This window comes from Ruegeria sp. BH6, from assembly GCF_056538105.1.
Genome location: NZ_JBQFSR010000006.1, coordinates 1 through 57,491 on the forward strand (window position 1 = coordinate 1; position 57,491 = coordinate 57,491).

The 57,491-nt window shown below is 54.3% G+C and carries 51 protein-coding genes, 1 tRNA gene and 1 pseudogene (1 of these 53 running past the window's edge); 33 read left to right on the forward strand and 20 right to left on the reverse strand.

Annotated elements, in window-relative coordinates; translation table 11 throughout:
• Nucleotides 1-2,013 (reverse strand): annotated as a pseudogene (locus tag ACR0B8_RS13360) (adhesin); the annotation flags it as partial.
• Nucleotides 2,014-2,169: 156 nt separating this feature from the next.
• Between ACR0B8_RS13360 and ACR0B8_RS13365 the strand changes: the two are divergent.
• A complete protein-coding gene (locus ACR0B8_RS13365; protein WP_480658771.1) occupies nt 2,170-4,209 on the forward strand; it encodes a hcalcium-binding protein in 2,040 nt (679 codons plus the stop codon).
• 12 nt (nt 4,210-4,221) lie between these two features.
• Here the strand turns inward: ACR0B8_RS13365 and ACR0B8_RS13370 are convergent, their stop codons facing one another.
• The 3 genes from ACR0B8_RS13370 to ACR0B8_RS13380 all read right to left on the reverse strand — a co-directional run bounded on the left by ACR0B8_RS13370 (nt 4,222) and on the right by ACR0B8_RS13380 (nt 8,500).
• A complete protein-coding gene (locus ACR0B8_RS13370; RefSeq protein ID WP_170394754.1) occupies nt 4,222-5,538 on the reverse strand; it encodes an HlyD family type I secretion periplasmic adaptor subunit in 1,317 nt (438 codons plus the stop codon).
• Nucleotides 5,528-7,258: a type I secretion system permease/ATPase gene (locus ACR0B8_RS13375; RefSeq protein WP_170350011.1), complete on the reverse strand. Its 1,731-nt coding sequence runs from the start codon at nt 7,256-7,258 to the stop codon at nt 5,528-5,530. The genes ACR0B8_RS13370 and ACR0B8_RS13375 overlap by 11 nt, the downstream gene beginning before the upstream one ends.
• Nucleotides 7,259-7,582: 324 nt before the next feature.
• The gene (locus tag ACR0B8_RS13380) at nt 7,583-8,500 is read right to left on the reverse strand and encodes a LysR family transcriptional regulator (RefSeq protein ID WP_170361824.1); all 918 of its coding nucleotides are present in this window, start codon (nt 8,498-8,500) and stop codon (nt 7,583-7,585) included.
• 103 nt (nt 8,501-8,603) lie between these two features.
• On the opposite strand from ACR0B8_RS13380, the gene ACR0B8_RS13385 reads away from it, so the two are divergent.
• From ACR0B8_RS13385 to ACR0B8_RS13400, 4 genes are all read left to right on the forward strand, one after another.
• Nucleotides 8,604-9,563 (forward strand): tripartite tricarboxylate transporter substrate binding protein, encoded by a 960-nt coding sequence (locus ACR0B8_RS13385; RefSeq protein WP_226689404.1) that lies wholly within the window; start codon nt 8,604-8,606, stop codon nt 9,561-9,563.
• Between the two features lie 65 nt (nt 9,564-9,628).
• Complete coding sequence (locus ACR0B8_RS13390; RefSeq protein WP_226689403.1) at nt 9,629-10,096, forward strand: tripartite tricarboxylate transporter TctB family protein; 468 nt, start codon at nt 9,629-9,631, stop codon at nt 10,094-10,096.
• A 6-nt stretch (nt 10,097-10,102) separates the two neighbouring features.
• The gene (locus ACR0B8_RS13395; protein WP_170361827.1) at nt 10,103-11,617 is read left to right on the forward strand and encodes a tripartite tricarboxylate transporter permease; all 1,515 of its coding nucleotides are present in this window, start codon (nt 10,103-10,105) and stop codon (nt 11,615-11,617) included.
• The gene (locus tag ACR0B8_RS13400; RefSeq protein WP_170361828.1) at nt 11,610-12,716 is read left to right on the forward strand and encodes a lyase family protein; all 1,107 of its coding nucleotides are present in this window, start codon (nt 11,610-11,612) and stop codon (nt 12,714-12,716) included. Before ACR0B8_RS13395 ends, ACR0B8_RS13400 begins: the two co-directional genes overlap by 8 nt.
• Nucleotides 12,717-12,903: 187 nt before the next feature.
• Here ACR0B8_RS13400 and ACR0B8_RS13405 read toward each other — a convergent pair whose 3' ends face one another.
• Both ACR0B8_RS13405 and ACR0B8_RS13410 read right to left on the reverse strand, forming a co-directional pair.
• A complete protein-coding gene (locus ACR0B8_RS13405) occupies nt 12,904-13,821 on the reverse strand; it encodes a site-specific integrase (RefSeq protein WP_480658768.1) in 918 nt (305 codons plus the stop codon).
• Between the two features lie 11 nt (nt 13,822-13,832).
• Nucleotides 13,833-14,174: a hypothetical protein gene (locus ACR0B8_RS13410; RefSeq protein WP_480658766.1), complete on the reverse strand. Its 342-nt coding sequence runs from the start codon at nt 14,172-14,174 to the stop codon at nt 13,833-13,835.
• A gap of 192 nt (nt 14,175-14,366) precedes the next feature.
• On the opposite strand from ACR0B8_RS13410, the gene ACR0B8_RS13415 reads away from it, so the two are divergent.
• The 6 genes from ACR0B8_RS13415 to ACR0B8_RS13440 all read left to right on the forward strand — a co-directional run bounded on the left by ACR0B8_RS13415 (nt 14,367) and on the right by ACR0B8_RS13440 (nt 19,300).
• Nucleotides 14,367-14,816 (forward strand): hypothetical protein, encoded by a 450-nt coding sequence (locus ACR0B8_RS13415; RefSeq protein ID WP_480658765.1) that lies wholly within the window; start codon nt 14,367-14,369, stop codon nt 14,814-14,816.
• 378 nt (nt 14,817-15,194) lie between these two features.
• Nucleotides 15,195-15,617 carry a hypothetical protein gene (locus ACR0B8_RS13420; protein ID WP_480658763.1) on the forward strand — a complete coding sequence of 141 codons (423 nt, stop codon included), beginning with the start codon at nt 15,195-15,197 and terminating at the stop codon, nt 15,615-15,617.
• A gap of 121 nt (nt 15,618-15,738) precedes the next feature.
• On the forward strand, nt 15,739-16,503 hold the full coding sequence (locus ACR0B8_RS13425) for a zinc metalloprotease (RefSeq protein ID WP_480658761.1): 765 nt from the start codon (nt 15,739-15,741) through the stop codon (nt 16,501-16,503).
• Nucleotides 16,504-16,577: 74 nt separating this feature from the next.
• On the forward strand, nt 16,578-18,416 hold the full coding sequence (locus tag ACR0B8_RS13430) for a trypsin-like serine peptidase (protein ID WP_480658759.1): 1,839 nt from the start codon (nt 16,578-16,580) through the stop codon (nt 18,414-18,416).
• Nucleotides 18,413-18,979, forward strand: coding sequence for a hypothetical protein (locus ACR0B8_RS13435; RefSeq protein ID WP_480658758.1), 567 nt, complete (start codon nt 18,413-18,415; stop codon nt 18,977-18,979). Before ACR0B8_RS13430 ends, ACR0B8_RS13435 begins: the two co-directional genes overlap by 4 nt.
• A gap of 21 nt (nt 18,980-19,000) precedes the next feature.
• Complete coding sequence (locus ACR0B8_RS13440) at nt 19,001-19,300, forward strand: hypothetical protein (protein ID WP_480658756.1); 300 nt, start codon at nt 19,001-19,003, stop codon at nt 19,298-19,300.
• Between the two features lie 44 nt (nt 19,301-19,344).
• Here the strand turns inward: ACR0B8_RS13440 and ACR0B8_RS13445 are convergent, their stop codons facing one another.
• Nucleotides 19,345-19,923 carry a recombinase family protein gene (locus ACR0B8_RS13445; RefSeq protein WP_480658754.1) on the reverse strand — a complete coding sequence of 193 codons (579 nt, stop codon included), beginning with the start codon at nt 19,921-19,923 and terminating at the stop codon, nt 19,345-19,347.
• 374 nt (nt 19,924-20,297) lie between these two features.
• Between ACR0B8_RS13445 and ACR0B8_RS13450 the strand changes: the two genes are divergently transcribed.
• The 5 genes from ACR0B8_RS13450 to ACR0B8_RS13470 all read left to right on the forward strand — a co-directional run bounded on the left by ACR0B8_RS13450 (nt 20,298) and on the right by ACR0B8_RS13470 (nt 29,860).
• A complete protein-coding gene (locus ACR0B8_RS13450; RefSeq protein ID WP_480658752.1) occupies nt 20,298-20,717 on the forward strand; it encodes a helix-turn-helix domain-containing protein in 420 nt (139 codons plus the stop codon).
• 94 nt (nt 20,718-20,811) lie between these two features.
• Nucleotides 20,812-24,090 (forward strand): helicase-related protein, encoded by a 3,279-nt coding sequence (locus ACR0B8_RS13455; RefSeq protein WP_480658750.1) that lies wholly within the window; start codon nt 20,812-20,814, stop codon nt 24,088-24,090.
• Entirely contained in the window at nt 24,091-24,765 is a 675-nt protein-coding gene (locus ACR0B8_RS13460; protein ID WP_480658749.1) for a DUF4391 domain-containing protein, read from the forward strand. It abuts the gene before it with no gap.
• Between the two features lie 9 nt (nt 24,766-24,774).
• Nucleotides 24,775-26,811 carry a site-specific DNA-methyltransferase gene (locus tag ACR0B8_RS13465; protein WP_480658747.1) on the forward strand — a complete coding sequence of 679 codons (2,037 nt, stop codon included), beginning with the start codon at nt 24,775-24,777 and terminating at the stop codon, nt 26,809-26,811.
• A 10-nt stretch (nt 26,812-26,821) separates the two neighbouring features.
• Nucleotides 26,822-29,860, forward strand: coding sequence for a type III restriction-modification system endonuclease (locus tag ACR0B8_RS13470; protein WP_480658745.1), 3,039 nt, complete (start codon nt 26,822-26,824; stop codon nt 29,858-29,860).
• A gap of 124 nt (nt 29,861-29,984) precedes the next feature.
• On the opposite strand, the gene ACR0B8_RS13475 is transcribed toward ACR0B8_RS13470, so the two are convergent.
• Together ACR0B8_RS13475 and ACR0B8_RS13480 are read right to left on the reverse strand one after the other, a co-directional pair.
• Nucleotides 29,985-31,238, reverse strand: coding sequence for a hypothetical protein (locus ACR0B8_RS13475; protein WP_480658743.1), 1,254 nt, complete (start codon nt 31,236-31,238; stop codon nt 29,985-29,987).
• Nucleotides 31,235-31,690: a plasmid mobilization protein gene (locus ACR0B8_RS13480; RefSeq protein ID WP_480686152.1), complete on the reverse strand. Its 456-nt coding sequence runs from the start codon at nt 31,688-31,690 to the stop codon at nt 31,235-31,237. Before ACR0B8_RS13480 ends, ACR0B8_RS13475 begins: the two co-directional genes overlap by 4 nt.
• A 399-nt stretch (nt 31,691-32,089) precedes the next feature.
• On the opposite strand from ACR0B8_RS13480, the gene ACR0B8_RS13485 reads away from it, so the two are divergent.
• Nucleotides 32,090-32,251, forward strand: coding sequence for a hypothetical protein (locus ACR0B8_RS13485; RefSeq protein WP_480658740.1), 162 nt, complete (start codon nt 32,090-32,092; stop codon nt 32,249-32,251).
• Nucleotides 32,248-32,448 (forward strand): hypothetical protein, encoded by a 201-nt coding sequence (locus tag ACR0B8_RS13490; protein WP_480658738.1) that lies wholly within the window; start codon nt 32,248-32,250, stop codon nt 32,446-32,448. Before ACR0B8_RS13485 ends, ACR0B8_RS13490 begins: the two co-directional genes overlap by 4 nt.
• 1 nt (nt 32,449) lies before the next feature.
• On the opposite strand, the gene ACR0B8_RS13495 is transcribed toward ACR0B8_RS13490, so the two are convergent.
• The 7 genes from ACR0B8_RS13495 to ACR0B8_RS13525 form a co-directional block, all read right to left on the reverse strand.
• On the reverse strand, nt 32,450-32,779 hold the full coding sequence (locus ACR0B8_RS13495) for a hypothetical protein (protein WP_480658736.1): 330 nt from the start codon (nt 32,777-32,779) through the stop codon (nt 32,450-32,452).
• Nucleotides 32,780-33,162: 383 nt separating this feature from the next.
• Nucleotides 33,163-33,384 (reverse strand): hypothetical protein, encoded by a 222-nt coding sequence (locus tag ACR0B8_RS13500; protein ID WP_480658734.1) that lies wholly within the window; start codon nt 33,382-33,384, stop codon nt 33,163-33,165.
• 25 nt (nt 33,385-33,409) lie between these two features.
• Entirely contained in the window at nt 33,410-33,697 is a 288-nt protein-coding gene (locus tag ACR0B8_RS13505) for a hypothetical protein (RefSeq protein WP_480658732.1), read from the reverse strand.
• 19 nt (nt 33,698-33,716) lie between these two features.
• Nucleotides 33,717-33,944 (reverse strand): hypothetical protein, encoded by a 228-nt coding sequence (locus ACR0B8_RS13510; protein ID WP_480658730.1) that lies wholly within the window; start codon nt 33,942-33,944, stop codon nt 33,717-33,719.
• A gap of 64 nt (nt 33,945-34,008) precedes the next feature.
• Complete coding sequence (locus ACR0B8_RS13515; protein WP_480658728.1) at nt 34,009-34,752, reverse strand: hypothetical protein; 744 nt, start codon at nt 34,750-34,752, stop codon at nt 34,009-34,011.
• A gap of 268 nt (nt 34,753-35,020) precedes the next feature.
• A tRNA-Pro gene (locus ACR0B8_RS13520) sits at nt 35,021-35,097 on the reverse strand.
• Nucleotides 35,098-35,211: 114 nt separating this feature from the next.
• Nucleotides 35,212-36,327 carry a THUMP domain-containing class I SAM-dependent RNA methyltransferase gene (locus tag ACR0B8_RS13525; RefSeq protein ID WP_226689494.1) on the reverse strand — a complete coding sequence of 372 codons (1,116 nt, stop codon included), beginning with the start codon at nt 36,325-36,327 and terminating at the stop codon, nt 35,212-35,214.
• A 288-nt stretch (nt 36,328-36,615) separates the two neighbouring features.
• Here ACR0B8_RS13525 and ACR0B8_RS13530 point away from each other — a divergent pair, with 288 nt between their 5' ends.
• From ACR0B8_RS13530 to nqrF, 6 genes are read left to right on the forward strand one after another with little or no spacing between them, the layout of a single operon-like run.
• Nucleotides 36,616-37,959 carry a Na(+)-translocating NADH-quinone reductase subunit A gene (locus ACR0B8_RS13530; protein ID WP_226689493.1) on the forward strand — a complete coding sequence of 448 codons (1,344 nt, stop codon included), beginning with the start codon at nt 36,616-36,618 and terminating at the stop codon, nt 37,957-37,959.
• 5 nt (nt 37,960-37,964) lie between these two features.
• Nucleotides 37,965-39,173, forward strand: a complete 1,209-nt coding sequence (locus ACR0B8_RS13535) for an NADH:ubiquinone reductase (Na(+)-transporting) subunit B (protein WP_170361636.1) — start codon at nt 37,965-37,967, stop codon at nt 39,171-39,173.
• Complete coding sequence (locus ACR0B8_RS13540; RefSeq protein WP_226689492.1) at nt 39,166-39,993, forward strand: Na(+)-translocating NADH-quinone reductase subunit C; 828 nt, start codon at nt 39,166-39,168, stop codon at nt 39,991-39,993. The genes ACR0B8_RS13535 and ACR0B8_RS13540 overlap by 8 nt, the downstream gene beginning before the upstream one ends.
• Entirely contained in the window at nt 39,993-40,646 is a 654-nt protein-coding gene (locus tag ACR0B8_RS13545; protein WP_170350028.1) for an NADH:ubiquinone reductase (Na(+)-transporting) subunit D, read from the forward strand. Before ACR0B8_RS13540 ends, ACR0B8_RS13545 begins: the two co-directional genes overlap by 1 nt.
• Complete coding sequence (gene nqrE / locus ACR0B8_RS13550; RefSeq protein WP_170350029.1) at nt 40,646-41,254, forward strand: NADH:ubiquinone reductase (Na(+)-transporting) subunit E; 609 nt, start codon at nt 40,646-40,648, stop codon at nt 41,252-41,254. Before ACR0B8_RS13545 ends, nqrE begins: the two co-directional genes overlap by 1 nt.
• Before the next feature lie 10 nt (nt 41,255-41,264).
• Complete coding sequence (gene nqrF, locus ACR0B8_RS13555) at nt 41,265-42,488, forward strand: NADH:ubiquinone reductase (Na(+)-transporting) subunit F (RefSeq protein WP_480658726.1); 1,224 nt, start codon at nt 41,265-41,267, stop codon at nt 42,486-42,488.
• Between the two features lie 73 nt (nt 42,489-42,561).
• Here nqrF and ACR0B8_RS13560 read toward each other — a convergent pair whose 3' ends face one another.
• Entirely contained in the window at nt 42,562-43,086 is a 525-nt protein-coding gene (locus ACR0B8_RS13560) for a CBS domain-containing protein (RefSeq protein WP_170350031.1), read from the reverse strand.
• A gap of 125 nt (nt 43,087-43,211) precedes the next feature.
• On the opposite strand from ACR0B8_RS13560, the gene ACR0B8_RS13565 reads away from it, so the two are divergent.
• The 7 genes from ACR0B8_RS13565 (at nt 43,212) to ACR0B8_RS13595 (ending at nt 50,580) form a co-directional block, all read left to right on the forward strand.
• Nucleotides 43,212-43,397 (forward strand): hypothetical protein, encoded by a 186-nt coding sequence (locus tag ACR0B8_RS13565; protein ID WP_480658724.1) that lies wholly within the window; start codon nt 43,212-43,214, stop codon nt 43,395-43,397.
• 66 nt (nt 43,398-43,463) lie between these two features.
• Nucleotides 43,464-44,489, forward strand: a complete 1,026-nt coding sequence (locus ACR0B8_RS13570) for an FAD:protein FMN transferase (RefSeq protein ID WP_170361642.1) — start codon at nt 43,464-43,466, stop codon at nt 44,487-44,489.
• A gap of 15 nt (nt 44,490-44,504) precedes the next feature.
• A complete protein-coding gene (gene nqrM / locus ACR0B8_RS13575; protein WP_170350034.1) occupies nt 44,505-44,747 on the forward strand; it encodes a (Na+)-NQR maturation NqrM in 243 nt (80 codons plus the stop codon).
• 64 nt (nt 44,748-44,811) lie between these two features.
• Nucleotides 44,812-46,500 carry a sulfatase-like hydrolase/transferase gene (locus tag ACR0B8_RS13580; protein ID WP_170394671.1) on the forward strand — a complete coding sequence of 563 codons (1,689 nt, stop codon included), beginning with the start codon at nt 44,812-44,814 and terminating at the stop codon, nt 46,498-46,500.
• Between the two features lie 88 nt (nt 46,501-46,588).
• Nucleotides 46,589-48,106 (forward strand): 2,3-bisphosphoglycerate-independent phosphoglycerate mutase, encoded by a 1,518-nt coding sequence (gene gpmI, locus ACR0B8_RS13585; protein WP_226689490.1) that lies wholly within the window; start codon nt 46,589-46,591, stop codon nt 48,104-48,106.
• On the forward strand, nt 48,103-49,233 hold the full coding sequence (locus tag ACR0B8_RS13590) for a murein hydrolase activator EnvC family protein (protein ID WP_170412093.1): 1,131 nt from the start codon (nt 48,103-48,105) through the stop codon (nt 49,231-49,233). The genes gpmI and ACR0B8_RS13590 overlap by 4 nt, the downstream gene beginning before the upstream one ends.
• 6 nt (nt 49,234-49,239) lie before the next feature.
• Nucleotides 49,240-50,580 carry a S41 family peptidase gene (locus tag ACR0B8_RS13595; protein ID WP_170350038.1) on the forward strand — a complete coding sequence of 447 codons (1,341 nt, stop codon included), beginning with the start codon at nt 49,240-49,242 and terminating at the stop codon, nt 50,578-50,580.
• Nucleotides 50,581-50,623: 43 nt separating this feature from the next.
• On the opposite strand, the gene ACR0B8_RS13600 is transcribed toward ACR0B8_RS13595, so the two are convergent.
• The 3 genes from ACR0B8_RS13600 to ACR0B8_RS13610 all read right to left on the reverse strand — a co-directional run bounded on the left by ACR0B8_RS13600 (nt 50,624) and on the right by ACR0B8_RS13610 (nt 53,356).
• On the reverse strand, nt 50,624-52,150 hold the full coding sequence (locus ACR0B8_RS13600) for an MFS transporter (protein ID WP_226689489.1): 1,527 nt from the start codon (nt 52,148-52,150) through the stop codon (nt 50,624-50,626).
• A 79-nt stretch (nt 52,151-52,229) separates the two neighbouring features.
• Entirely contained in the window at nt 52,230-52,583 is a 354-nt protein-coding gene (locus ACR0B8_RS13605; protein ID WP_226689488.1) for a hypothetical protein, read from the reverse strand.
• 11 nt (nt 52,584-52,594) lie between these two features.
• Entirely contained in the window at nt 52,595-53,356 is a 762-nt protein-coding gene (locus ACR0B8_RS13610; RefSeq protein ID WP_170361652.1) for a DUF6478 family protein, read from the reverse strand.
• 241 nt (nt 53,357-53,597) lie between these two features.
• On the opposite strand from ACR0B8_RS13610, the gene ACR0B8_RS13615 reads away from it, so the two are divergent.
• Both ACR0B8_RS13615 and ACR0B8_RS13620 read left to right on the forward strand, forming a co-directional pair.
• Nucleotides 53,598-56,705, forward strand: a complete 3,108-nt coding sequence (locus ACR0B8_RS13615; RefSeq protein ID WP_480658720.1) for an ABC transporter transmembrane domain-containing protein — start codon at nt 53,598-53,600, stop codon at nt 56,703-56,705.
• On the forward strand, nt 56,698-57,491 hold the 5' portion of the coding sequence (locus tag ACR0B8_RS13620) for a CPBP family intramembrane glutamic endopeptidase (protein WP_170394654.1). 97 nt of this gene lie beyond the right edge of the window; only the first 794 of its 891 coding nucleotides appear in the window; it begins with the start codon at nt 56,698-56,700; the stop codon falls past the right edge of the window. Before ACR0B8_RS13615 ends, ACR0B8_RS13620 begins: the two co-directional genes overlap by 8 nt.

Below are 57,491 nucleotides of genomic sequence, written 5' to 3' on the forward strand. Positions count from 1 at the left end.
GGAGACGTCTGCCGTGACCGGAATGGTGACACCGTCAGACAAGGCGGCAAGATCCGCCGCAGGAACAGTGACAGACCATGCGCCACCCGAGGCCGCCCCGGTATAGGTTTGACCGTTCATCGAAACCGTCACGAGTTGCCCATCTTCGGCCGTGGTCGAACCGGTGATGGTCAAGTCTGTTCCCTGCTCGGTTGCGTTCAGAACAGCGCCATCCGAAAAACTGTCAATGGACAGGGTCGGGGCGGTTGCATCTTTGGCAAGAGGTACACTGGCTTGAGGTGCTGCCAGCCCATCGGTATCGGAAACGTCAGCAGTCACCGCAAAGCTTCCTCCGTCAGCCAGGGCTGCCAGGTCAGCGGCCGGAACTGTCACGCTCCAACTCCCGCCTGAGACCGTGTCTGTATAGGTTTGGCCGTTCAAGGTAACGGTGACCTGCTGGCCGTCTTCAACATTGGCCGTCGATCCCGATATTGTCAGATCGGACCCAACCTCCACCGCGTTGAGAACCCCGCCAACGGATAGCGGAGAAACGGAGATAGACGGGCCCGCCAAATCAACAGGAACAGAAGCCGAAGCCGGGACCGAAATGTTGCCGGCGCCATCGCTGACCGTGACATTGACGGTTGCCGGAACACCCGTCGATAGCCCGGTCAGATCGGCGCTTGGGACTGTTACGCTCCATGCGCCACCCGTGGCCGTGGTTGAATATGTTTGACCGTCAAATGTGACGGAAACCGTCTGACCGTCGACGGCTGTGGTTGACCCTGTCAGGGTCAGGTCGGCGCTGACATCGATCAATTCGATAGACCCGCCGGCAACAGGGTCCAGAGTAATCGTCGGAGCGGTAAAGTCTGTATCAAAGCTGGCATCGGCTTGTGTTGCCGAGTTGCCTGCCTGATCGTTGACATCTGCGGTGACCGCAATCGTGGCACCGTCCGGCAGGGTCGACAGATTGGCGGCAGGGACCGATACGCTCCATTGTCCGCCAGCAACAGTACCGGTGAAGGGTTGTCCGTTGATCGTAACGACTACGGTTTGCCCGTCCTGGGCGTTCGTTGTCCCGACTACGTTGAGATCGGTGGTCTGTTCCGAGGCATTCATCACCGCCCCGTCCGAAAACCCAGTAATGGTCAGGGTCGGTGGGATGGTATCCACGGCAAATGTCACTGTTTCTGCTGACAATTCCGCGCCCTCGGCGTCGAAATTGCGGACCGTTACGGTTTGCACGCCCTGTGGCAAGGTTGCGGCCTCGGCAGGAGTCAGCGAAAGGCTCCAGCTTCCGTCATCTTCGGGGGTTACGGTTTTGGTGAGCGATCCGATTGTCACTTCGACAGTTTCAGTACCCTCTGGTGCAGTCAGTCCAGTGCGTGCCGTGCTTAGCATATCGCCCTGCGAACCTGCCAAGTTGAGAACCGGATAGCTGGGTGTCGGTGCAGGCGCTGGTGCGGGTGACGGCGCGGTATCGTCGTCTCCGCCACCGCCGCCACCCCCGGCAGCCGCTGCAGCACCCGCCAAACCAAGACCACCCAGCGCTGCGGTTGCGCCGCTAAGACCTCCTGCCGCTGCGGCGCCTCCGGCCTCTGCCAGGCTGAACTGGGCAATTTCGGACACGGCGTCTTCGGCGATCATGATTGCACCACTATCCAGCACCTGTACGTTTTCGGCGGCGACAACCATCTTGCGACCATCGGCCAATTTCAAAAGAACGTCGCCATTGTCCAACAGCTTGACGGATCTTACGCCAGGAATCGTTTCCGCGAATTGGAACGCATAAAGCTCTTCGATTGTGGCCTGCGCCAGGGCGGGCAGCGCGAGGATCGTTGACCCGAGCCCGCCAACAATGCCACGTCCGGCCCAACGGCGCATCTTGCCGTCAATCCACTGGCGGATGTGTCGCTTGCGTTCGGTTTCAGGCTGAGCATCGGCCGGGTTGATCTTGGATTCAGGTTCTTTGGTCATCTTGCCCTCACATGTGGTTTCCGCATCCGCTCGAAGGATCCAGGTTTTGTTCATCTGTCTTTCTCTTCGGTGACTCATGCGGTCGGACCAGAAAAAATTGAGTTAAACTGAAGCCGAACTCCTCGTTTTCTCCACATTCCAGCTTTGGTTTCGGACTGGGCATCGGATCATCCTGTAATCGGTGCCAGTTGTGGCGTGGGGTGATTGGATATGATGCTTCAGTTCGAAGGAGTGGTTGCAACGGGGAGCGCAGCGCTCGATTCAGGTATCGGCCATACGGCTTTAAAAACGCTTAATGACGTCACGTATCTATACAGCGTGACCGGTCCGGGCGGCGGTATCGCGGTTTGGAAGCTGGTCGAAGGTGCGCTGCCGCAATTGCAAGACACTGAATACTTCAGTGGAACGATCACGTTTCAGGTTGGCGATATCGGTATGCCTGTAACGCTGGCCGGAGACGATCAGCTTGTTCTGGATGTACGTACGGCGACTGGATTGATCGGGTATGACCTGAATCCAGATGGAACCGTAGGCCCGCTTCAGGAAACGGGGACACTGACCGGCGGCGGAGATATCTCGGCCCTAGTGCAGTTCGGCGATATCCTGACCATCGCGCACGAATCTACAGGGCAGATTGCAACCTATACCGTGAACGGGGACGGCACATTGAGCCTGTCGGCGTCGATCGCGGGGCAGGCAGATTCGATGCAAGTTCTGCAAGCCGGGGCGGATCATTTCGTGATTGCAGCCGACGCGACCACCGGCACGATCAGCACCTACAATGTCGATCAAAACACCGGTGCGCTGACAGTGGTCGACAACAGCGACGCGCTAGCGACTTTAGGGATTGCTTCACCGACTGCGGTCGAAGTGGTGCAAGCCTATGGCCAATCCTGGGTCGTTGTGGCGGGGGCAGGCAGCAACTCGCTGAGCGTTATGGAGTTAGCGGGTGACGGGCGATTGATCCCCACGGATCATGTTTTGGATTCCTTGCATACACGGTTCGAAACGGTTCAGGATTTAGCCGTGATCGAGTCTGACGGGCATGTGTTTGTTGTTGCTGGTGGCGGCGATGATGGCGTTTCCCTTTTCACGCTGACACCAGGCGGGCAATTGGTGCATCAGGACAGCTTTGCCGACACTATTCATAGCGGGTTGCAGAATGTCGAAACATTGAGTGTTGCCCATGTCGGGGACGAGCTTCAGATTCTTGTCGGCGCGCAACAGGATGAAGGCTTGACGCAACTCAGCGTTTCGATTGCGGATTTGGGCATCGTGCGCGATGGCTTTGGTACGGTGACGGGAACTGCGCAGAATGACATGCTCAGCGGCAGTATCCTCGAAACAACCCTGATGGGTGGCGCAGGTGACGACATTCTGAACGCAGGCATCGGCGCAACAACCATGCATGGGGGTGCCGGCGCGGATATCTTTGTTATGCAATACGGCAGTGACCCCACAACAATTAACGGTTTTCAGGCCGGAACCGACCGGTTGGATTTATTCGACTATCCGCTGCTACGCACGCCGGGGCAACTGATGTTCATAGCCACGGAGCAGGGGGCGCAGATCAAATTTCTCGATGAGGTCATCGTGATCAACTCTTCAACCGGAGGGCCCCTGACCAGCGCTGAAGTGTTTGGCGCGGGCTTTGGCGGGCCGGATCATATCCCTGTCGATTTTGGCGATTTTGGTGGGTTAGAACCTGGCAGCTCGGATGGGGTGCAGGGCACTGTGACTGTCGCCTCCGAAGCCGCGAATCCTGGCCTGTCGGACGCTGAGATTCGATTTACACCGGATGGCGGCGGAACCATCAGCGTCAGGGCGGATGACGAGGGGCGGTTCGATCTGGGTTTGCCGTCAGGCACATTCGAGGGGGAGTTGGAAATCATCAAAACCTATTCAACGGCCAGCTATGAGATCACGGCGCTGGATGCGTTGCAGGTCTTGCGCATGTCGGTCGGATTGGACCCGACCTGGGGTCCGGCCACGCCCGAGAACCTGATTGCGGCCGATATTACACGGGACGGAATGGTCAATGCGTTAGATGCGCTGGCTATTTTGCAAATTGCCGTAGGTCTGCCCACCGCGCATGAAGCGGAATGGGTTTTTCTTGATGATGACACAGACCTGTCCGGGATTACCGAGAACAATGTCAGTTATGAAACCGGTGTCGATGTCACTGTGGTCGACAATGTGATTAGCACCGATATGACTTCGATCCTTCTGGGCAACCTCGAACCGGTCTGAAACCGCAGCCCATTATTCACGGAAAGCCCGGTTGAAATAGTCGGCCATGGGTTTGACCATATAGGACAAAGGGGTTCTTTCGTCGGTCTTGATCATGGTTTCCACCGGCATGCCCGGTAACAGGGCTTGCCCATTCAACCGCTCGATCTGATTGTCTTCGGGGGCGACCTCGGCGCGGTAGAAGGTCTGACCAGTTACGTCATCAGTGAATGTATCCGCCGAGACGGTGACTACCCGCCCGTCAATCTCAGGCGTCTCTCGTTGATTGAAAGCCGTGAACCGTAACGCCACTGGTTGCCCAATATGCAATTGATCTACGTGGATCGCATCAACGCGCGCTGCCACCAGCAACGGCGTGTCTTGGGGTACAATATACATCATAGGCTCGGCTGGTTGAATCACCGATTGCAGGGCGAAAACCTGACTGCCATAGACCGTACCTGCAACGGGTGCGCGAATGTCCAATCTCGACAGCCGTTCTTCCAGAGAGAGACGTCGCTCAGCCAACTCAGCGATCTGCGTCTGAACGTCCCGCAGTTCGGTAATAGCCTCTTCCCGCCGCGTGGCCGTCAATTCGACAATCTCAATCTCGGTTGCTGAAATCTGACCTTTCAGGCGAGCCACGGCAGCTTCGAGCCTACCAATCTCACCCGTCAGGCTGGCCTCTTCCCGCTGCAAGGCGGACACGCGGCTGGCCTGAGTCAAACCGCGTTGTAACAGGTCTTGTTGGTCCTTCAGCTCGTTTTGAATCAGTTCCACCTGGCGACGCAAGGACACTAGCTGTGCCTCGGTTCCTTCGATTTCACTGTCGATCTGAACCCGCTGTTTGCCCAATTGTTGGGTCTGTTGGTCCAGTGTTTCCAGACGGGCCTCGAACAATCGTTGCTGACCGGCAATCAGTTCAGCGTCGATATCATCCTGCTTTTGAATCTCTTCAAGCAGAGCTGCCAAGGCTGGGGCATCGCCACCGTCGCGTTCGGCCACCAATCGGGCTCTACGTGCCAACAACTCAAACAGCTGAGATTCGACGATCGTTTTCTCCGAAGATAAAAACGTATCGTCCAAACGGACCAGCATGTCTCCGTTGGCGACTTCGTCACCGTCGCGCACGAAAATCTCGCCCACAACGCCACCATCAGGATGTTCCACTACCTGTCGGCTACTTTGAACCTCGATTGTTCCTTGCGATATGATCGCCCCGGCCAGTCGGGTCTGCACGGACCAGATGCCAAGCCCGCCAACCAAAATCAGCAAAGCCACAAAACCGACCAAGGCTGGTATCGTGATGTGCCACACCGGGCGCGTGTCTTTACCCGTCTTATCCTGCATCTTTTTTCACCTGACTGAGGCCGCGTTTGATGGCGCCAGCGTTTTGTACCATTGCACCCAGCACCTCATCCCGAGTGCCGGATTTCACAACTTGCCCGTTTTCGACAACGGCCAGATCGTCACATTCCGAAATTGCCTGAGGGCGGTGGGTCATGATGATGGTTGATTTTCCGGCCTCTTTCAGACCTCGAACAGCGGCGTTCAGCGCCTCGGTCCCATCGGCATCCAGGGCCGAGTTCGGCTCATCCAGAATCAACAGAACCGGGTTGCCGTAAAGGGCGCGGGCCAGTGCGATACGTTGCTTTTGCCCGCCCGACAATTGGCTGTCATTGCCTTCCAGAAATGTGTCATATCCTTTGCTCAATGACAGGATCAGATCATGCGCGTTGGCCATTTTTGCTGCGGCTACAACCGCGTCAGGGTCGGGATTTTCCGACATGCGGGCAATGTTTTCAGCCACGGATCCGTTGAACAGAGTAACTTCCTGCGGCAGGTAACCAATATGCTGGCCCAGATCGTCGGGATCATATTGATCCAGTGTTGCACCACCCAACCGTATTTCCCCGGCGGCAGGTTGCCACAGGCCCAACAGGGCTTTGGCCAGCGTCGACTTTCCCGAGCCGCTTTTACCGATGACGCCAAGCGCTTTACCTGGTTCTAGCCGCAAAGCGACATTGCGCAGCGTCGGCTTGTCCGCACCCGGAGGAATGACAGTTAGGCTTTTTGCGGTCAGCCGCGCCTCGGGTACAGGCAGTTTGGTGCGAGGTTTTTCAGGTGGGGTCGCATCCAAAAACCGGTTAAGCGAACTCCAGGCCGTGCGGGCCCGTTCAACCATACCCCATTGGCCAACCGCCTGCTCAACGGGTGCCAGCGCCCGCCCCAACAAGATAGAGCCGGCAATCATCGCCCCTGGCGTCAGTTCGTTGCGCAGCACCAGCCAAGCGCCAAGCGCCAGCATGGCTGATTGCAAAAACAACCGCAGTGATTTGGTCAGCGAGGTAAAGCTGCCTGTCCAGTCACTGGCGGCAATGGTCTGACGCAGGGCGTTGGTGCGCTGCCGCTGCCAGCGTTGGGTTATGTCCTCTTGCATGCCTTGCGATCGCACCACTTCGGCCGCTTGTCTTGCGTGTTCGGAAAACGCGTTGGCCTGGGCCGACGCCCTTTGTGCCGAAGCCACCTTGCTGTGGGTTAGCCACTGGTTCAACAAGGCGATCAGGATAAGCAAACTCCCGCCCGCCACGGCCAACCAGCCTAGCAACGGGTGAAACAAGAAGATTGCTGCCAGAAATACTGGTGTCCACGGAATATCCATCACCGCCAAAAGAACGGGCGAGGCACACAGGTTCTGAATCGACTCAAGATCGCGTAATGCCGTGGCCGGAGCGGATCGTGCTTGTGGAAAAAGTGATCGGCGCAGGGTGGCGTCGAACACACGTTCATCCAGTTCAGACTGGAACCGGGCACCGAATCTGGCCACGATTCTGCCGCGGGCAAAATCCAGCATCGCCATAAGGCCATAAAGAAGAGCTACCAGCAAAAACAGGGCTGTCAGCGTCTCCACTGCGCGCGAGCCCAGGACCCGATCGTAAACCTGCAGCATGAACAAAGGCCCGGTCAGCATCAGAAGGTTAACGAAGATGCTGAACAGAAACGCCAGGGCCAGGAAGGTAATGCCCCGATTGCGCACATTTCGCAACTCATGGCGAGGCGGCAGTGTCATGCGGTTTTCAATATTCACGTACAGGGCCTTTAGTAACTGATTCTCTGCCGGACCAGAGTGGTGGCGATGGGCCGCATCTTAAACTATGGCACAACGGAGAAAATGCGAGAATTGGTGGATCGGCGAAAAGCTACTTGCAGTCAAGGCAAAGGACCGCTGGTGGGCGCGCATACGCTCATGCCGATACCATACTGGGTTCAGTTGCCGCGCCGCTAAAGGACCGAGCTACTGGAGACCCCGCGGCAATCGGACCGTCAAGATACCGCCGCGCATTTCGCATATCGGACGACCCTTTGTCGCCAATGTCCGGTTCCTGAGGTTGCTCTAATTGGTGGGTTCAAGCGTCTCACTCTGCTGTGCCAATTCGTTGACGACGTCGAACAAGGCCTTTTCGAACAGCGGCAGAGTTTTAGACCCTGATTCGGAAACCGGGTAGAGCAGCCCAAAGGTCATCCACCGCTCTGGGGCCACGGGAACAAGCGTAAGGTTTGCGGACGCGACCTGAGCGGCCACCAATTCATCCGCGATTGTGACACCCGCGCCCTCTGCCACCAGCGCGCAAGCCAGCTGCGAGGCGGCGACTTCGCAGGTTTGTCTGGGCGTCACACCGGCGGAACGAAAGAAGTCGTCCAGTTGATCCCGCAACAGCAGACCATGCATCAGACGTATAACGGGTTCCCCGGCAAGATCGTCCGCCGTCAAATTACTTCGGGATGAAAGCGGATGGCCTGCGGGCAAAACCGCCTGCGCTTTTACTCGGAAGAGGGGTTTGGAGACGATGCCGGGATGATCGACGGGCAACGCCCCAATTCCAATATCGTATTCCCGCCCGGCCAGCCATTTTCCCGCCTCGCGTCTTGCCCGGACATCCAGGTTTACATTGGTGCTGGGGTTCTCTTGCATGAACCGTGCCACCGCAGGCGCGGACAGGGATTGTGCAATTCGGGGCATCGTCACAATGCGGAGCGTTTCGGTGCGCCCCGCTTTGATCTCGGCTGCGATGCGCGGAACTTCGTCAAGATTGTCCAGAATCCTGCCGGCCTCTTTGTAAAAGGCCAACCCTTCCGGCGTCGGCGTCAGGTTGCGGCCACTGCGATCAAAAAGCGTCAATTTCAGCTCGGCCTCAAGCCCGGTGATCAAACGGCTGACAGCAGGTTGGCTGAGATGGAGGATCTCAGAGGCGGCGACAAGGGATCCTTCGGACAAAGTAGCGCGAAACGCGCGTAGGGCTTTGATATTCATCCTTCTACTCTTTCATGATTTGCAAGAGTAGATAACACCTTTGCATTTTTTACAATTGAAGAAATCGCGTAATTTGATCCCAAGTGAAATTGGGAGGTTACTCATGAAACGCAGAACTCTTCTTGGTGTTGCCATCGCGGCAGTTACCGTCACCGCCACAGCTACAGCAAGCTTTGCCGCGGATTGGCCGAAACGCCCGATCAACCTTGTTGTCCCCTACAAGGCGGGTGGCGGCACAGATGCTTATGCGCGCGCTATCTCGGCCGCTGCCGAAGGTATTCTGGACGTGCCTGTGGTAGTTGTGAATAAACCCGGTTCGGGTGGTTTGAACGGTGCCAATGCAGTCGTTGGCGCGCGTCCTGACGGGTACACTATGATGATGACGTCGGGGGGGTCGTTCCTGCTGTCGACCATGACCCGCGATACCGATATCGACGCATTGGAAAGCTTTGACTTCGTTGCACAGGTAGGCCAGTTGCAGACTTCGCTAATGGTTCCGGTCAACAGCCCCTTTCAATCCGTTCAGGACGTGATCGATGCCGCCAAGGCCAACCCCGGCCAATTGCGGTGGGCTCATTCGGGCCGCGGTGGTTTCCATCACGTTGGCGGCATGGGTTTTTTGGCCAATAACGGTATCGAAGCTCAGGATGTGCCGTTCAAAGGGGGCGGGCCGACCCGTGCCGCGCTGATCGGTGAACAGGCTGATTTCGGCTTCCTTGGAGTTCAGCAACTGGCAGGTTTTGAAGAACAATTGCGCGCGCTGGCGGTCAACAGTCAGGAGCGTGACGGCATTATGAATGAGGTGCCCGCTTTTGGGGAGCTGGGTATTCCATTTGCTGCAGTGTCCTCGCCAGTAATCGTGTTTGCTCCGAAAGGGACGCCTGCAGAGGTGGTCGCCGCGATGGAGGCCGCGCTCGAACAGATCGCTGCCAAGCCGGAATTCGCCGAACTTCTCGCATCACGCGGGACCGGCCCGGTCTATCAGAACGGTGCGGAGGCCAAGGTGGCGCTTTCGGCGATGAAAGAAGACGCCACCCCCTTGGTTGAAAGCCTGACCAACTAAAGCTCCTGGGGCCGGCGGATCATCCCCCGGCCCAATTCTAACGACGGAAAATAGAGAGGATCGTCATGCGTGCCTATGCAAAAGGTCTGGTGCTTGCCCTCATTTCGATTTTTGCCATCTGGGGCGCCTGGCAGGTGCCTGCGGCATCTCCAGGGGATACATGGGCCGGGATTGTGCCGTTCTCTGCCGCAGTTGCCCTGCTGTTTCTCTCGGGCCTTATGCTGGCGGGTGCAGCACGTCAGACGACGGGTGGAGCGAGCTACGCACAAGATAATGGCGCGGCCTTGCAGATCATTGGCCTGTTCATCATTGCTCTGATCTATCAACAATCCTTCCGCTGGTTCGGTTACTTACTGCCAACGGCCATTGTCGCACCACTTGTCCTCTACTTTTTCGGTGTGCGCAGCCGGATCGGGCTGGCCGTGTCTGTCATCCTTTGCCCGCTGATCTTCCATCTCATCTTTTTTGTCCTGCTCGGCGTCTACCCTCCCTATGGCGAGGTTTTCGATCTGCTGAGCTGGATTCAGGGGTAATTCACTATGGAAATCTTTCCCGCACTTCTTTCGGTTATCACAGACCCCACGCTGCTGTTTGCAATTGTCCTTGCTGCGGTTGTTGGCATGATCGTGGGTGCCACGCCCGGCCTCACGGCATCGGCTGCGATTGCCATGCTGTTGCCCATTACCTTTTACATGTCGCCGATTTTTGCACTCGCCTTTCTGTATGTGATCGGAAAATCCGGCCGCTATGGCGGGTCGATTGCGGCGATCCTGTTCAATACGCCCGGTACTGCGGCCAGCGCGGCGACCCAGATTGACGGCTATCCGCTGGCACGCGCCGGCAAGGCGGGCAAAGCGATGAAGGTGGCGACAATCTCATCGATCATCGGGGATTTGATGGGTGACATTCTTTTGGTCATTGGCGTCGGTTTCATTGCGGCCATTGCCCTGAAACTGGGTCCGCCGGAAACCTTCGCCATCTATTTTGCAGCCTTTGTGGTGATTGGATCGGTCATCGGAAACTCCATCGTCAAAGGTTTGGCGTCGGCGCTGATGGGCATCCTGATTGCAATGGTCGGACTGGATCCGATTTCAAGCGAAGAACGCTATACGTTCGGCTCATTCGAGCTGTCCAACGGCATCGGTCTTGTGCCGCTGATGATCGGGGTATTCGTTCTGGGTGAGGTCTTTGCACAGCTTGAAACCCGGCGCAAAGCCACGGGTGACACCAAAGAGAACGAAAGCACGGCGGACGGAAACACTCTGACATGGGAAGAGTACAAACCCTGCCTGCCGCACGCCTTCCGAGGCGGGTTCATCGGTGCGGGCATCGGTGTTCTGCCTGGGCTGGGTTCAGCCATTGCCGCGTTCATCTCATACGGTGAAGGCAAGCGCCGCGCCAATAACCCGGAAATGTGGGGCAAGGGCGCGCTGGAAGGCGTGGCCGCGCCCGAGGCCGCCAATAACGCGGTTTCCGGCCCATCAATGGCACCTCTGTTGACGCTTGGTATTCCGGGTTCAACCATCGGTGCAATCCTGCTGGGTGTTTTCCTGATCCACGGCATTCAGGTTGGCCCGACCCTGTTCCTTACGGATAAGGAACTGGTCTATAAACTGTTCGCCTGTGGAATGCTTGGCATTCTTGCCTACGGTCTGATCGGCTATTTCGGGGCTACGCAGGTTGCGCGGTTGATCCTGAAGATACCGACCAATGTTCTTTATCCGCTGATCTTTCTGACCTCGTTTGTGGCTGCCTATTCCGCACGTGGGTCGATGTTTGATGTGACCGTCATGACAGTTGCAGGTTTCGCCGGTTGGCTGATGCGCAAATTTGATTTCAATGTTGCCGCATTCGTCATCTCTTTTGTGTTGGCCAAAGGCGCGGAAGAAACCTTTCGCCAGTCGTTGCTGATGTCCGAAGGTGGGGCGTTGGTCTTTGTGGAGCGCCCCATCGCGCTTGCGTTCCTGCTGGTCGGGCTAGCGGCGATGGCATTCCGAATTCGCGGTATCGTCAAAGAGCGCCGGATCGCACAAGGAGGGCTTGGAGATGCTTGATTATGGTATCTACCGGGATTGTTTTTCCAGCGCCGACATGCGGTCCATCTGGTCGGAACATACAGTCATCTCGGCCTGGTTGCGCGTGGAGCAGGTGCTAGCCGAGCATCAGGCAATGGCCAACGTGATCCCAGCTGAGGCGGCGAAGGCAATAAATTCCCTGTCAATCTGCGATCTTAACAAGCCCGATCTGCAAGAGGAAATGATGTTTGTCGGTCGCCCGATTGTCGGATTGGTTAAACAGATGCGCACCCTCCTTCCGGAATACGCCGCCTATGTGCATTTCCGTGCTACCACACAGGACATTATGGATACTGCGATGGCTTTGCAGATGAAGCTGGGGCTAGAGTTTGTTCAAGACGCTCTGGATGGCGTTATCGCGGCCATTGATCATCATATTTCTTCTCATCCCGACACAATGATGATGGGTCGCACAAACGGGCAATTCGCAGTGCCGATTCAGCTGGCCACAAAGCTTTTGGTTTGGCGATCGGAACTTGAACGTCGTTCACAGGCGCTGAAAGATGCGTCAGGACGTGGGTTGAATGTCCAGATTGGTGGACCTGTTGGCGATTTGCGTGGCTATGAAAACGGGACCGGTCAGCGCATCAAAAATGGTATCGCCGCATCTCTTGGACTGAATGTGGTCGAGCCTCATTGGCAGAATGCGCGGGACGGGGTGGCTGACATCATCACTGCCCTAGGTGCGCTGTGCGGGACGCTTTGTAAAATTGCACATAACGTCAATCAGTTGTCATCGTCTGACATCGGAGAATTCCTTGAGGTTCAGGAACCTGGTCAAGGCGCGTCTTCCGCGATGGCCCACAAACGAAACCAACGTGCATCGGAATTCGGCGAAGCCGTAGCCCGCCTTGGGCGCCAACGCGCCGAGCAAATAGGCGAACTGACCCTGCATGAACACGAACGATCCGGTGGCGTTTGGATTGCTGAATGGGTGACGGTGCCCGAGACGTTTCTTCTGACCTCGGGCGCATTGCAGTGGTTGGAACGGATGTTGAAAAACTTGGTTTTTGATACGGACGCGATGAGCAGATCGCTCTCGGCCAAACTTACTGCCGAACAGCAAACGCATCATTAGTAGAGACGCGGTTGCATCGTTTAGATCTGTTAGTCTGTTAGGCGATATTGGTCGGAGTGAGAGGATTCGAACCTCCGACCCCTGCCTCCCGAAGACAGTTCAAACCGAAATTTTCCATCTTTGTTTTGGTTTTTTCCATGTTTTGTTCGCATCTCTAACGATCTCTTTTGATTGAAAGTGTGAGGTCTCACAGTTTCCGCCCTCCGGCTGAAGCTGCATTTGCGGCATCCACTTGGTAGTCAGGGTGGTGATGGGCGTAAACTCGAAGCATAGTCTGTGGGCTAACACCAAAGAATCCACTAAGTTCCCAGATGTCGGCTCGGCCGGTCCTCATTGCCCATGTGATTGCAGTATGACGTAAAGTGTGTGGAGTTACGCCGGTTCCTCCCAAGCCCGCTGCTTCAACGGCGGTTTTCCACGCGTTTTTCACAGATCCTGCACCATTGCCCTGATACTCTACAACCCAACGGCTGCCTGACGCCTCCCAGCGTTTTAGGTGTGCTAGCAGGCGTGTAGGAATAGGAACTGCCGGTCGCCGTTTCTTTGTTTCGGTTTCCAAGGTGCCGCGCCGATACATAATTTGGCCAGTTGTGTCGACCCAGCCGCCAGACGTGTTGGCCGCGAAGCGCATCCTAAGAACCGCAGTTTTTCGCGTGCCCGTGTACAGCGAGACTAGAATAAACCGCGCCAAGTGTTTGGTTCTTGGATTGCGCCTTGCTGCGCGCAGTAGTTTCGCTGCTTCATCTCGAGTCAACCAGAGATCATGCGGTTCTGGCTTCTGCGGGAGATAGACTTCAGGGGGATTAAGAAGACGTTTTTTTCTCTCACAGAAACTAAGTGCTGCGCTTAGGGTGCCTAGTTCTTTGCGAATTGTACCATCCGAACACTGCTCGAATTCAAGCGCTTCCTTTGTGACCGGGTCGCGTTTTACGACTTTGTACCGTTGGTCGCCGTATGCTTCGCACATTTCCTCAGTGATTGCCGACACGGGCAAAGCACCCCAATAGGGTAATAAAGCAGCGATTGCATACCCAATGCGAGCCGGATCTCTCACTTTTTTCGCTCGCTTTTCACCATAAAAGGCAAGCGCCTCTGCAATAGTCATTTCGTCTTCGCTTACGGGACCAGCTGGCCGGTTCTTTTCCGCGATGTATAGGGCGAGAGCGCTTTCAGCTTCTCTGCGGTCTCTTGTGCCCGTTGAACACTCCCCGCGTCCAGTGTCGCGGATTTGATAGATGCCCGTGTCTTTACGGCGGTAGAGACGGGGGCCTTTTGCGTGTTGCGGCATGCGTTGATGATCTCCTGTAGGTCGTTTGGATCGATTTTTCTGCGGTTTCCAAAAACAATGAGCAATCCGAGTTCATCAGCCACTCTTTGGACCACAGCTTTAGGTGCGCCGAGACGTTTGGCGGCGGCCGTGATTGTGATGGTTAGTTCGTCGTATTCAGAATTGGCCAAGGCAAAAACCTTCGTGTGTTCAGCATGACTGGAAGCCCGAAAGGACTATTTTGGCTGTTTCAAAATCGCCAAAATATCATGTAACCCACGAAGATATATAAATTATGGTTACGCATAGATGCTTTTTACAGCGAGGAATCATGTTGCGCAACAACTTTTTTATACGTACCCATAGAAGGACGGAGGTCAGCCATGTTATTCATGCTTTTGGGTTTTACAGTTTCGATATCTGAAGAGTTGCAAAGATTCTTAGAAGCGGGACAGCTGTCGTTCGATGAATTGGAAGTTCTCTTGCGCAGGTGCAGAGACGAACGACCAGATATGACTGTGGGAGCGCTACATACATTCATCCACATCGCTCGCGCGGCGAAGCCGGGCAAAGAGAATGCACCGACCATCGCGCAAATTGCGGATGATTTAGAGCTAAGCTATCCAACAGCTGCTAGGCACTGTGACATCCTTAGTTCGGGTGTCAGAGGGAAGTCGGGATTGAATTGGGTGCGGAAAGAACCGGTAACAGGGACCCGGCAAAAGAGACTTTACCTGACACAAATGGGTGTCCAAGTGCTGGAAGAAGTTGCTGGAACTAAAGGCTTTGAATTCTCCCAGAATAGCGCTATCGAGCATCAGCAAATGCCCTAAAACCATAGTGTTTCTCTTTCGAGGAATGTCGACGATGAACTGGTTTCCTAGAAGTCTTTTTGGGTCACAGGATTACCAGCCTTGACGGAATTTCTGCCGTGGGCCCGGGAGGCCAAGAACGACCAACCTCAGGCAGTTTTTGAAACGCTATTGATCAGGAGATTGGATATATCTTCGAATAGCAAGAAGTTGTGTCGAGGATTAGGACTGGCTCAAAAGTATCCGTTGAACTTGGTAGGACGAAACTTTTGTTCAAAACAAAACAGTTGACTCATTGTATGTCCTGAGCGCTATGATTGCTTAATCTGCACCAAGGTTTTTTTGGTCCTAGTTTTCTACGCCATATTCTTAATATATTGTTGAGAGGTTGGTCATTAAATGCGATTTTTTTCTACTGCTTTCAATTTCGTAGCTCTTGCGCTTTCGGCTGCGTGCACTTCGCCAATTATACCGCCTCCGCAACCCAAAGTCGAAACTTCTATCGTCACGAAGTCTGAAACTGAATGTGATTTGCTGGCTTTGGCTGCATCGATGTCATCCAAAAACAAAGGTGCTATTCTCAGCGGTTGCCCGGGAAAGTACCAAAAATACTCTGTAACTAAGGCGGAACAAAATCGCTTTGCTGAGACCGCTGCAAATACAAACATACCGAGTTCAGTTAGCGCTCAAGGGTTAGAGTATGAACGCCTATTTGTATACTTGATGCTGCGTGGTGTTTCTCCAAGCGTTGCCCTCGACCTCACAACAAGTCCAGCATTTGCAGAATTTGCAGCCGAAAGGCAAAGGACAGGATATGCATAACCTTCCAAATTGCTTACCAAATATTTCACGTAGGGAATTTCTAGTCGGAGTCTCTGGTCTATGTCTCTGCTCCACTATTCCAAGTCGAGTTCTTTCGCTAAACGACACTGAAGGAGCATATGTGTGTTCAACACATGTTCCACCTCTTGAAGGTGAACTGAATCTTCAAGCAAATGCAGGAGACGACGAAGAGATTGATCTTCTTCGCCAAGAAGATGAAGAACTGGATCTCAGTTTGCAAGGTGCAGCACGGAGTAAACTAAAGTGGAGAGTTGGGGATGGCCAACCCGCTCCTCAAGGTATAATTAGACTTGGGATCGGGTTTGTTGGCGCCCCGCCCGACGCGTGGAAAAATGAAGTCATTAAGCGCGCCAATAACTGGTTGCCGGCCGGTTCGAATATCGCCAAGAAGATCAAATTTGATTTTTCAGTTCCATTAAATAATTGCGATATAAGGGTAAGACAAACTGGAATAGACGGACTCGCTCCATCAAATCTTTCCAAACTCGGTCGTCTTGCTCGAAACAGTCGGTTATCCGATGGCAAATCCACGATGTACATTTACAATATAGATTCGGTTGAGCACGAATTTGGCCACGCTCTTTGTCTCACCCACGAGCATTTCAATAACCGTTTACCGGTTACGATAGATAAAGAGGCCGCGGTAAGCTACTACAAAAAATATCACGGATGGACGAGGCAACAGGTTTTGAACAACTTGTTTCAAACTGCCGAGCGTTGTGTAGGTGACCGCGGATGGAATGCCAAATCAGTCATGGGATATTACATTCCGAAAGAGATTACAGTTGAAAAAGTGGCAATTTACAAAAATGAAGGAATTAATCGAAGGGACAGAAATTGCTTGGATGCCGTGTACCGAGTCTAATACTATGCGCCACCCTAACCCTTGCCAGTGCTGTCTTTGGTCAGGAAACTAGCACAAACAAAGCGGCTGGCGTGGTGGCTATCCACGCAGGGATAGCACCTTATTCAGAGGGGTTTATAGGTAGTGGATTTTTGATTGGTGAAGGGTGGGTAGCGACTGCAAAGCATGTGGTCGATGCAATTGATGGCGACTTTTTTGTCACCATTGCCACTGTTGTTCCTACCTCCAACGAAATGCAGGTCACGACAAAGGTGCATTGCCCTGCGAAGGATGGTGATAATGATGTAGATATTTGTTTTTTTGAGTTGGACAGAAATGACGACTTGTTGCGGCGAGATTTTGCCAAACCATTTCAAGTGATCTGTCCGCCAGAGAGCCAAGAGATTCAAGGTGTCAATACACTAGGTTTTATTGGTGCCGCTAATGAGATACATGGGCCACTCTTTGGGAAAATCGTGAACCAAGAAGGAAGGGGGAAAATAGAAGGGGTTACCCACTACAATTTAATTCATACTGATGCTCCAACAAGTGATGGCATGAGCGGAGGTCCGGTCTATTTACCTGGTACTAGGCGCGTTATTGGCGTTCACTCTGCATTCGGCAGGAACAACCAGTTAGTTACTCCCTTTAGGAAACTTAAATTGCCATTTGAGGGCATACTTGGAGGAGTTCCACTTTGTGAGGGAAGCGTTGCCCCTGTGCAAAGCCTGAAAATTGAGGATTTCTGTTTGGATTTCCTAGCGGAAGCTGGCGTTGATTGCAGCATTGTCCCTAGCGAAAACACTGGAGTTACGGAATCTGATCTCACTTTGCTTGGTGATATTTGGATCGCACTTCAGGCTGAGCATGGCGCCGGAATATGTAGAGATGAACGAAGAGTCCTGCTATGTTTAGAGGTAATTGATACTGAGTTAATCGCCATGAAGGAAAATGGTTCTGGAGGGTCTCTACTGGACTTAACTGAGTTTATTCGCAGCCTGCGAGAGCTCGAGAGTGCATTTGAACTACTGAGAAGCTCCGGCTTTCGGGCTAAATCCTTGGATCAATTAGCAATTAATTACAGCCACCTAAAGTTTGATTCTATTGCTTTTAGTAGTTTCTTCGATAGCGACAACGCGCTGGAAACCTTTCTGCGTTCTGCCGGGCTTGACAACCTTCCGATTTCCTCCGCTTTCTTTAAATCATATCCACATTATCGTGATGGTCGTATTGCAGTGCATCAAGGGCGACTATCGGATGGGTTGGATGAATTTATTAAAGTCGATGATCCGCCCGAGTTTTTTCAGCTTTATCTTGATCCACTGATATTGAACTTAAGAATTCAAACAGGGCGGGTTGACGCACAAAAAGCAGAGGATGGCTTTTTAAAATACTCTTCTGAAGTAGGCGATTCAGATTTCTTTTCAGCCGCGCTGATTGGCAATACGGCGATATTCTTCTTGGAAAGGTTCTCCGGAAATGCGGATGAAGCGGCCGTATCCCTTGTAGTAAGGCGTGCAACTAGACTTTGGGAAATTGCTGGCAGGTCCCCCTCCAAAGACATATTGGGGGCTGATATTCAACTTGCGAGGTTTTTTCGTGCGTCTAAGAAAACTCATGAAGCGACAGAAATTTTTGAAGCCACCTTTGAAAAGGTTTTCAAAAGTGACGATAGCGTTAGGGATAATATTTTAGCAGCAGTAAGCGCACTACATTATATCGCGACGGACAATAAATACAGCACGTTTCGTTTTGATTCAGAGACTTACTTTGAAGATTTAAAAGTGACCTCAAGAGTGCGGCACAATTTTGCATGCGCACTTTGGAACCATCCAGACTTCGACGGTATTCCACCGGAGTTCAAAAGAGCGTTTAATGACGCTGTACGTGAAATACACGATGAGTTGAAGAACAAATTGGAGTGCAGACTATGAAATTAGCCTTTTTTTCAATAACTGTTTCGATTGTTGCAAGTACGAGTTGGGCAATTCATCCTGACTGCGTGTATGGTCCCCCGCCACTAATGGCCATTTCCGACAGTTTGGACACACAAGTTGATCGAGATTTCTTAACCGACTGTCTAACAAAGGCGGGGATGAGTGAGCAAAAGGGTGTGGTTGACGTAGTTGTTGGCGCACAACCAGTTGTAGACGGTTTGTTTAAGAAAGGGTCAATAGATGGAGTCGTAGTTGGCTATGACAGTGGCTCGAATAGCCTTGCGGTTGTTACCCAGCGAAAGTTCATTTCTGCTCATGACCAAGAGGTTCTTGAGCACATCAGGGCAGATGGGTTGTATGCTCAGGATCAGCGGGTGTCGGAACTCAGGCGAATTGAAGCAGGCTTGGAACCCCAGGTAGCAGGTAATTATGCCGTAAACCTCGATGGTAGCATTGAGAGCTTTGCGTTTGATTATCAGGATGAAAATTTCATTGGTGCTTTGGGAAAAAACCCCGAACTACCAGCGGTTTCTAGAATCCTAGCTGTTGACTGCAACTAATCTTCATTTGGAGTTTATGATATGAATGTTGTTCGAAACCTTGGGTTTATTGTTGTCCTTTCGGCCTGTCAGGTTGATCCGGGGACCGTTACAAGAGTTGCTTGTGGTTTTGCGGATGTACTTGTTCAAGAAACTGAATTGGGAAAAATTGCGACGGCCGTCGCCGGGGATGAATCTATAGGCCAAAAGGTCTGCGAGGCAGTAATAGGTGAGGTAGCTGACGGCGAAGCAACGCCTGTTGAATTTGAGCCAGGTAATCTAACTCTCAACCTGCCTGACGGGCAAACCGCAATCGTAGAGCTGGTTCCAGTAAACAACTAGCGCCTTAGAAATGTCAGTGAGCGGCTAAATGCTGCCAATCCAACTTAATCGCCTTTCTCTATATCAAGACGGAACTGAGCCTTGATGCGATAGACAGTTGAAAGATGTATGCCTGCAAGTTTCGCGACCTGCGCAGGCTTGAGGCCACTTTCTAACATTTGGCATATCTCCTTGCGGTTATCCGTTGGTGGTCGCCCACGGTAGCGTCCAGCCTTTTTGGCTTTCTCGATGCCTTCGCGCTGACGCTGCAAGATTAGTGCTCGTTCAAATTCTGATATCGCACCGAGAACTTGGAGCATTAAGCGCCCTGTGAAATCGGTGTCCGCACTGCTGAAGTTCAGGCCCTCTTTAATGAAGTGAATCGAGGCCCCACGGTTCGCAATCTCGTCAACAATGTCGGTGAGGTCCCGTAGTGATCTGGCTAATCGGTCGATTGACCAAACGAACACTTCGTCCCCGGCGCGTGTTCGTTTCAGCATTTCAGCAAGTTGTGGTCGGTCCATTCGACATTTGCCGCTGGATTTCTCTTCGTAGATGTCGTCTATGCTGATGTCTGACGGAAGTTCCTGTCGGTCAGTTCTCTGTTCTGCGGTTGATACTCTTCGGTATCCTAGTTTTGCCATTGGTCAGGTCGCTCCCTTTCGCGAATGAACTTTAGAGATAAACGCGAAAGGTTGTTCTCAGATTAATTTGAACCCAAATGCGAAAATCACACCTAGCTTTTCTTGGGGCCACGGCTTTCGCGGTTGGGCCTACTCAAATAGGAAGGCTATCCACGCCTGATCCGGTAGATCATGGCGGGATCAACTTTGATCCGCTGACCGAACTGCGGCCCAGAAATCTTGTTGGTGGTGAGGTAATCATCCGGCGTCACAATATGTATATGCATAATATGCATGTTTCGGAAGCACCCAAAGCAGTGCAATTAACTATTTCCCCTTCAATCTCATTGCATTTCGTGCATTTTTGACGAGGCGCGGATGTTCTGGGGGTTTTAGTGCTTCACGACGATCTCAAAAAAGCGAGGCTGGATGCGGGCCTGACAACGGCTCAGGCCGCTGAGAAGCTTGGTATCAACCAAAGCTCGTTGAGCCGCATAGAGACCGGGGACACTGCCGTATCCTCGCAGCGACTGATTGATTTGGCACGGCTTTATGGGGTGTCGCCATCCAAGCTTCTGGATGGCGCTGTTGTCAATGCACTTGCCGAGGAAGACCTGCACCGTCTGGGTCAGGTCATCACTTTCGTTGAAGATGTCCTTCAGGGCCAAGAAACCCGGCCATCACCAGAAACCATACGCGATACCATTCTGGCTATCTTTCGTCAGGAATCTGAGGCCGCATGGGAAACCGGAGCCGATTTCAATCCGGCACGATACCGCGACCTCATAAGTATTTTGACCAAGAGAGTTTCATGATGAACGAAAGTGTAGCGTTCGTCAGAACGCAGTTTTTAAAGATGATGACCCTTTGCCTAGTCAGCTCGCGGTGGAGTCTTGCTGGAGGTGACAAATGAAGATCATCGACAACTCCTCCACACTTTTGGGCGACGAGTTGCGTGGAAACTTGGGGCCTGGGTCTCGCCTGAAGATCGCGGCATCGTGCTTTTCCATTTATGCATTTGAAGCGCTGAAAGCCGAACTGTCGAAAGTTGAGGCTGTTCAATTCGTCTTTACCACTCCAACTTTTGTACCGAGTGAAGTGACGGACAAAATCCGTAAGGAACGCAGAGAGTTCTTCATTCCCAAAGAGGCCGGTGAAAACTCTGTCTACGGAACAGAATTTGAAATCCAGTTACGGAACAAACTCAATCAACGTGCAATCGCACGGGAATGCGCAGACTGGATAAGAAAAAAAGCAACTTTCAAGTCCAACACCACCAAGGCAGAAATGCAGCAATTCATTCATGCCGGAACGGATAACGCTGCAACTTCCTATATGCCGATTAGCGGCTTTACAGCACCTGACCTTGGATACCAGCAAGGCAACACTGTCTCGAACTTTGTCACAGAGTTCGATGAACCCGCCCACACGAACATGTACTTGCAATTGTTCAACGAGATTTGGAGCGACGCCGAAAAGGTTCGCGACGTCACGAGTTCGATCTGTGATTACATCGAGTCTGTCTATCAGGAAAACTCCCCCGAAAGAATTTACTTCCTGATGCTCTACAACATCTTCAGCGACTTTCTTGATGAAGTTGATGAGGACGTGCTTCCAAATGACTTAACTGGGTACAAGGATAGTCTGGTTTGGAACAAGCTGTTTAATTATCAGCGCGACGCCGCCACAGGCATCATTAACAAGTTGGAAACGCACAATGGGTGTATCCTGGCGGATAGCGTTGGCCTTGGAAAAACCTTTACCGCTCTGGCGGTGGTCAAATACTACGAACTTCGAAACAGAGCGGTCTTGGTTCTTTGTCCAAAGAAGCTTGCTGACAACTGGCGTAACTACAACACGAACCTTAAGACCAATCTCTTCGCCAAAGATCGTTTCAATTACGATGTGCTTTGCCACACTGACTTGTCGCGTACATCGGGCGAGAGTTTTGGAATTCCTCTCAATCGCGTTAACTGGGGCAACTACGATCTTGTTGTGATCGATGAGAGCCACAACTTCCGAAACAACGATGTCTACAAGGATCGCGAAACGCGATACCAGCGTTTGATGAGCATGGTTGTCAAAGACGGTGTGAAGACTAAGGTCCTCATGCTGTCGGCGACGCCTGTGAACAACCGGTTCACTGATCTTCGAAACCAATTGGCTCTCGCATACGAGGGGCAATCTGAAACTCTGAGCAAGAACCTAAAGACCAAGAACAGCGTTGAAGAAATCTTCAAGAGGGCACAACGTGCCTTCAACAATTGGGCTGACCTTCCGCCAGAAGATAGAACCGCTGCGTCTATCCTGAAGTCGCTGGATTTCGACTTCTTTGAGCTTTTGGATGCTGTCACAATCGCCCGCTCCCGCAAGCACATCACCACGTTCTATGACACCAAGGATATTGGTCAGTTCCCAACACGCCTGAAGCCGAAGTCCTTTCACTGTCCCATTACAGACCGTGACGATGTATTGGGCTTGAATGATATCTTCACGCAATTGTCGGTGCTCAAACTCGCTGTGTATGCCCCTATCAGCTACATCCTGCCAAGCCGAATGGCCAAGTATGAGGAAATGTACGACACAGCTGTGGAAGGCGGGCGTGGCAAACTTCGCCAACTTGATCGCGAACGCAGCCTTCAAGCTCTGATGACCACCAATCTGCTCAAGCGGCTAGAAAGTTCAGTTGAAGCATTCCGGCTGACCCTCAAAGCTCTGGCAGGCAACATCAGCAGAACACTGACAGCCATCGATGACTTTGAAGACATCGGTGGCGTTGGAGAACTCGCTGATCCAATGGTCGATGTTGAAGTCATTGATTCAGATGATGATGACCTGAACGGGTTTGATGAGTTTACCGTTGGCAAAAAGGTCAAAATCAGCCTAGGCGACATGGACCTTCCGTCATGGAAGCATGACCTCCAAGCTGACAAGTTTTTGATCGATGAACTAATAGCCTCCATGGAAAAGGTTACGCCGGAGGACGACACCAAACTCCAGCATCTCAAACAACTGATCGAAGAAAAACTCGACAACCCGCTTAATCCCGGCAACAAAAAGGTAATCGTCTTCACGGCTTTCGCAGATACTGCAAACTACCTGTTCAAGAACATCGCTCCAGCCGTATTGGAGGATCGAGGCTTGCACACGGGGCGGGTCACAGGATCAGACGGACCCAAAACAACTCTCGCCAAAAGTTACGATTTCCAATCCGTTCTGACGCTGTTCTCTCCGCGTTCAAAGGAAAAGTCACTCATCATGCCAGATGACCCGTCTGAGCTTGATGTGCTGATCGGGACGGATTGTATCTCTGAGGGTCAGAACCTTCAGGACTGTGATTTCCTCATCAACTACGACATCCACTGGAACCCTGTTCGGGTAATCCAGAGATTTGGCCGTATCGACCGAATTGGTTCGCCGAACTCCCAAATCCAACTTGTGAACTACTGGCCGGATATTTCTCTGGATCAGTACATCAATCTGAAGGAACGGGTTGAGAACCGGATGATCATCACGGACATCACAGCGACCGGCGATGACAACGTTCTTACTGCCAAAAGCACGGACATCGCCTACCGCAAAGACCAACTCAAGCGACTACAGGATGAAGTTATTGAGCTTGAAGATGTCAAAACGGGCGTGTCGATAACCGACCTAGGTTTGAACGACTTCCGAATGGACTTGCTCAACTACATCAAAGTGAATGGTGATCTGGCTCGGGTGCCCAATGGTATGCATGCCGTGATCCCCGCTCGTCCCGACCTCGGTTTGCAGCCGGGCGTGATCTTCGCTCTTCGCAACATCCACGACACGGTGAATGTCAACCAACAGAATCGGCTGCATCCTTACTATCTCACCTATATCGGCAACGACGGTGAGATCATTGCCGATCATACAGAGGTGAAACGCCTCCTCGACCTCATCCGCTCAAGCTGCAAGGGGCATAACGAACCCATCCAGGCGGTTTGCAAGTTGTTCAACGACACGACCAACGACGGGCGAAACATGGATGCTTACTCAGAACTTCTGAGCGAGGCGATCAGGTCCATGATCGAAGTGAAAGAAGAGAAAGATATCGATAGCCTGTTCTCGGGTGGAAAGACTTCTGCCCTTGTTCACACCATCGCCGGTCTCGATGATTTTGAGCTTATCGCGTTCCTCGTCGTCCAGGATGCGGGGGAAGAGTAGATGCTATTTGCCTACCCCCAAGCCGCCAAATTCGGCAGGGTGATACCCAAGAACAAAATCTATGAACACACAGACGCCAGGTCAGCCCTGAAGGAGCGGTTCGTGGCTGAGGTGGACCAGATCACCTGGGCCTACAAGCTTGCCCCTGAGACGGTCAATCTGGGCGGCTCTGACGCTGTTCCAGAGATACAGGTCTTTCAGGTTAAGCAACGTGGCGACTCGCTCAGTGAGGATGTGCTTCGAGCCATGGATCGGGCTATTCCGTTCCCGATTCTCTTTGAGCTTGTGTCAGGTGCCAAACGTCGGACTGTCGCGGCCTTCAAACGGCCTAATGAGGGCGGAAATTCCAAATGGGTTGTGAGCGACTATTTCTGGTCGAATTGGCAGGAGGATGAGGTCCAACGGGTGCCACTTCCTGTCGCCCTCGATCTGCCGGGGCTTTATGACAAAATCCTGACCGCCTTCATGCCGGTTTCCCCGCAACAAGAAGAAGACATCCAAGCCCGTGTTGATCGCGTTGAAGCGATCCGAGCCAAGGAGAAGGAAGTCACCAGGATCAAGACGAGACTGGCGAAAGAGAAGCAATTCAACCGCAGGGTCGAGATCAACAAGACCCTGCGAGCTGCACAACAAGAACTGGCCGCGATGCAATCAAGCGTGGCTACCGAGGTTTGAGAGAAGACAATGGATAAATTGAAGATGCACAGCCCTGACATTACTCAGGAAAACATCCAGAAAATTCGGGAGTTGTTCCCTGGATGTGTGACCGAGGCAAACGACCATCAAGGAAACCTCACATTTGCTGTAGACTTTGATCAACTTAGACAGGAGCTGTCTGACAGCATCGTAGAGGGGCCGCAGGAACGCTATCACCTGAACTGGCCGGGCAAACGTGAGGCCCTGATGACTGCCAACGCTCCCATCGCCAAAACCCTGCGCCCAGTACGGGAGGAAAGCGTTAGTTTCGACACTACCCAGAATATTTTCATCGAAGGCGACAACCTTGAGGCGTTGAAGCTGTTGCAAGAGAGTTATTTGGGTAAAATCAAAGTTATCTACATTGATCCCCCATATAACACGGGCAACGACTTTGTTTACGATGATGATTTTGCGGAAAGCAATACGGGCTTTTTGGAAAGGTCGAACCAGAAGGATGATGACGGCAATCGACTAGTGGCGAACACTACCGCAAATGGTCGGTTTCATTCAGATTGGCTTACGATGATGTACTCTCGACTAAAGCTAGCGAGAAACCTGTTAACCGATGACGGAATAATATTCATAAGCATTGACGACAACGAAGAGCACAATGTCAGGAAGCTTTGTGATGAGGTTTTTGGCGCTGACAATTTGATTGGCCCAATAATTCACAACAAACTTAATTCCAAGAATGACGCGGTGAACGTTCAGCGCAATCATGAGTACATCGTGTGCTACCGAAAATCCACGCGGTACATTTCCGCGACCAAAATTGAAGCATCCTTGGAAAAGCGGCAGGTCGAAGAGACGGAAGTCTTTCGAGATGGCAACGACTATTTCATACTCAACGATCCAATTACTACAAGGGGTGATGGCGGAACTCTGAACAAGCGAAAGAACCTCGGCTATACCGTCTATTACAACCCCCAAACCTCCGACTTCGCTGGCGTGAAAGACTACGATGTAGAATTGGCACTGACATCCAATGACGAGGCGGAAGTCTATGACGATGATCTGGAGCTCATTGGAAAAGGATATCTAAAAATCAGACCTCCGAAAGTACGGGGAAAACTTGGAGCTTGGACTTGGGATCTTGATAAATTCAACAACAGCAAGCGAGAGATACTGATTAAGGAAACGAAAAACGGTTTCCAGGTTAGGAAAAGAACTTTCCTGACCGAGCCAGATGTCGAAGAAAGGGATGGCCGATACTTCGTTACTCACACGAAATACTCCAACAGCAGAAGCATTCTCGACTTCTCAACCAACGAAGGAACGACGCAGCTTTCTGATTTGCTTGGGCATGACGGCGTTTTTGACAATCCGAAAAATGTTAATTTGGTCAAATATTTGATCGGCCTTTTGCCACAAGAGGACTTCATTGCTCTCGACTTCTTTGCTGGTTCAGGCGTGACTGCGGATGCCGTGATGCAGCTCAATGCCGAATCTGGCGGCAAACGCAGGTTTGTCGTCGTCCAACTTCCTGAAGTAACCGACGAGGACTCGGTAGCCCGCGAAGTCGGCTTTGATACCATCGCTGAAATCTCCAAAGAACGCATCCGGTGCTCGGGTCAGAAAATCCTCGGAGGGGAGTGTCACCCCAATTGGAACAAGGATGTCGGCTTCCGTGTGCTCAAGATCGACAGTTCGAACATGGCCGACGTGTTTTATACACCAGATCAGACAAGCCAAACCGACTTGCTGGATGCGGTGTCCAATGTTAGGCCCAACCGAACTGCCGAGGATTTACTCTTTCAAGTCCTAATAGACTGGGGCGTCGATTTGACTCTGCCAATATCTTCGGAGTCGATCCAAGGTAAACAGGTTTTCTTTGTTGATGAGAACGCCCTGGTGGCCTGCTTCGATACTGGCACTACGGAGGAACTGGTAACTGAACTAGCCAAGCGTGAACCCCTCCGCGTGGTGTTCCGCGACAATGGGTTCATCAGCGACTCCGCCAAAATAAATTTTGAGCAAATCTTCAAGCAGCTTTCGCCGATGACAGACGTGAAAGCGATTTGAGGGGCGTGACATGAAACTCAAATTCAAAACCCAAGCCTACCAAACGGCGGCTGTAGACGCCGTGGTTGATTGCTTTGCAGGTCAGCCTCGCAACGATGGTATCAGCTATCGGATCGACCCAGGTCGGGCCAAGCAAGCCAGTCTGGACGCTGATGGCTTCAAGAACGCCGATCTCGCCATTTCAAAAACTCAGGTCCTGGAGAACATCCAGAAAGTCCAGCGTAGCCAGAACCTGCCGATATCAGACAAACTGATCACCAGTGCCAAATGCGACTTCAACCTTGACATCGAGATGGAGACGGGCACCGGCAAGACCTATTGCTACATCAAGACAGTCTTTGAGATGAACAAGCGTTATGGCTGGTCGAAGTTCATCATCATGGTGCCCAGCATCGCAATCCGCGAAGGCGTCCAGAAATCGCTTCAGATCACAGCCGACCACTTTGCCGAGGGGTATCACAAGAAGGCACGGTTCTTCACGTACAACTCCAAACGGCTGCATGAGCTAGAGAGCTTCTCCAGCGATGCCGGCATCAATGTGATGGTGATCAACACCCAGGCATTCGCGGCCCGTGGAAAGGATCAGCGGCGAATTTACATGGAGTTGGACGACTTCCAATCCCGACGCCCAATTGACGTGATCTCACGCAACCGCCCCATCCTGATCCTGGATGAGCCACAGAAGATGGAGGGCAAAGCCACAATGAAGGCTTTGGAGGAATTCAACCCTCTGATGATCCTTCGCTACTCCGCCACGCATAAGACGCAGCACAATAAGGTGCATCGCTTGGATGCATTGGATGCCTTCAACCAGAAACTGGTGAAGAAGATTTCTGTGCGGGGCATCAAGACTCGAGGACTGGCTGGAACGGCCCCTTACATGTACCTGGAAGGTATCGAGGTTTCCAAGAAGGCACCCATCGCTCGGCTTGAAATGGAAGTAAAGATGGCGAGTGGCGAGATCAAACGTCAACTCAAACGCCTCGACTTCGGCACCAACCTTTTCGACGTGTCAGGTGGACTACAAGCCTACAACGGTTTCACAATCTCACAGATTGACGCCAACAAGGATGTTGTCGAATTTTCGAATGGCGAAGACATCAATGCTGGAGAGGCCACCAAGGACATCTCTGAAGAACATATGCGTCGCATTCAGATCAGGGAGACCATCCGCTCTCACTTGGAGAAAGAACAGACCCTGTTTGAACAAGGCATCAAGGTTTTGTCCCTGTTTTTCATCGACACTGTTGCGAAGTATCGTGACTACGACGCCGCAGACACGAAGGGTGAGTATGCCCGCATTTTTGAAGAAGAATACAAGCAGCTTCGCCAAGAGTACCTGGAGACGCTACCTCTGGAGCATCAAAGCTATCGGAGCTTCTTGGAACGAGACGATGTCGCGAAGGTCCACGAGGGCTATTTTTCGGTCGATAAGAAAAAGCAAATGGTTGACCCAAAGATTGCTAGAACCGGGGAAAACAAGGGGCTGTCAGATGATGAAGGGGCGTATGATCTGATCCTTCGAAACAAGGAACGACTTTTGTCGCAGTCTGAACCCGTCCGGTTTATCTTCTCGCACTCAGCACTCCGTGAAGGGTGGGATAATCCCAACGTGTTCACCATGTGCATGCTCAAGCACAGCGACAACACAATATCGCGTCGGCAGGAAGTAGGCCGTGGTCTACGGCTAAGCGTGGACCAAACTGGCGAACGCATGGACAACCCGGCCATCGTGCATGACATCAATGTGCTCACAGTCGTGGCCAGCGAAAGTTACAAAGACTTCGTGACAAACCTTCAGAAGGAAATCTCCGACGCATTGTCGACTCGCCCGAAGAAAGCCAACGAAGAATACTTCACAGGGAAGGTTCTGAAGGCTGCCGATGGAGAAGTAACCGTAACCGCTGGCATGGCCGCTCAGATCGAGTTCTACTTGATTAAAAATGACTACGTAGATCATCAACGGCAGATCGTAGAAAAGTACCATACTGCAAAGTCGGAAGAGGCTTTGGCGGAATTACCAGATGATCTGAAGGCTTTTGCTCCTCAGGTGATTGAGCTTATTGACAGCGTGTTCAGCGAAGCGGCTCTATCCGGGATTGTTAACAACGGGCGAAATACCAAAGAAAACCGGCTCAACGACAACTTCAAAAAGAAGCAGTTTCAGGAGCTATGGTCACGCATCAATCGAAAGGCGGTCTACAAGGTCGATTTTGACAGCGACGAGTTGGTGAGAAAATGCGTTCAGGCCATCGATAGCCAGCTAAATGTAACCCCGCTACAATACATCGTTGAAACCGGTGGTCAGACAGGTGCAATGACCCAGGACAATGTACAGTCTGGTCAAAGCTTCAAGACGACGGAGAGCCGAACAGAGAGTGCTAAATCAGCATTGTCGAGCGTGAAATACGATTTGCTACATGAAGTGTCTGAGGGCACTCAGCTAACGCGGAAGACTATTGCGAATATCTTTCATAAGGTCGAACCAAATGTGTTCAAGCAGTTCCAACAGAACCCGGAGCAATTCATCTCTGAGGCTTCACGCCTGATCAAAGAACAAAAGGCGACAGCTATTGTCGAACGGCTTTCCTACAATGCCGTGGATGAACGCTACGACACGGATATCTTCACGACGGCTCAGACTGGCAACGATTTCTCCAAGGCAACTGATAAGCTGAAGAAGCACGTATACGACTACGCAATTGTGGACAGTAGTGTTGAGCGGGAATTTGTTGCCGGACTGGATGCAAGCTCTGAGGTGACCGTCTATTCAAAACTGCCTCGTGGTTTTCTGATCCCAACACCTGTGGGTGACTACAATCCAGATTGGGCAATCTCGTTTGAAGAAGGAACTGTGAAACACATCTACTTTGTCGCTGAGACCAAGGGCAGTATGTCCAAGATGGCTTTGCGGCCAGTGGAAGAAACCAAAATTGAGTGTGCTCGGAAGTTCTTTCAAGAGATCACAGCCGCAGGTGACCCAGATCGAGTTCGCTACGATGTCGTGGACAGCTATGACAAGCTGATGGACCTGGTGACGCCGCAATAGGCTGCGTCATGAAGGGTGGGGATAATGGTTGCATCAATTCAGTTACTCGAAGAAGCTGCGGCAAAGAGCCTCTGCGCCACGCAAGATGACGATGAACAGTAGTCATTTCTTTTAGGACATGGGCCTATCCTCTCGACATCTTCGATGTAAACGATGCAGGTCCGCCAGCTTGCAACTTGCGTGCTAGTGCGGCGGCTTTGTCCATCTGCCGCTTTAGCATCGCGGCCAGCTTTTTCATTAAATTGGGATCGCGGATATCTGGAATTGGCTCAATGGCTGCGCTGTCCATTTCGGCTGAGCTAGCCGCTTTGAAGCGGTCAATTTCAGGCTTCAGTTGGGCGGCGGCTGCCGCCAGCTCGTTGGCTTCGTCAGTCAGCTTTTGGCAATCGCTTGCAATATTTTCAGAAGGGCATTCTGCCGTTTCAACATTTCTTGGCTCGACTCGTAAATATTCTCCTGCCCGCTGATGATCTGCGATAGCAGATCCCGAAGCGTGGCATGGTCTGAATTCTGTGGTGTTGGGTCTTCGGTCATTCAAAAACTCCTTTGTTTCATGAATAAATCGGGCGACTTCCGATGCTTTGATTTTCAAAGTTCGATTTGCATTGTGACCCCTGATGCCTTCACCCAGGTTTAGATTGATCCGGCTGCGCCCTCGGCCTTCTGTGATCGCCTCGGTCAGCTCTAGCCCTTCTCGGTCGATCAGCTCCGCCAATGCTTGGGGTTGCTGATCGCGGGGCAGCTCGATCAGCTCTTTCAAGCTCTGGCGCAGAGCTGGCAGGTCAAAGTCGCGGCGCTTGGATTGCTGGTGTTCGTCTGAGCTGTAAGCAGCTCGCGGGCGCTCGTCGCCCAAGGCTTCGGCCAGTTGGTCGGCAAGTTCGTAGTAGCCCTGCTCGCGCAAGCGCATGGCTGCGAACTTGTTGTTCGCGCCAGATGTAAGCTGGTGTCCAAATTGCAGTTCTAGAAGGCGTGAAATGGCCTCGTCCTTCGCTTTGCTGCGGAACAAGCGATAGGTTTTGCCTGTCTCGTTATCGGCTGCTGGTCGGATAAGGTGCCAGTGCTTTTGCAAGCTGCCGTCAGCTCGTCGGCTTTCGTGCATTGTCAAAGTTTCAGGGTCGTTCTCGTTGAATCCGAACTCTTGCCGGATCGCCTCGACTGTTGCTTTCAGTTCTTCGGCTGTCAGTTCTTGGCTCGGGGCAATCACGATATGCAGCAACCCATTTTTTCGGCCCTTCAGCTCGGCAAACTGATCGGTAACTAGAAGTTGGTCGTTCTGGTCCTTCAGGACGTCAACGCGCTCGTTCTCGCCTTGTTGTGTGGCATAGCTGCAAATTCGGGGACCATCCCCCGATTTTATGCCTCCGCTCTTGATAATCACTTTGCGGCATCCAGCTCGTCGTCGTTGAGAGCGTCAATATTGGCTGGTTTCACTTTCCGTAGTTCTGTCCGAAATTCCGCAAGAGGTTCCGCCCAGGCGCGGCGGCTTTGGTCGAGCATGATCCCCATCTGTTCGAACTGCTTTGCAGTAAGAGTGCCGTTAGCCTGGGCGGAATTGATTGCGTGCTGACACTGGTTGATGTTGGTTGCGATCCCGCTGAGCTGTCGAGCGATTTTCTCCAATTTCGAGGCATTTGGCGGCGCAAATGTGGTGCGACCAAAAACCAAAAACCGGACGAAATCAGCCTGCGAAATCTCGTTTTCGTGCGCCCTACTTTTGAGCTTGTCTGCTTCTGTTTCGGTCAGCCGCATTTTGAACATGCGGTCCCTACGGGGCCTGTGTCCCGGAAGTCCCTCCGGGGTTGTGTGGGTCGTCATAACATGTCCTCTCATTTTTCTGCGGCCTAGGGGGTGAAGGGGGAACTTGTTCCCCTTTCCAAGTGTCCGGAAAGACCCCTGCGGGGTCGTTCGGTCCCACTTGCTTCTTCCTCAACCTCCCCTTTCGGGCGTTCATTTTTTTAAATTGCAGTGAAACCGCAAAATGCAAATTTCTCAGAAGGATAGGGTCACGCGGGCCACATAGTGAACCTGTGGACCGGCGGGAAAAGAGGGTCACAGAATGAAAAAGAAGAGATTCAGCGGTGGTTGCTCAAGCTCATTTTGGGGGAGCCTGGGCTGTGGAGCCTCGATGATGTGGACGCGTTCGGGTCCGCTTAAATCATTTCGGAAAGGTAAACGGCAGCTTGCGTCCCGCCAGCTCTGGCGCACCTCCTGACTTTGGAGGTGTGAAAAATGAACTCAGAGGATTTTGTGGTGAAAAGGGCGCTCGACACTTATTTCCAAGAGCAATTTTCGCTGCAACGGCAGATCGTGAAACAGCTCGCTTCGATTGAGAAGCAAAATAGGGCGCTTTTGGCGATCTTCGGCGCTGCGGCTCAGGAATTGGGCAAATGAGGTTCTTTGCGGCGATGTTCAATGCTGCGGCTCTGGCGTCTGCTGAGCTGAAAACAGCGGTTGCAAGGGCGGCTGGGAGTAGCGGGGCTGGCTTTCGCAAAAACAGGATGACAGTTGCCACCGGGCGCGCTCTGCTGCTGGCATATGCCGCTCAGCATCGGGCGAAAATGGACATTTCGCGGTTGTTGCGCATGTGACCTAAAATGACAGGTCTGGGTCGTCGCCAAGCTCGCGTTTGATAATCGAGTCTACGTCGATCCCGCCGCCTTCGTCGTCGTTGGCGGCTTCCTCCGCTTCGATGATGGCGGGCAGCTCTTTCAGGTAATATAACCTGCTAGCGACGTAGCTGTGGCCGACAAGCCAGCCCACAGCTCGAATCCAGCTATCGCTATTCTCGGCAAAGTGCTGGCCAACGATCTGCTCGGCTTCGTCGCGGTTCAGTTTTCGGCCAACTTTGAAATTGTCTTTCCTGAATTGGCGGATCGCTTTCTTGCTGGCGCTGATCTGCGCCAGTGCCCATTTGCGCATTTCATACTCAACGGCTGCTCGGTCGTCGCAGCGGTCTGGGTGGATTTCTGAGTGCGCTAGGGCGATAGCCCTAGCTGCGCGTTTCTTGCGTCTGCGTAACATCACCAGAATGTAGGCAGGCTAGATGCAAAAAAGGTTTAGAGGTCTAATCCGCCGTCCGAAGGCGACAGGGGCAGGTCAGTATTGCATTTTGTCTGGTTACTGCAATTTGAGACTTAGCAATCGCAAGCAATGGCGGGGGCAGGTCTCTAAGGGTCGGGCAGAGGTGTCCGGCCCTTTTGTTGCGGGATAGCTATTGCACTGGAATGCTAATTTCCAGCCCTGCAATCTAGTCTTTCTGACACCGCCTTTTTGACTGACCAGGGAAACTACGTAGGTCATGGTTATGGCCTCGGTGCTGGTGCTGACAGGACTTCGCGGTAATCTTGAAGCAACTGGCATTTCTTTGCGTAGAGCAGCCGCAAGTGTTTCTCGGACTCTGCTGTCTCCTGCCATCCTTCGGCATCTTCTAGACCTTCGAATCCGGCGGTTATCGCATCGTCTATGCTTTCGAGGTCGTGCCGTGAATAATCGTATTCGCCATTTTCGTTGAGGTAAGTTCGCATAGTGGTTTCCTGTCTATTGGTTTTGTTAAACATTTGGTTTCGGGAAGATGTGCGGCAGGGATTGCTGGCTGAGCAATCGCAGTACTTTGATGCAGTCTGCGTTGAGGCGCGAAAGAGCGGCACTGAAAGGCGCGTCATCAATGAACTGAACGGATTCGTCGGCATGCTTGATATAAGCTGTAGCCGGTTTGATCGTTTCGGCTGCGTCTTCCATATCGGTCTTCTCAAACTTTGCCGTGGCGGTATGCAAGATGGCGTCAACTTGCTGCTGATAGTCAGCAACGTTCCCGACCATGTTCTCAATCTCGATCATTCTTGTTCCTCTTTATTTTTTATTTGGCTAGACTGCGATAACGCAGAAACAGTGTTTGATAGATGTCGCACAGCTCGATTTTGAGCAATCTGTATCGCACATCGATTTTCGTCAGGGTTAAGCTGGTAGTTGGCGAAATGTGATCGCACATCACGTCCAGTGCTTCCTCAATCTCATTGGCGCGGGCTTCCAGTTCAGCCGTTTTCAAAGCGTCTTGAAGAAACGCAAGATCATTTGTCGGTGTCATGTCAGTTCCTGGATTTTGTGTCCATTTTCAGCTTTCTAAGCTTGGAGGCGGCGGCATACACTCATCACTGAGAAAGACTTCGTGAGATTGAAAAGCGCCCTTTGCGATGCGGAGTGCCTTCGATTACCCCTTGCGAGCAGTCGTATTTTTCGCCCTTGATCCGCCCACCAAAAGCCTTTCCTCGCTCTTTCTTCAGGGAGTTTTCAACAAGTCGCCCACGGAATTCGCGCTCTGAAGGCTCTGCTTTTGCAAGGTATGCCGCCAGCCAATAACCACTGAACTCTGGGGAAGCGTCGCAAACTTCAACGCCAAGATGCCATGAACCGCTTGCGCTACATGCGATCTCGCCTTTCGTACGTTCATGAGCTGGACGGCGATGATCGGAGGTTGTTTCTCCCAATACCCGCGCTAGAAACGCTAGGAACTCACTACGAAATTTCCTCGGAAGATGCAGCGCCAGATGCAGGTGTTCACCTTTGCCTGAGATTGCCTCTCTGACCCAAATGTAAGCCACCGTACACCGACGTTTAGCCCGTGTGAGAAACTTCCTAACTTTCTCGACGAGCACTTTCGCTCTATCAAATGGATGCAGGTTTAGCCAAAAGCTTGAGTGTTCCCCAATGAGCTTTGCCCAGTTCACTGTCAAAATTGAGTTAAGAGGATAGCCGTTCTCATAGCCGATGTGTGCTGCTGAGATAAACCGAGATTGGGTTCTAGTTGGCAGGCTGTCAGAATATTTGGATACTCCAATGGATTCATCGTTAGCTGTCTTGTTTTTTGGATTTCTACTTTTTTGATCGAAAGCCAAACACAGATCATACGAACAATGAAACGCGCGAGCCTTACTATAGGGGGGTGTCCGTAAATCGACGATTTCGTCGTTCCGAGCGTTTGAAAGACTAGGTGCCTTTGGCCGATCAGGCGCGCCTACCTTTGCCGCTGAGACTCTCTGTCTAGGGTCAAGCCACACGGCAAAAGCATGATCCAAATTCCGTTCATATCCGATGAAACTGTGATGCCTCACAGATACGGGGAAATCTGACAGGCAAAGATAGCTGCAATTTCCCTTTAAAACTTGGTCGGAGTGAGAGGATTCGAACCTCCGACCCCTGCCTCCCGAAGACAGTGCTCTACCAGGCTGAGCTACACTCCGACCGTGGCGGGTGATCTATACCCGAGGAATCGGATGTGCAAGGGGATTATGGGACCAAATGCAGGATTTCGTGCCCAGCAGAAACTGTCCTTTGCGCCACCGCTGCATTAGCAATTAGGGTAGGGGATCTGTGCGGTACAGCCGGATTTTCGTGCCACCGTGATCGACGACTGGCCCGGCAGGGAGCAAAGGCAAGCGCGTGGCCCGGGCTAGTGATTGATTGCTGGTCACGATACCCACCCGCCAGCCGCTGAACCGCGACATCAGAACCTTGCCCAGGCTGCCGTACAGAGAGCGCAGGCGTTTCTCGTCTCCGATTCTTGCACCATAGGGCGGGTTGACGATGACCAGACCCGTGGAGCCCGGTGGCGGCTTGATGTCACTGACCGACCGGCACTGAAACCGGGTGTGTGCGGCAACCCCAGCTCGATCGGCATTGGTGGCGGCGGCCTCGGCGGCCCCGGCATTCCGGTCCGAGCCGTAAAAGACAGTGTCCAAGTTTACCGGCGGTCCGTCTTTGCGCAGTTCGGCCCAAGCGCGCGGATCGAATCCGTGCAGGTCTTCGAAGGCAAAACGGCGGGATCGGCCTGGATTCAGCCCGGCTGCGATCTCGGCTGATTCTATGACGAACGTGCCTGAGCCACACATTGGGTCCAAAACAGGCTCAGATCCATCAAAACCACATTCTCGCAGAAACATTGCAGCCATGGTTTCGCGCATCGGGGCTTTTGCCACCGCCGGTTTGTGGCCACGTTTGTGCAAGGGTTCTCCTGAGGTGTCGACCGAGAAGGTGCAAATGTCTTTTTCGATGCGCAGCAACACGCGCAGCCCGGCGTCGGACGAAATCGGCGCACCCAGCGTTTCGGAGATCGCCCGCTCGACCCTTTGGCGGGCGGCCCCGGCATGATAGATGCGGGATTTCCGGCTTGTAGCCTCAACCTTGACCGGGATGTCGGCACGCAGAAAATCGGACCAGGGGAACTTGCGCGCCCGCTTGTCGAGCTGCGCCAAATGTACTGCCGGAAATGTGCCCATCCGGACCAGTACTTTGTTGGCACCGCGCAAACACAAGTTTGCTCGCCAAACCTCGGGCCAACCGCCATGGCAGCTTATCCCGCCGGGTACAATTTTGGCATCTGCGAATCCCTTTTCGACGGCTTCGGCCTGCAAAGGCGCCTCAAGCCCGGGGGTGGCCACCAGAAAAATCTCAAATTCGCGCGTCTGTTCCATTGGGCGTGCTTACACTGGAAGGGCACTGGGCGCGACCAGCAATTTTTGGGCGCTAAAATGGAAACATTTCAAAGGAAAGTGAAAATCATTGTGTGATTTTGGCGGCAACGGGTTTGCTTTTAGCATCATCCCCGCGTAAAGGAGCCCAAATCGGAAGTACGCCCGCGGAATTTGGACGCATTTCGACGCTTTTGCGACGACTGTTAAAAAATCCTGCGTTATTGTCCGACACTGTTAAAGTGTTGGTCTAACCGGCGCAGATAAAGAGGCTTGGAAGACAGTAGCAACATGCAAACTTTCAAACTGAAAAAAGGGTTGGAGCTGCCGGTGCAAGGCGCGCCGGATCAAACCATCCAGCCGGGACCTGAATTTAAAACCGTTGGGGTATTGGGCGGGGATTACCTAGGCCTGAAACCGCGCATGCTGGTGCAGGAAGGTGACGCGGTTCAGCGCGGTACGCCGTTGTTCTGCCACAAGGATGCGCCCGAGGCGATGATGGTCGCCCCGCTGAGTGGTAAGATCGTGGCAATCAATCGCGGTGCGCGCCGTGTATTGCAGAGCGTCGTGATCGAGGTTTCGGACCCGAACGATACAGGGATTGATTTCTCGGGTGTGGGTAATGCGGACAGTGCCGAAGGCGTGACGGAAAAGCTGTGCGCGGCCGGTCTTTGGACCGCCTTCCGTACCCGGCCCTATTCGAAATTGCCGATGCCGGGTACCACTCCGGCCTCGATTTTCGTCACCGCCATGGACAGTGAACCGTTGGCGGCAGACGCGGCCGTAATCATTGCCGATGCCGGTGAGGCCTTTGCAGCCGGTTTGGCCGCAATAACCAAGCTGACCGAAGGCAAGACCTATCTGTGCCACAAGGAAGGCGACGCCATTCCGGGCGCGGAAGTGCCGGGGGTCGAAGCTGCGGCTTTCTCGGGCCCGCATCCCGCCGGATTGGCCGGGACGCATATTCATTTCCTTGAACCCCTGGCGGGGGACAAGCAGGTCTGGACCATCGGTTATCAGGACGTGATCGCCATTGGTCGCTTGATGCAGTCCGGTCATCTGGATCCGAACATCGTGATCGCACTCAGCGGCCCGGGCGCGCGTCAACCGCGTCTGATCCGCACCGTCATGGGTGCTTCGACCGACGATTTGACCAACGACGAGATCGACGTGGATGGCACTCCGCGCATCATTTCGGGGTCGATCCTGTCGGGTACTCAGGCTGAAGGACCAACCGCATATCTGGGACGTTTCGCGCGTCAGATCAGCATCATCCGCGAAGATCACGACCAAATTCCGATGGGCTGGATTCGTCCGATGCCGTCGAAATACTCAGTTCAACCGGTGCTGGGCTCGGCATTTTCGCACAAACTTTATAAGTTCACCAGCAACCTGAACGGCGGTCGCCGCGCGATGGTGCCGACCGGTGTGTTTGAGCGGCTGATGCCGCAGGATTATCTGCCAACACAACTGCTGCGCGCGCTGCTAGTGATGGATACTGACAGCGCCCAAGCGTTGGGTGCGATGGAGTTGGACGAAGAGGATCTGGGCCTTGTCGGCTTTGCCTGTCCGGCAAAATATGAATACGGGCTGGCGCTGCGCGACTGCCTGACCAAGATTGAAAAGGAGGGCTGATCCAAATGGGTTTGCGCAGCTTCTTCGATCGGATCGAGCCGAACTTTACCAAAGGCGGCAAGTACGAGAAGTATTTCCCCATCTACGAGATGGTAGAAAGCTTTATCTACACTCCGAAAACCGTTACCACCGTCGCACCGCACGCGCGGTCCTACATAGATATGAAGCGGATCATGACTTATGTCGTGATCGCGACGATCCCCTGTATCCTGTGGGGGATGTGGAATACCGGTTATCAGGCCAACAGCGCGATTGCGGCGCTTGGCCCGGATGCGGCAACTGGCTGGCGTATCGCCATCCTGCAGGCATTTGGCATCTCGCTGGACCCGTCTAGCATCTTCGCCAACGTGATGCACGGATTGATGTATTTCCTACCGATTTACATCGTAACATTGGTCGCGGGCGGTATCTTCGAGGTGATCTTCGCCACCGTGCGTGGGCACGAAGTCAACGAAGGTTTCCTTGTTACCTCAATGCTTTACACGCTGATTATGCCCGCATCTGCCCCGTTGTGGCAGGTGGCTCTGGGCATCATCTTCGGTGTGGTTATCGGCAAAGAGGTGTTTGGCGGTACTGGTAAGAACTTCCTCAACCCCGCTCTGGTCGGGCGTGCTTTCCTGTATTTTGCCTATCCGGCGAATATGTCGGGCGATACAGTCTGGACCCCGGTTGACGGTTTTTCAGGTGCAACTGCGCTGTCGGTTTCGGCGTCCGAAGGCTATCAGGCGCTGGCGGCTGAGGGTCTGACCTGGTGGAATGCCTTCATGGGCTTCATGCAGGGCAGCTTTGGCGAAACTTCCACACTGGCCTGTTTGATTGGCCTGGGTTTCCTGCTGGTGACGCGAATTGCCAACTATCGTCTGATCGTTGGTTGTCTTGGGGGCATGATCGTCTTTTCCCTGCTGCTGAACCTGATTGGTTCCGACACTAACCCGATGTTTGCAATGCCGTGGTACTGGCACCTTGTCATCGGAGGCTACGCCTTTGGCCTGGTCTTCATGGTCACCGAACCGGTTTCAGCCAGCCATACCAATCTGGGTCGCTACATCTATGGCGCGCTGATCGGTGTCATGGTTGTGATGATCCGAGTGATTAACCCGGCTTTCCCCGAAGGCATGATGCTGGCCATTCTGTTCGGCAACGTCTTTGCACCGCTGATCGACTATTTCGTCGTTCAGGCCAACATCAAACGGAGGGCGCGTCGCCATGTCTGATACGCAATCCCCAGACAATAACGAGGCACCCAAGGGGGCGATTGCCAAGTTCCTGGCAGCCTCGCCGGATTCGGTCGGCAAGACGATCTTTATCGCCGTCGCTGTCTGCCTTGTCGCCTCGATGGTCGTGTCCTCGGCTGCTGTAAGTCTGCGCCCCGTGCAAGAAGCGAACAAGCTGAAGGACAAGCAGATCAACGTCCTGCAGGTCGCGGGTGTTTATGAACCCGGCGTCGACGTGACCGAAGCCTTCGCCGCGTTTGAGCCGCATGTTGTGGAACTGACCACCGGCGAATTCGTCGATGACCAGTTAGATCCGGCCACCTTTGACGACATCGCAGCCGCAAGTGATCCTGAGTTGAGCGTTGCGCTGGATGACGACCCGGCCGGGATCGGCCGCAAAGCTAAGTATCGTGTGATTTACCTGCTGCGTGATGATGCGGGTGATCTGGACAAGGTGATCCTGCCGCTGCACGGCTATGGTCTGTGGTCCACGCTCTATGGTTTTATCGCGCTGGAAAACAACGGCAACGATATCTACGGCCTGCAATTCTATCAGCATGGTGAAACGCCGGGCCTTGGGGCCGAGGTGGACAACCCCCGCTGGAAAGCGTTGTGGAGCGGCAAGAAACTGCGTGATGACGCGGGTGATCTGCAGATTACCGTTGCGAAATCGCAACCAGCAGCTGGCCCCGACTTTTACGTCGACGCGCTGGCCGGTGCCACACTGACCTCGGTTGGTGTCGATAACCTGGTGAAATTCTGGATGGGTGATGCGGGCTTCGCTCCGTTCCTGGCCAAACTGCAAGCAGGAGAGATCTGATGTCCCAGACCAAGAAAGAAATGCTGGTCGACCCGCTTGTCGACAACAACCCGATCACCCTGCAGGTGCTTGGCATCTGTTCGGCTTTGGCGGTGACCTCGTCACTGCAGGTGTCGTTCGTGATGGCACTGGCGGTGACCTTCGTGACATCGTTCTCGTCCTTCTTTATCTCGTGCCTGCGCAACCAGATCCCCAGCTCGATCCGGATCATCGTGCAGATGGTGATCATCGCCTCGCTGGTGATCTTGGTGGATCAGGTTCTCAAGGCCTATGCCTTTGAGATTTCGAAAACCCTGTCGGTGTTTGTCGGTCTGATCATCACCAACTGTATCGTGATGGGCCGCGCCGAGGCGTTCGCGATGAAGAACCCTCCGGTCGCGTCGTTCATCGATGGATTGGGCAACGGGATGGGTTATGGCCTGATCCTGCTGCTGGTCGGTTTCTTCCGCGAATTGTTCGGGGCGGGGTCGCTGTTTGGCGTGACCATTCTGCAAACCGTCAACAATGGTGGCTGGTATGTGCCCAACGGCATGCTGCTGCTGCCGCCATCGGCGTTCTTCATCATCGGTCTGATCATCTGGGCCTTCCGCACTTGGAAGCCGAGCCAGGTGGAAGAACGTGAATACAAAATTCAGCAGGTAGAGGCCCACTAATGGAAGGTCTGATTTCATTGGCCGTAAAGGCCATATTTGTCGAAAACCTTGCGCTAAGCTTCTTCCTGGGGATGTGTACCTTCATCGCCGTTTCCAAGAAGATTTCAACTGCGCTGGGTCTGGGCATTTCGGTGATGCTGGTTCAGGCGATCACCGTGCCCACCAACAACCTGTTGCTGACTTATCTGCTAAAACCGGGCGCGCTGGCCTGGGCCGGGTTCCCGGATGTGGACCTGACCTTTCTTGGCCTTATCTCGTATATCGGTGTGATCGCGGCGATGGTGCAGATCCTCGAGATGATCTTGGATAAGTATTTTCCGCCGCTCTACAACGCGCTGGGGATCTTCCTGCCGCTGATCACGGTGAACTGCGCAATTCTGGGTGGTTCGCTGTTCATGGTGGAACGCGACTATAACTTTGCCGAAGCCGCGACCTATGGTCTGTCTTCGGGCTTTGGCTGGGCGCTGGCGATCACCGCGATGGCAGGGGTTCGGGAAAAGCTGAAGTATTCGGATATTCCTGACGGCCTGCAGGGTCTGGGGATCACCTTCATCACCGCAGGACTGATGGCGCTGGCCTTTATGTCCTTCTCGGGCGTGAAACTGTAAGGAGGGACGAATGGAAACTTTTAGCCTTGGCGTCGTCCTCTTTACCCTGATCGTTATCGCGCTGGTAACGATCATTCTGGCGGCACGCTCCAGACTTGTATCCACCGGTGATGTGAACATCACTATCAATGGCGAAAAAACCATCTCGGTGCCCGCAGGCGGCAAGTTGCTGCAAACGCTGGCGGCTGAGAAGCTCTTTGTCCCGTCGGCCTGCGGCGGTGGCGGCACCTGCGCGCAATGCCGGGTCAAGGTGCATTCGGGCGGCGGGTCGATCCTGCCGACCGAAGAAAGTCACATCACCAAGCGTGAGGCTGCATGCGGCGATCGTTTGTCCTGTCAGGTTGCGGTCAAACAGGACATGGATATCGAAGTCCCGGAAGAGGTCTTTGGCGTCAAGAAATGGGAATGCACCGTCCGCTCGAATGAGAACGTGGCGACCTTCATCAAGGCGCTGACGCTGGACCTGCCCGAGGGTGAGGATGTAAATTTCCGGGCCGGTGGTTACATCCAGATCGAAGCCCCCGCGCACCAGTTGAAATACACTGATTTCGACGTCGAAGAGGAATACCGCGAGGATTGGGATCGCTTCAATCTGTGGCAGTACGAATCTGTGGTAAATGAACCGATCGAGCGCGCCTACTCGATGGCCAACTATCCGGATGAGAAAGGCATGATCATGCTGAACGTCCGGGTCGCTTCGCCGCCTCCGGGTTCCGAAGGTATTCCGGCGGGTCAGATGTCTTCGTACATCTTCAATCTGAAACCAGGCGACAAAGTCACCATTTCGGGTCCGTTCGGCGAATTCTTCGCCCGCGACACGCAAAAAGAGATGGTTTTCATCGGTGGTGGTGCCGGTATGGCGCCGATGCGCAGCCATATCTTTGACCAGCTCAAACGTCTTGAAAACCGTGATCGCAAGATCAGCTTCTGGTACGGCGCGCGGTCCAAGAAAGAGATGTTCTTTGTCGAGGATTTCGACACGCTGGCCGAAGAGTTCGACAATTTCGAATGGCACGTGGCCTTGTCCGACGCGCAGCCCGAGGATGACTGGAAAGGCTATACCGGCTTCATCCACAATGTGCTGTTCGAGGAATACCTCAAGAACCACCCCGCGCCCGAAGATTGCGAATTCTACATGTGTGGCCCGCCAATCATGAACCAGTCGGTCATCAACATGCTGCTGGATCTGGGTGTGGACCGCGAAGACATTATGCTCGACGATTTCGGCGGATAAGAAACGAAAAACCGGCGCATTCAGCGCCGGTTTTTTTAAGCCACAAGGTTGCTGGCCTTCTAGATCAAAGCCATTAGCCGACGATCATCTGCTTCATGCGAAGCGCCTCGTATTCCAGCTCTTTGAGACGGAAATGCACAACGTCTCCAATTGTGATCACGCCGCACAGGTTGCCATCGCGAAGCACTGGCATGTGGCGGAACCGACCGTCGGTCATGGTTTTAAGAACATCATCCAGCAGATCGTCCGGCGAACAAGTCTTGACCTCGCGCGTCATCAGATCCTCGACCGCTTGAGGCAACGTCTGGCCGGGCGTATCCGCCATGCGCCGTACGATGTCGCGCTCGGACAGGATGCCTTGCAATGTGCCGTTCTGGTCGGTCACCAGCACCGCCCCAATCCGCTTTTCCTTCAGCGTATTGACCACTGAATGGATCGTATCGTTCGGGCGGACCGAAAACACCGCATCCCCTTTACCATCCATCAGCTTGGCCACAGTTGTCTGCGCATGCGACAAGTTCGATTCCGTCGATTGGCTGTACGTGGTCTTGTCAGCCTTGTCGCCGCGCTTGGGGGCTTGGTAAGAGGTCGGGGCCATGGGCAATCTCCTTCATGGTTCTTGCAAAGTCTTTCCCTTTTACCTTAGCGCAGCTAAACGACCTGTATAGGGTGCAATTGCGCTGATCGGCAGAAACCCCCATCAAAAAAAGGACGCTTAAGCCTTTGAACGACCTGTATCTTACCCCGCCGGTGGCTGCCTTGATTTTCTTTGTAGTGGTCGTGTGCGGCCATAATTTCCGCAAGACGTGGAAACAGCAGCCGCCGGGATGGCAGAAACGGGCCTGGCTGTTTGGTGTGCCGGCGGGAATTGGCCTTTTGGTATTGGGCTTATTGCCGCTGAAACTGTGAAGTCGGTTTGACTCTGACGGGGGTGGCTGGCATATGCCGGACACTGATTTTCCAGGAGATCGCCCCATGCGTCTTGTGCCAGTTTTGGCCTTCGTCACTTTGCTGACCGGCTGTCTGTTCGACAAAGAGCCAGAGGTGGTTCGCCTATCGGGCGAAACGATGGGAACAACCTTCAACATCACCGCAATTGGCCAGGACCTGGACGAAAACGCGCTGGCTGTGGCGGTCGAAGAAACTCTGGCAGACGTTAATGCCAAGATGTCCAACTGGGACCCGAACTCCGAGGTCTCGACCTTTTCCGCCGCGACAAGCACAGAACCGGTGCAGGTTTCCGCAGAATTTGCACAAGTGATGGCCGCCGCGAATGATGTGCATGAAAAAACCGGCGGCACCTTTGATGTCACCCTTGGACCTTTGATCGAACTGTGGGGCTTTGGGCCCCGCAAACCGGAAGACCCGGTGCCTGCGGATGTCGAAATTCTGAAAGCACTCAACGGTGTCGGGCAGGGGCGTTTGCTAACTCTGGATGCCGAGGCGGGAACGCTGACCAAATCTGAACCCGGTGTTGGGATCAACCTATCCGCTATTGCCAAGGGTTATGGTATCGACGCGGTGGCCAAGACCCTGCGCGACGCCGGGATTGAAGATTATCTGGTCGAGATCGGTGGCGATCTGGTCACCATGGGGCAGAACGACAAGGGCGAGGCCTGGCGCATCGGTATCGAAAAACCACAAGCGGGAGCGCAGACCTATCAGCTGATTGTGTCGGTCAGCGATCTGGGCATGGCCAGCTCGGGCGATTACAAGAATTTCTTTGAACAAGACGGTGTGCGGTATTCGCATATCATCGATCCAACAACCGGGCGCCCGATCACGCATCGGACAACATCGGTGACTGTTCTGGCTGAAAACGCTATGATGGCGGATGCATGGGCAACCGCGATGCTGGCGCTGGGGCAGGAAAAGGGCCTTGAGCTGGCCGAAGAACATAAACTTGCTGTGTATTTCATCTCGCGGGATGTGACGGGTGGCGAAGAAGCCTATATCACGGTACACAGCACCGCGTTCAAAGACGCGCTTGAGACCAACTGACTGGTAGGTACCACAATGAGCACCTTTATTCTGGCCTTTATTCTGCTTGCCCTTGTGATGGTAGGTATGTCGTTGGGTGTTATGCTGATGGGTAAAACCATCAAAGGCAGTTGTGGTGGCCTGAACGCGATCTCGGGCGCGGACAAATGTGTGGTCTGCCACAAAGACATTGATCCTGACAGCCCGCTGCGTGATCAGTTGCAGTGCAAACGCGCCAAGAAGATGCTGGAACAGATGGAGCGGCAGGCCGAAGCGTAAATTACGCTTCGCTGCGGGCCGGGAATTGGCTAACTAAGTCCCTGACTATCGGGGAGGTGCCGCGTTGGCCAAAGCCAAAAACATTCTGTTCATCATGTTCGACCAGCTGCGCTGGGATTACCTGAGTTGCTACGGCCATCCGCATCTGCACACTCCGAACATTGATCGTTTGGCCGCGCGGGGTGTGCGGTTTGACCGGGCTTTTATCCAGTCCCCCATTTGCGGTAGTTCACGCATGTCGACCTATACCGGGCGTTATGTGCATTCGCATGGTGCGTCCTGGAATGGCATCCCCTTGAAAGTGGGCGAGATGACGATGGGCGATCATCTTCGCAAGGCCGGGATGGGGTGCTGGCTGGTCGGCAAAACCCATATGCGTGCGGATGCCGAAGGCATGGCACGGCTGGGGCTGGAACCCGACAGCCTGATCGGTGCCCGCGTGGCAGAATGCGGCTTTGACGTGTTTGAACGCGATGATGGGATGCGTCCCGAGGGGCCGGACGGGTTTTACGATCCGGACGGGGCCAGAGAATACAACAAATACCTCAGCGCCAAGGGATATGAAAGCGACAACCCCTGGCACGACTTTGCCAACTCGGGGCTGGATGCGGATGGCAACGTCCTGTCGGGCTGGTTCCTGAAGAATTCCCCCGAACCCGCCAATATAGCCGAAGAAGACAGCGAAACCCCGTATCTGACGGGTCGCGGAATAGACTTTATGCAATCGCAGGACGGCCCATGGTGTTGTCACCTGAGCTTCATCAAGCCGCATTGGCCTTATATCGTGCCCGAGCCCTATGCCTCGATGTATGGTCCCGAACATGTGCTGCCTGTGGTGCGATCCGAGGTCGAGCGCCAAAAAGCCCACCCGGTGCTGCGGGCCTTTATGGACACGAAGATCGGCCAGACATTCTCGCGCCAGGATGTGCGCGAGGCGGTGATCCCCGCCTATATGGGCCTGATCAAACAGGCCGATGACCAGATGGGCCGCCTGTTCGACTGGATGGAGAAAACCGGCCGGATGGACGATACGATGATCGTGTTGACCTCGGACCATGGGGATTTTCTGGGCGATCACTGGATGGGGGAGAAGACCTTCTTCCACGATGCCTCGACCAAAGTGCCCCTGATCATCTACGACCCGTCAGCCGAGGCCGACGCCACGCGCGGTACTGTCAGTGATGCGCTGGTTGAATCCATCGACCTTGCCCCGACCTTTGTGGAGGTTGCGGGGGGCGATGCGCCTTTGCATATCCTCGAAGGGCATTCCTTGCTGCCGATCCTATACGGGCAGCAGGAAGAGACCGCGCGCGATGTGGTGATCTGTGAATATGACTATTCGGCCTCACCGATTGCCGATACGCTGAACGCCTCGGTCCGGGATGCGGTGATGTTCATGGTTGCCGACAAAAAGTGGAAGCTGATCCATTGTGAAGGTGGCCACCGGCCAATCCTGTTTGATCTGGAAAACGACCCGGACGAGTTGATCGATCTTGGTGAAAGCGCGGATCATGCCGAAATTATCGACCGTATGTACGATTACCTTTTCGCGTGGACGCGCCGCGCCTCGCAACGGACCACGCGCTCGGAACAACAACTGATCGATATGCGGACCAAAAGCCGCGGCAGGGGTGTTGTTGTCGGGGTCTATGACGAAAACGATGCTCCGCTGGATCTGACCGTCAAGTACCGGGGGCGCAAGGCTCGGCCATTCACCGAATATTTCGGCAAGGAAAAACCGCCCCGGCATTAAATCTGCCCACCACAGGCCAAAAGGCGGTTCACCCGCCGATGGTCAGGCGGTAAAAGATCGACCAAGAGCAGAAACCCGGAGAACTATAATGACCGCCCCCAAACCCGTTGTCCTGTGCATTCTCGATGGGTGGGGCCTGTCCGAGGACACCAAAGCCAACGCGCCGTATCTGGCCAATACCCCTACGTTCGACGCAATCATGGCCAACGGGCCGCATGCCACTTTGATAACGCACGGGCCCGATGTTGGCCTGCCCAGCGGTCAGATGGGCAATTCCGAGGTCGGTCATACCAATATTGGCGCGGGCCGCATCGTGGCCATGGATCTGGGTCAGATTGATCTGGCGATCGAAGATGGCTCATTCTTCGACAACAACGCCCTGCAGGATTTCATCGCCAAGGTGAAGGCCGCGAGTGGTACAGCGCATCTGATGGGGCTGGTTTCGGATGGCGGGGTGCATGGGCATCTGAACCACATTATCGCAGCGGTCAAAGCCATCACCGATGCGGGCGTTCCTGTCGCGCTGCACGCGATCACGGATGGGCGCGATGTGGCCCCGAAATCGGCTTTCACCTACATTGCCGAGCTTGAGGACCGACTGCCCGAAGGTGCGCGCGTTGTGACTGTCAGCGGGCGCTATTTCGCGATGGACCGCGACAACCGCTGGGAACGCGTCAGTGAGGCCTTTGAGGCGATGATCAAGGGGCAGGGGCGGACTGCGGCCACAGCGCATGGCGCGATTGATCACGCCTACAACCAGTCGGAAACCGACGAGTTCATTGTGCCGACGGTTCTACAAGGCTATGACGGCGTAAGTGATGGCGATGGTGTTTTCTGCCTCAACTTCCGCGCTGATCGGGCGCGCGAGATTCTACGCGCGATTGGCGAGCCGGATTTTGCTGATTTCGACACCGGTCCGCGCCCGCACCTGTCTGCGCTATTGGGGATGGTGGAATACTCGGACGGTCACAATGCCTATATGACAACCGTGTTCCCAAAGCGCGATATCGTGAACACGCTGGGCGAATGGGTCGCTAAACAGGGTCTGCGTCAGTTCCGCTTGGCCGAGACCGAGAAATACCCGCATGTTACGTTTTTCCTCAACGGTGGCAAAGAAACGCCCGAAGTGGGCGAAGATCGTTATATGCCGAAGTCACCAAAAGTGGCGACATATGATTTGCTGCCCGAAATGTCCTCGGCCGAGGTTACCGCAAAGTTTGTCGAGGCGATCGAGGCCGGGTACGACCTGATCGTCACCAATTATGCCAACCCCGACATGGTGGGTCACACCGGTGATCTTCAAGCCGCAATCAAAGCCTGCGAGGCGGTGGACCAGGGCCTGGCACAGGTGGTTGCCGCGCTGAAAAAGGCAGGCGGTGCGATGATCATCACTGCCGACCACGGTAATTGTGAAATGATGGTGGATCCCGAAACCGGCGGACCGCACACCGCGCATACCTTGAATCCCGTTCCCGTGGCGCTGGTGGGTGGGCCGGAAGGTTCCACGTTGCGCAATGGGCGTCTGTCCGATCTGGCACCGACCCTGTTGCAGTTGATGGGCTTTGAACAGCCACCCGAAATGACCGGCAAGAGTCTGTTGTTATGACCTTGCGCGCGCTTCTTTGGGCAGTGCTGTTTGCGACGCCGGTCCACGCCCAGACCGACCCGTCCACAGCGGCGCTGAATGCGGTGCAAATGCTGGAAGACGCATCCGTTGCCTTGACCGAGGCCGACAGCGCCCGTGACCGCGTGCGTGCCCTGACCGAAACCATTCAGGCCTATGAGGCCGGTCTAACCGCCATGCGCGAGGGCCTGCGCCGCGCCGCCACGCGCGAGGCACAGTTGACCACTGAATTGCGCAGCCGCGAGGATGAAATCGCGCAGTTGCTGGGCGTGTTGCAAACCATCGAAACAACCGCGCCACCGGTTCTGATGCTGCACCCCTCTGGCCCGTTGGGATCGGCCCGCGCAGGTATGATGCTGTCCGAGGTCACGCCAGGTTTGAACGCTCGCGCGCAAGAACTGGCCCACGACCTGCAAGAGGTCCAGACCCTGCGGCAGCTACAACAAAGCGCCGCTGATACTCTGACCGAAGGTCTGACCGGCGTGCAAACCGCGCGCACGAAGCTCAGTACCGCCATAGCAGATCGTACCGATTTGCCGGTGCGTTTTGTCGAAGATCCGGTTCGAACGGCGATCCTGATCTCGTCCACAGAAACGCTGGAAGGGTTTGCCAGCGGACTGTCGGAAATCTCAGAAGGGGAGATTGCTGAAACCAACGCGGATATTTCCCAGCGCAAGGGTGAAGTTGCCTTGCCCGCTCAGGGTGTTGTGCTGCACCGCGCTGGTGACACGGATGCAGCAGGGGTCAAGCGCCCGGGTGTGGTGCTGGGCACACGTCCACGCGCGATTGTGACATCGCCGACTGCGGCTACGATACGTTATCGCGGGCCGCTGCTGGATTTGGGGAATCTGGTCATCCTAGAGCCTCAACCCGGTCTTTTATTCGTATTTTCGGGGTTGCAAGAGGTCTACGGCAACCCTGGACAGGTGATCCCCGAGGGCACTCCGGTCGGCTTGATGCCTGGTGAAACGCCCGAAATCGGCGCTATTTTGTCAACAAGCAGTGATGGCACTGGAACTGACCGGTCAGAAACGCTCTATATAGAGGTAAGACAGGATAACAGCCCCGTGGACCCGGAATCGTGGTTTCGGACCAGCAAGGATGGATAAATACATATGAAGAAATTTGTGATGGCCGGTTTGGCCGGAACCGTGGCAGGCATACTCGCAACTACTCAGATCGCAGGACCCCTGCTGGCACAAGAGGCTGAGAACAAGGCCAGCGTCTATGAGCAGCTTGATCTGTTCGGTGACATTTTCGAACGCATCCGTGCGCAATATGTTGAAGAGGTTGAGCCTGAGGAGCTGATCGAAGCCGCGATTGATGGCATGCTGACATCACTGGACCCGCATTCAAGCTATCTGTCGCCTGACGATGCCGAACAGATGCGCGTGCAGACACGCGGCGAATTTGGCGGGTTGGGTATCGAAGTCACGCAGGAAGAGGGCTTTGTGAAAGTTGTCTCTCCGATCGATGACACCCCGGCGGATGCGGCTGGGATCGAGGCTGGGGACTTCATCACCCATGTCGATGGCGAAAGCATTCTGGGCCTGACGCTGGACAAGGCGGTGGATCTGATGCGCGGACCTGTGGGTTCGGAAATCGTGATTACGGTCGTGCGCGAAGGGGAACAGGAACCCTTTGACGTCACGATCATCCGCGACACGATCAAGCTGACCGCTGTGCGTGCCCGCACCGAAGGCACCAGCGTCGTGTTGCGAGTGACCACCTTTAACGACCAGACCTTCCCCAACTTGCAGGAAGGGCTTAACGAACAGATCGAAGAGGCTGGTGGCATCGAAAAGGTCAATGGCTTTGTTCTGGACCTGCGCAACAACCCGGGCGGTCTGCTGACGCAGGCGATCAAGGTTTCCGATGCCTTCCTGAACGAGGGTGAGATCGTGTCTACCCGTGGCCGCGACCCGGGCGAGGGTGAGCGGTTCAACGCAACCCCAGGCGATCTGGCCGAAGGCAAGCCGATTGTGGTTCTGATCAATGGGGGTTCGGCCTCGGCGTCCGAGATTGTTGCCGGGGCCTTGCAGGATCACCGCCGCGCCATCGTGGTCGGCACCAAAAGCTTTGGCAAAGGTTCTGTTCAAACGGTCATGCCGCTGCGTGGCGACGGGGCCATGCGCCTGACTACGTCGCGGTATTACACACCGTCGGGTCGTTCGATCCAGGCGCTTGGCGTCAGCCCCGACATCATTGTCGAGCAACCGCGCCCGGTGCCGGATTCGGAAGAGGAAGATTCGAACCGTCCCGCCCGGTCCGAAGCCGACCTGCGCGGCAGCCTGAACAATGACAGCCTCAGCGAAGATGAGATTCGTCAGATCGAGGAAGACCGCGCCCGGGCCGAAGCCACAGCCGAGCTACGGGAAGAGGATTACCAAATGGCCTATGCCATCGATATCCTCAAAGGTTTGTCGGCCTTCAACCCGAACGGGCCGTCGCAGTAAACCAACGGGGCCGCCAATCAGGCGGCCCTTTTTCTTTGGTGGATCAGCTTTCCACTTTGTGCAGCTTTTCTTCATCCAGCAACATCGCCAAAAAGACGCCGACAGATACTGACACAGTGGCGAAAATGAACGCCATGTTCATGCCGGTGTCAAACGCTGCGGTGATGGCGGTTTTGACCTTTTCGGCCTCGACCGTGCCCAGTTTGTCCATGATCGCGCGTGCAGAGGATGTGGTCAGCGTCCCTCCGTTGATGGCCCGCTGATCGGATTCCGACATATCAATCCCGGCGGCCGCCAGACGTTCGCCCAGGCTACGCAGACTGGCCAGATACATGATCGCGGTCGCGCAGGCCACCGAGATGGCACCATAGACGAGGTGTGTCATGAAACTCAGCCCACCGACCAACCCGGCCCGTTCCGGTTTCACTGCGCAAACCGCAGCGGTGCCTGATGGGCCAACAGTCAGCGTGGCCCCCAACCCAATCATCGCCATACCGGGCAGAATCTGAAAATAGCCCAACCCTGCGGGCAACACGACAACACTGGCCGCACCGATAGTGGCGCACAGGTAACCCCAGAACAAAAGCCGTTTGGGACCGAAATCGTTGTACAGCTTGCCCGACAAGATGGACCCCACGGCAAGCAGAACGGTAAGCGGGGCCAACCCGAATGCAGATTGCAAGGTCGACCAGCCCAGTACCTTTTGCATGTATTGGGGGAAATACATTAACCCTACGAACGCTGCTGAGACATTGAACATGTTCAGGCCCAGCGTGATGCGAAACTCTCTGTTCGCCATCATCTGGGGCAGCAACAGGGGTTCTTTCACGCGTTTTTCCACTTGTGGGAACAAGACGAACAGAACAGCGCAGACGAAAAACAACATCAGCAAAGGCGATGAGGTCCAGCCCCAATCTGCACCCACGTCCAACCCATAGAGCAACAGCAGGACAGCCAATGACAGTACACCCATACCTGCAACGTCGATGTGTTCGCCTTGTTTGTGCTGGGTTTCGCGCTCCATCAACACTAGGGCGGTGACCATCGAAATGGTCGCAAACACCACGTTTGCAAGGAAAAATAGCCGCCAATCCCCAAAGTTCACGACCGTACCGCTGATCAGCGGGCCGATGACGTTACCGCATGTGACGCCTGCCAGAATAAGCCCCATGATCATGGCGCGATGTTCAGGGCGCGAGACTTTGGTGGCGCCGTAGGCCAGCGTGCAGGGCCAGACACATCCCGCGCCGATCCCCTGTAATGCGCGTGAGACAATCAGAAAATCCAGGCTAGGCGATACAAAACACATGACTGAGGAAAACAGAAAGATCGACAGGCCGATCAGCATCATCTTGCGGTGCCCGTACATGTCGCCAAGCCGCCCCCCGGCAACCATCGTCATGGCAAAAAACAGGGCATAGATGTTCAAAACCCATTGGGTGCTGGTGATATCGGCGTCGAAACCGTTTTCGATAGCCGGAATCAGGATCAACGCGCCGGTAAAGTCGATGCCGATCCCGAACCCCGTCACCATCAGCGCGATGAGTTTAATGATGCTGCTGCGGTCCATGAGCTTGCCCAAGTTGCTGCGGGTCGCTCAAGGATGCACGGGATTCTGATGAAAAGATAGGGACTTGGCCCTGTACGGGCTATTCGTCCACGCTCTGCGCCCGCCGAAATGCCCGCTTCAGCATATCCAGTTCCGCGCGCAGCAGCTCGACCTCAGCGCGAAGATCATCCGCTGCCGGGGCGCCTGCGATAATGGTAAAATCGCCAAGTTTTTCGGACGTGCCTGCGTCCACGATGACAAAGCAATGCACGCCATCGGACAGTGCCTTCACGGGTACAGGGACAGTCAGTGCCCATCCGTCATCTGCTGGTGTCACGCGCACGTCTTCCAAAGGTTCGCCCAAGTACAGAACCTCAACCGCCACCTCGGCTTGCAGGTGACCCTGCCAGAGGCCGTTCTCGAACCGGATGGGTGTCAATGTCGGTTGCGTCATGGCCGGACCTCTTACAAATCGGCGCGATGGTGGCGGCAGAAGGTCAGATCGCGCAGGGAAACGCGATTCATCTGCGGGTTTTCAAAGATCAGGTCCAGCCAGATCTTCTCGATCCGCGACTCATTCAAGGGCAAATGTGCCAGATCGAAATCGACTGAGCAGGAGCTTGCAGACAGGTCCAGCTTGCGCAGAACCTGTTCAGCGTTGGGTCCGTGCTGGATGTTAAGACGGGCGAATATCTCAAGCGGCTGCTCGGCCTCGATCAGGGTATCCACACGCATGAGATGCTGTTTGGTCAGGCCCTGAGCAGCCTCGTAGGGCAATTCCACAGACAGGGACAGGAAAGAACCCGAAAACCCGAACACTTCAACTGTCATCCCATATGCGGCCAGATCCTTGTCGCGGGTATTCCGGGTCTGCCGCATTGCTATTTCTGCCAGGGAACAGTCGTGGAACAAGGTCACCTGCCGGTCCATCTGCGCCTTTCGTGCGGCCGAGGCCACACCCGGACGCGCCAATGGCCCGCGCCACAGATCCGGTCGCCAGCACCAATCGGTGCCAAGGGGTTTTGGGAATTGGGTCGACCCAATTCGAGGTCGGGCCAGACGGCTGTCGGCCTCATGAATCAGCAACTGCAGATGCGTGCGCAGCTTGCGCGCATCATCACGCTGTTGCCGCAGTTGCGGTTCAGGCGCAGCAGACGCACCACGCAGGGCCTGACGCCAGCGTTCGACGGCGCGGCGTTGAATATAGCGATCCAGAAGTCTGCCCATGGCCCCATCATTCAAAGTGTGACCCTGTTTAGTCAAAGACAACGCAGGGTTTAAAGGAGAATAAACGATACTGGGGGGCAAATCTCGCGAATTTGTGACTAACGGGGCGGATGGGCAATCGATTTGAAACCTGTTAGCCCAGCCATTCTTGCAATCGTAAAGGTCAGTGCGTACCGTCTGATACTTGATTGCACTGGATCATCCGAAAACGCATCCAATAGATTTGAGGCAAGGCCGGGGCATGGAACCCACTCTATTCGCATTCATATGGAAACATTCGAAGAAACAACAGCTTGTGCTGCTGTTTCTTACGGTTCTGTCATTCCCGTTCCTCTATGCCTCGCTGGAGTTGCCCAAGCAGATCATCAACGGGGCCATTGGCGCGCCCAGTGATACGGTGACTGTCCTGGGCTTCTCGGTAACGCAGGTGCAGTATCTGTTGATCCTGTGTTTCGCCTTTTTGGCCACCGTGATTGCCAGCGGGTTGATGAAAATGCGCATCAACACGATGAAGGGCATCCTTGCTGAACGCATGTTGCGCCGTTTGCGGTTCACTTTGATCCATCGCACCATGCGGTTTCCGAAATCCTATTTCGCCACCACCAGTCAGGGTGAGCTGGTGTCGATGATCACCTCTGAGGCCGAACCGATGGGTGGCCTGATGGGCGACGCGATCGCGCAGCCGGTGTTCCAGTTCGGGCAGATGATGACCATCGTCACCTTCCTGTTCATGCAGAGCGTCTGGTTCGGCCTTGCCAGTGTGGCTCTAATCCCTCTACAGGCCTGGCTGATTCCAAAGTTGCAACGCCAGATCAACCTGCTGAACAAGGAACGTATTCAAGAGGTCCGCAACCTCAGTTCAGAAATTGGCGAAAGTGCGGCTGGGATCAGCGATCTGCGCACCAATGGCGGCTGGCGGTATCGGCAGGCGCAGTTCAGTCATCGTTTGGGGCTTTTGTTCGAGATCCGGTTCAAGATCTACAACAAAAAGTTCTTCATGAAGTTCCTCAACAATCTGATCACGCAGATGACGCCGTTTCTGTTCTATTCGGTAGGCGGCTATCTGGCGATCACGGGTGAGGTGACAGTCGGGGCGCTGGTTGCTGCACTTGGGGCCTATAAGGATCTGAGCGGCCCGTGGAAGGACCTGCTGACCTATTACAATCAGGTACAGGACATGTCCCTGCGGTGGGAGGTCGTGACCGAACGCTTTGCGCCTTCAAACATGATCCCTGAAAATCTGTTCGTGGGTGAGCCCGAGACTATTCCGCATCTGACGGGCGATATCGAGTTGCGAAACGTCACCGTGCGCGATGATGACGGCAAGACCATTCTGGAAGATATCGACCTGACCATTCCCAAGGGTGCGCGGGTCGCCATCCAATCGACCCATGCCGCGGAACGAAATGCGCTGGCGCAGGTCCTGACCCGCGAAGTCCTGCCGGTGCAGGGCGACGTGATCATGGCGGGTCACAATCTGAAAGACCTGCATCAGGTCGTGATTGCGGCCCGGATCGGCTATGCCTATTCGCGGCCCTATCTGTTCGACGGCACGCTGGGCGACAATCTGTTAATGCCCCTGCGTCCGCATCCTCAGCATGAGGCCGATGCCGCCGTGGCGCCGACTCGCTGGCAAATCGAAGCTGCCCGCGCTGGAAATCCGACGGATTCGCTGACGGATGAATGGATTGATCCGGGGCTTGCCGGGCTGGACGATGTTGATGACATTCGCGCCTGGTGGTTCCAACTGGTCGAAGCGATGGGTACTGACGAACTTATGCTGCGCCGTACCCTGCGCACACAATTTGATCCCATTTTGCATCCTGATCTGGCGCAGGACGTGGTCAACCTGCGGGGGACGATTGCGGAAAAGCTGCAGGAAAAAGGGCTGGACCAACACGTTTATCGGTTCGACCCGGATCGTTTTAACCCGGCTGTTCCTTTGGGGGGTAACCTGCTCTATGCGACTCCGTCTCGGGATATCACGCCCGAGTCTATGGCGGATGATCGGCGGTTCAAGAACATGCTTGGGATGCATGATCTTGCCGATGACGCCATGTCCATGGCCAGCGCCGTGATGGAAACATTGGATCAGGCCTTTGGCCGCGACGGCACCGATCACCCGCTGTTCCTGCGTCTGGGGATGTCCAAGGACATGTATCACCGTCTGCTCGACATCAAGGATCGGCGTAAGTCGAGAGGAGACAACGGAATTTCCGAGGATGAGCGCGCTTTGCTGCTGACGCTGCCGTTCCTGCTGACGGCTGAGCAGATTGGCCCGGACTTCCCCGAGGAATACAAGGACAAGATTCTGTCAATCCGCAAGGATCAGGCCGAACGGCTGCGTGGGGCGCTGGATGGTATGTTCGTGCCTCTGTCGCCCGACAGCTACATCCCGCGCCTGACGGTGATGGAGAATGCGATTTATGGCCGGGTGTCCCTGATGGCCGGAGCCCATGCCGATGAGATCGAAGATGTCGTTGCTCAGGCCGTGAACGAGGCTGGTCTGCGCCGTCGGGCTGCGTCGACTTTGTACGATCTACCGACCGGGCTGGGCGGAAACAACCTGCCAACCGTGTTTCAAGAGCGCGCGGCGTTTTCCCGCGCGGGGATCAAACGTCCCGATATCCTGATCCTCGACAAGGCATTGGCCAGCCACGATTCCCAAAGCCGTCTGCGCACACGTCTGCGGCTGCGCGAATTGTTGCCCGAATCGATCATGATCTTCATGGAGGATCATTTTGCGCACCCTGAGGCCTATGACTTGTTCATCGAGATCAAGGATGGTCGGATTGACGGTGTCTCGCGCACCCAAACCCACCACGAAGACGGGGCCTCGGCTGATCTGAGTCGCAAGCTGCAGATCATATCCTCGACCGAGCTGTTTTCGGGGCTGGATGCGCGCAATCAGCGGCTGCTGGCCTTTTCGGCACAATGGTACGAGGCTGCGTCGGGGCAGATGATCTTTTCCCGTGGGCAAGCACCCGACGCGGCGTATCTGTGCATCAAGGGGCAGGCCAATCTGGACTGGACCGATGAAAGCGGTGGCACGCGCACTATATCGATCATTGAACCCGGTCGGTTGATCGGCGATCTGTCAATTATCACCGGCGATGTCCGTCAATTGGATCTGACAGCGGCCACAGATTGTACGTTCCTGCGCATCGGAGCAGAGGAATTGCGCGCTGTGATCGAAAGCGATGCGTCGGTCGCGGTTCAGTTGCTGCAAACCGTTGCCGGGTATCTGACCACGTTGTCCACAAGGATCAACACCATCCAACACGCATCTGAGGTGTTCCCTGAAATCCCACAATCCATCGAAGGTGAAAGCTCTGGCAACAATGCCTGACCCTCACGCATATGCCGCCCATGAGGGGCTTGTGGGCGACGCACGCGCCCGGCCCGAACTGTGGCGCCTCGCGGCGGGTCTGGGTATTGTCCTTGTTCTCTATGTGACGTTGAACGCAGTGTTGTTTGCCTTTATCGGGCAATTGCTTCAACCAGATCAGGCGCAGGGTCTTTTGCAAGGAACCTCAACGTCGGCCGCGCTGATTCTGCTGTTGAGTTTCGGTTTCCTGACGCTGGGCGTGGCTATCGCCGCCCGTCAAATGCAGCACCGGTCTCTGGCCGCCATCCTTGGCCCGCGCCGCCTGTTATTGCAACAATTCTGGATGGTCCTGCGTGCCTTGGTGATTCTGGGCCTGATCATGGCGGCCCTGCCACCCTATGGTATGGGTGAGACGCTGACGCAAAACCTGGCCCTGTCCACATGGTTGCTTTTGCTGCCAGTGTCGGTGATTGCGGTCCTGATTCAGACCAGCGCCGAAGAAGTGCTGTTTCGCGGCTATATCCAGCAATGCTTGGCGGCTAGATTCCGATCTCCGGCGATCTGGATGGGAGTACCTTCGGTACTGTTCGCAGCAGGGCATTATGCGCCCGGTGTCACCGGCGAGAATGCCCTTCTGGTGGCCATTTGGGCGTGTATTTTCGGCCTGCTGGCGGCGGATTTGACCGCGAGGTCGGGAACATTAGGACCTGCTATTGCATTGCATTTTCTGAACAATGCGGTCGCGCTTCTGTTCATTTCGCTGCCTGAAACGTTAAGCGGGTTGGCATTGTATCTGCTGCCTTACGA

Excerpts from the sequence above, each read along its gene's own strand:
- ACR0B8_RS13530 (WP_226689493.1), top strand. The coding sequence starts at position 36,616 with ATGCAAACTTTCAAACTGAAAAAAGGGTTGGAGCTGCCGGTGCAAGGC.
- ACR0B8_RS13460 (WP_480658749.1), top strand. The coding sequence starts at position 24,091 with ATGCTATTTGCCTACCCCCAAGCCGCCAAATTCGGCAGGGTGATACCC.
- ACR0B8_RS13485 (WP_480658740.1), top strand. The coding sequence starts at position 32,090 with ATGAACTCAGAGGATTTTGTGGTGAAAAGGGCGCTCGACACTTATTTC.
- ACR0B8_RS13595 (WP_170350038.1), top strand. The coding sequence starts at position 49,240 with ATGAAGAAATTTGTGATGGCCGGTTTGGCCGGAACCGTGGCAGGCATA.
- ACR0B8_RS13380 (WP_170361824.1), bottom strand. The coding sequence starts at position 8,500 with ATGAATATCAAAGCCCTACGCGCGTTTCGCGCTACTTTGTCCGAAGGA.
- ACR0B8_RS13435 (WP_480658758.1), top strand. The coding sequence starts at position 18,413 with ATGAAATTAGCCTTTTTTTCAATAACTGTTTCGATTGTTGCAAGTACG.
- ACR0B8_RS13605 (WP_226689488.1), bottom strand. The coding sequence starts at position 52,583 with ATGACGCAACCGACATTGACACCCATCCGGTTCGAGAACGGCCTCTGG.
- ACR0B8_RS13400 (WP_170361828.1), top strand. The coding sequence starts at position 11,610 with ATGCTTGATTATGGTATCTACCGGGATTGTTTTTCCAGCGCCGACATG.
- ACR0B8_RS13415 (WP_480658765.1), top strand. The coding sequence starts at position 14,367 with ATGTTATTCATGCTTTTGGGTTTTACAGTTTCGATATCTGAAGAGTTG.
- ACR0B8_RS13370 (WP_170394754.1), bottom strand. The coding sequence starts at position 5,538 with ATGCAGGATAAGACGGGTAAAGACACGCGCCCGGTGTGGCACATCACG.
- ACR0B8_RS13480 (WP_480686152.1), bottom strand. The coding sequence starts at position 31,690 with ATGAGAGGACATGTTATGACGACCCACACAACCCCGGAGGGACTTCCG.
- nqrE (WP_170350029.1), top strand. The coding sequence starts at position 40,646 with ATGGAAGGTCTGATTTCATTGGCCGTAAAGGCCATATTTGTCGAAAAC.
- ACR0B8_RS13505 (WP_480658732.1), bottom strand. The coding sequence starts at position 33,697 with ATGATCGAGATTGAGAACATGGTCGGGAACGTTGCTGACTATCAGCAG.
- ACR0B8_RS13510 (WP_480658730.1), bottom strand. The coding sequence starts at position 33,944 with ATGACACCGACAAATGATCTTGCGTTTCTTCAAGACGCTTTGAAAACG.
- ACR0B8_RS13465 (WP_480658747.1), top strand. The coding sequence starts at position 24,775 with ATGGATAAATTGAAGATGCACAGCCCTGACATTACTCAGGAAAACATC.
- ACR0B8_RS13615 (WP_480658720.1), top strand. The coding sequence starts at position 53,598 with ATGGAACCCACTCTATTCGCATTCATATGGAAACATTCGAAGAAACAA.
- ACR0B8_RS13570 (WP_170361642.1), top strand. The coding sequence starts at position 43,464 with ATGCGTCTTGTGCCAGTTTTGGCCTTCGTCACTTTGCTGACCGGCTGT.
- ACR0B8_RS13375 (WP_170350011.1), bottom strand. The coding sequence starts at position 7,258 with ATGACACTGCCGCCTCGCCATGAGTTGCGAAATGTGCGCAATCGGGGC.
- ACR0B8_RS13490 (WP_480658738.1), top strand. The coding sequence starts at position 32,248 with ATGAGGTTCTTTGCGGCGATGTTCAATGCTGCGGCTCTGGCGTCTGCT.
- ACR0B8_RS13385 (WP_226689404.1), top strand. The coding sequence starts at position 8,604 with ATGAAACGCAGAACTCTTCTTGGTGTTGCCATCGCGGCAGTTACCGTC.
- ACR0B8_RS13390 (WP_226689403.1), top strand. The coding sequence starts at position 9,629 with ATGCGTGCCTATGCAAAAGGTCTGGTGCTTGCCCTCATTTCGATTTTT.
- ACR0B8_RS13455 (WP_480658750.1), top strand. The coding sequence starts at position 20,812 with ATGAAGATCATCGACAACTCCTCCACACTTTTGGGCGACGAGTTGCGT.
- ACR0B8_RS13495 (WP_480658736.1), bottom strand. The coding sequence starts at position 32,779 with ATGCGCAAATGGGCACTGGCGCAGATCAGCGCCAGCAAGAAAGCGATC.
- ACR0B8_RS13610 (WP_170361652.1), bottom strand. The coding sequence starts at position 53,356 with ATGGGCAGACTTCTGGATCGCTATATTCAACGCCGCGCCGTCGAACGC.
- nqrM (WP_170350034.1), top strand. The coding sequence starts at position 44,505 with ATGAGCACCTTTATTCTGGCCTTTATTCTGCTTGCCCTTGTGATGGTA.
- ACR0B8_RS13420 (WP_480658763.1), top strand. The coding sequence starts at position 15,195 with ATGCGATTTTTTTCTACTGCTTTCAATTTCGTAGCTCTTGCGCTTTCG.
- gpmI (WP_226689490.1), top strand. The coding sequence starts at position 46,589 with ATGACCGCCCCCAAACCCGTTGTCCTGTGCATTCTCGATGGGTGGGGC.
- ACR0B8_RS13440 (WP_480658756.1), top strand. The coding sequence starts at position 19,001 with ATGAATGTTGTTCGAAACCTTGGGTTTATTGTTGTCCTTTCGGCCTGT.
- ACR0B8_RS13560 (WP_170350031.1), bottom strand. The coding sequence starts at position 43,086 with ATGGCCCCGACCTCTTACCAAGCCCCCAAGCGCGGCGACAAGGCTGAC.
- ACR0B8_RS13405 (WP_480658768.1), bottom strand. The coding sequence starts at position 13,821 with ATGACTATTGCAGAGGCGCTTGCCTTTTATGGTGAAAAGCGAGCGAAA.
- ACR0B8_RS13540 (WP_226689492.1), top strand. The coding sequence starts at position 39,166 with ATGTCTGATACGCAATCCCCAGACAATAACGAGGCACCCAAGGGGGCG.
- ACR0B8_RS13525 (WP_226689494.1), bottom strand. The coding sequence starts at position 36,327 with ATGGAACAGACGCGCGAATTTGAGATTTTTCTGGTGGCCACCCCCGGG.
- ACR0B8_RS13395 (WP_170361827.1), top strand. The coding sequence starts at position 10,103 with ATGGAAATCTTTCCCGCACTTCTTTCGGTTATCACAGACCCCACGCTG.
- ACR0B8_RS13500 (WP_480658734.1), bottom strand. The coding sequence starts at position 33,384 with ATGCGAACTTACCTCAACGAAAATGGCGAATACGATTATTCACGGCAC.
- ACR0B8_RS13445 (WP_480658754.1), bottom strand. The coding sequence starts at position 19,923 with ATGGCAAAACTAGGATACCGAAGAGTATCAACCGCAGAACAGAGAACT.
- ACR0B8_RS13600 (WP_226689489.1), bottom strand. The coding sequence starts at position 52,150 with ATGGACCGCAGCAGCATCATTAAACTCATCGCGCTGATGGTGACGGGG.
- nqrF (WP_480658726.1), top strand. The coding sequence starts at position 41,265 with ATGGAAACTTTTAGCCTTGGCGTCGTCCTCTTTACCCTGATCGTTATC.
- ACR0B8_RS13545 (WP_170350028.1), top strand. The coding sequence starts at position 39,993 with ATGTCCCAGACCAAGAAAGAAATGCTGGTCGACCCGCTTGTCGACAAC.
- ACR0B8_RS13470 (WP_480658745.1), top strand. The coding sequence starts at position 26,822 with ATGAAACTCAAATTCAAAACCCAAGCCTACCAAACGGCGGCTGTAGAC.
- ACR0B8_RS13535 (WP_170361636.1), top strand. The coding sequence starts at position 37,965 with ATGGGTTTGCGCAGCTTCTTCGATCGGATCGAGCCGAACTTTACCAAA.
- ACR0B8_RS13365 (WP_480658771.1), top strand. The coding sequence starts at position 2,170 with ATGATGCTTCAGTTCGAAGGAGTGGTTGCAACGGGGAGCGCAGCGCTC.
- ACR0B8_RS13590 (WP_170412093.1), top strand. The coding sequence starts at position 48,103 with ATGACCTTGCGCGCGCTTCTTTGGGCAGTGCTGTTTGCGACGCCGGTC.